The sequence below is a fragment of the Streptococcus pluranimalium genome, assembly GCF_047785705.1.
Lineage (GTDB): Bacteria > Bacillota > Bacilli > Lactobacillales > Streptococcaceae > Streptococcus > Streptococcus pluranimalium_A.
Genome location: NZ_JBLOJV010000011.1, coordinates 1 through 57,671 on the forward strand (window position 1 = coordinate 1; position 57,671 = coordinate 57,671).

The following is a 57,671-nucleotide window of genomic DNA, read 5'->3' on the forward strand; positions in this document are numbered from 1 at the left end:
TGAGATCATTTTTAACCTCAATTGGTTTTAGCAGTTGATAATGGTTAGGGATTTTTGAAATTCTGCTTTGAGGTGTTGGTGATAGTAGGTTTGAAAATCGGGCAAGTGTTTGATGCGATTGTAGCGTTTGGAGAGGTTCCATGTTCCTGTTGGATTGTATTGGGGGTGTTGATTAACGTAGGTGATGGTCAAATCCCACTCGCGGCGGTAACCAAGCGGTCGTGAGTGATACCTCACGCCATCAATGGTTTGTGTGCCATAGGAGCGATGAGCATGTCCAAAGACAACATCGCTTACTTGATGCCTGACAAAAAGGTCGTGAAATCGCTGACTCCCTAAAAAGGCATTGAAAGGGCGAAAGGTGGGATGTGTCATGAGAAAGTTTTGATGAGGCACAAAATGTAAGGTTAGGAATTTGAGGGTTGGCTCTTGAGTTAAGATGTGATCAAGCTGGTCTAGGGTGTTTTCTAAGATACTCTGATCTGACTGCCCTCTGTTTAGGCGTCTATCAAACCAAAATCGCTCTTTGAAAGCCAGGTTTTGCGTCTTGGTTTTTTGAGGGTAAAAACTGTAATCATACCAGCCGTGAAAGGCTAAAAAAGAGGTGTCCTCAATCTTATGGATCTTGAAGTCTAAATCGCTAATCTCTGTTTCTGTCAAATCTAACATATCATGATTGCCCAGATGATAGGTGACGGGGAGATGCTTTTGGAGGGTTTCTAAGAAGGGTAAGGAGATGGTGTGATAGTGATTGGAGATGTCACCGGCGATGTGGAGGTGGTCGATCTTTTCTTCCTTGAGCAGGTTAATGAGGGTCTTGATCTCAAAGTCTGTGAAGGCGTTTAGGTCGATGTGGAGGTCACTCATAAAAGCTAATTTGGTCATAAGATTATTGTACCTTTTTTTGTCTTGATTTGACACAAACTTGTCATAGTCTTGACTTGCTATCAACATGATTTTGGCTTAAAATAAGGTAAAAGGCTTTTGAGTCACCAGTTAAAGCAGTGAGATAGGATTTGTTTTTTGGGTCTGATTTGCCAGTAATAGTAATTTTAAGGGCTTTGTGCTAGAATGGATAAGGTTATTAAAGAATAAGGAGTTTATGATGGAAATCGCTGAAATACGCCAAAAAATAGTAGCAAATAAAGAGAAGTTGACTAGCTTCAGGAGGTCTCTTTGACTTAGAACGTTTGGAAGAGGACATTGCACTGCTTGAAAACCGAATGACTGAGCCAGACTTTTGGAATGATAATATGGTTGCTCAAAAAACATCGCAAGAGTTGAATGAGCTCAAACAAACTTATGACACTTTCCACAATATGGAGGAGTTGTCTGAGGAGACCGAGCTTTACTTAGAGATGCTAGAGGAGGATGAGGCGGTTCAAGAAGAGTTGGAAGCCAATCTTGAAAAGCTCGATAAGATCATGGCTAGCTATGAGATGACCCTTCTCTTGTCTGAGCCTTATGATAGTAATAATGCCATCATGGAGATCCATCCAGGTTCTGGTGGAACTGAGGCACAAGATTGGGCAGAGATGCTCTTTCGCATGTATACTCGCTTTGGTAATGCCAAGGGCTACAAGGTAGAAACGCTGGATTATCAAGCAGGTGATGAGGCGGGGATTAAGTCGGTAACGCTTGCTTTTGAAGGTCCCAATGCCTACGGCTTCTTGAAGTCTGAAATGGGGGTTCATCGCTTGGTGCGTATTTCTCCATTTGACTCGGCAAAGCGTCGACATACTTCCTTTACTTCGGTAGAAGTCATGCCTGAGTTGGATGATACCATTGACGTTGAGATTCGTGATGATGACATCAAGATGGATACCTTTCGATCGGGCGGAGCTGGTGGTCAGAATGTCAACAAGGTCTCAACAGGAGTACGTTTGACCCATACCCCGACGGGTATCGTGGTTGCCTCAACGGCTGATCGTACTCAATATGGAAACCGCGATCGTGCTATGAAAATGCTACAAGCCAAGCTCTATCAGCTGGAGCAAGAAAAGAAGGCAGAGGAAGTGGACGCCCTAAAGGGGGATAAGAAAGAAATCACCTGGGGCAGTCAGATTCGCTCTTATGTCTTTACGCCTTACACCATGGTCAAGGATCATCGGACCAACTTTGAGGTTGCTCAAGTGGATAAGGTCATGGATGGCGACATTGAAGGCTTTATCGATGCCTATCTCAAATGGCGTATGGATTAGTGATAAAAATGAACAAGGATACTGGTTCAAGACAATGGAACAAGAGCTAACAACTAGCGAAAAAAGATTGCCTTGCTCATGAGGCTCCTATTTTGCGTCAGCTTTTAACGCTCTTAGTATCTTTTAGAAAATGAACAAGGGACTAACTTCCCTCGAAAAAGATAAACCCTCCATGACTTTGCAAGTCATCGTCTGTTTTCCTATTTTTCATCGGAAGTTTTCGACAAGTCGAACTGTCACCTTGTATCTTACGAAAGGAATTGTGCACAGCCTTTGGGTTTGGCGTTTGGAGAAATCAGTTTGTGTCTGGGACATTTTTTCTGGTTTCCTAATATTCAGTCGCCTAATGATGGGCTTTTGCATCTTATTTTATTATGGCTTTAATTACATTTAAGGATGTTTCTAAGAAATATCGTCGTTCAACGACTGCTTTACGTCATGTGAGTGTGTCGGTCAATCAAGGGGAATTTGTCTACATTGTAGGTCCTTCTGGTGCTGGTAAGTCAACCTTTATCAAACTCTTGTACCGTGAGGAAAAAATCTCTGAGGGCTCCTTGACTATCGGAGGATTTGACTTGGCCAAAATCAAAAAACGTCAAGTACCTATGCTCCGTCGCTCTATCGGTGTTGTTTTTCAGGACTACAAGTTACTAGAGCGTAAAACCGTTTATGAAAATGTTGCTTTTGCTATGGAAGTGATTGGTGAAAAGCGTAAGCACATCAAAAATCGTGTCACAGAAGTTTTGGATCTGGTCGGGCTTAAACATAAGGCGCGCTCTTTTCCTAAGCAGTTATCAGGAGGGGAGCAGCAGCGTGTTGCGATAGCGCGTGCGATTGTTAATAACCCAAAAGTATTGATTGCTGATGAGCCGACAGGTAATCTCGATCCAGAGATTACCATGGATATCATGCGATTGTTGGAGCGTATCAATCTACAAGGTACAACGATTTTGATGGCAACGCACAATGTACAGATTGTTAATCAAATGCGTCACCGTGTCATTACCATTGAAGGTGGCAAGATTGTTCGTGATGAGGAAGAAGGAGAGTATAGCTACCATGATTAGATATTTCTTTAGGCACTTTTGGGCATCCATCAAGAGCCTGATACGTAATGGTTGGATGACAGTGGCTGCTATGTCGATGGTGTCTTTCACCTTAATTTTAGTTGGCTTGTTTGCTGGTGTTTTGCTAAATACCGAGCGTTTGGCTTCTGGGATTGAAGACAATATTCAAGTCAATGTTTTTCTAAATGTAGACTCAACAGATGCTCAAGAGATGGTCATTGATCAGTCAGGAAAAAAGGTAGCCAATGAAGACTACCATAAGGTTTACGACCAACTCAAAACCATTGAAGGGGTTAAGTCAATCACTTATTCGAGTAAGGATGAGCAGCTGGAGCAACTCAAAGAAAAATCAGGAGACGCTTTCTCAGAGGTTTTTGATGAGGGTGCCAGCCCACTGTATGATATTTATTACGTCAAGACAAACTCACCAGAAGATGTCAAAAAAGTGACTCGTGCTGCAGAACGTCTTAGTGGTATTGACTCTGTGGAGTATGGTGGGGCAGAAACAGACCGTATCTTCAAACTCTCTAAGGTTGTGCGTTTATGGGGATTTTTGGGGACTGGTATTTTGATTTTGATTGCCATTCTACTGATTTCCAACACGATTCGTGTCACGATTTTTTCGCGTGGTCGTGATATTGAGATTATGCGTTTGGTTGGTGCTAAAAATTCTTACATTCGAGGTCCTTTCTTTTTTGAAGGAATTTGGATTGGCTTACTTGGCTCTGTCTTACCAGCAGCTTTACTAGCTTATCTCTATACGATTGCCTACAATTACCTCATGAAAGGATTGACACAGCAGAACCTAAGCCTGTACGCGCCTGACTTTGCGATTCCGGTTGGTCTGGTTGCTATGGTGACTATGGGGGTTGTTATTGGGTCGTTAGGATCAGTCTTATCCATGAGGCGTTTCTTAAAAGTTTAACAGCTAGCTACCTATCAGCATCAACTTGTTAAATCAATCTAGCAGGACTTGTTAAAGGTTCTTAGATCATAAAGAAGTTGACCCGAATATCCTAATCAATAGAAAAAACGTATCCTATCAGGTGTTTAACCTCCTTGATAGGATACGTTTTTGTTAATTTTTATTATATCTCACTGAAAGTAGGGATTGGCTTCTTTTTCGTGAGCGATACTGGTACTTTGACCGTGACCTGGATGGACGGTAAAGTGATCGGGTTGTGTAAAGAGTTCTTGCTGGATGCTAGAGATGAGATCATCAGCGTTTCCTGTGGGCAAATCAGTACGACCGATATTTTCCTTAAAAAGAGCGTCGCCTGAGTAAATCACTTCTTCCTCTCTAAAGATGAAAGAAACACTGCCAAAAGAGTGTCCAGGTGTCGGAACAACGCTAAAGGTAAAGTCTCTGATCTGGTACGTCTGATGAGGCTCAAAGAGATGTTCAGCAGGAGCTACAACAACATCTTCCATATCATCATGTCTAGGGAGGCCTGAGAGATTATCTTTAGGTGACTGCAACCAGCTTGCCTCTTGCTTTGAAACATAAAGAGGTGGCTGCTGAAAATACTTGCGAACAGCTTCGACACTCAAAATATGATCATAGTGGGTGTGGGTCAGCAAAATAGCCAAAACACGCTTATTGAGGTGATCGATGCGTTTTTTGATTTTTTCCCAGTCACTACCTGGATCAATGATCAAAAGACTTGTTTGCGATTCTAATAAGTAGGTGTTTTCACCAGCGACGGTGTTGACAATTTTATGTGTTTTCATGGTAATAGTATATCAAAAAAGTGAGCTTGAGCCTATCGTTAACGATTGCTGATTGACAGTTTTCTCTATCAAACTGAGCTATTTTGTGATTGATAACTCAGAACAGTCCCAAAGAGGAACTTTTTTTGATATAATTCTAAGTATTATGGTCAAATTCAAGCAAAAATATGCCGTGATTGATGTGGAAGCAACCAGTGCTAGTGTCATGGCTCAGATTATTCAGGTGGGGATTGTGATTATCCAAGGTGATAGCCTTATCAAAACCTATCAAACGGATGTCAATCCTCATGAACCCTTGTCAGAACACATCATCCAGCTAACAGGAATTACCGATCAGCAACTAGCGAAAGCTCCTGATTTTTCACAGGTGGCTCGTGAGATTTATGAGCTTATTTGTGACTGTGTTTTTGTGGCGCATAATGTCACTTTTGATGCCAATCTCTTGTCAGAGCAGCTTTTCATGGAGGGCTACGATTTACGAATCCCAAGAGTTGATACCGTTGAGCTAGCTCAAGTCTTTTTTCCGACCATGGAAAGATATGCTTTGGGGGATTTAGCCAAGGCCTTAGACATTCCCCTAACAGATGCTCATACGGCTATTGCGGATGCAGAAGCGACTGCTCAGCTTTTCTTGAAAATTCGTGAGAAGATAGCTAATCTGCCTAGCTTGACCCTAGAACACATCAAGACTTATGCGGATCATTTGCTCTTTGAGTCTAGGCTTCTCATTGATGAGGTATCTTTAGATAAAGATTTTGACCATAGGACCTATCAGGAGGTGGCTGGCATCTTGCTTAGAAAACCTCAGTCAGAGATACCAGAGAAAAAGTATTCTCAAAGGTTTGCAACGAATATGGCATTGTTGGGATTAGACAGTCGCCCTAAACAAGAGAAATTCGCTCAAGCCATGCTCCAAAAAGAGCATCATGCCCATTTTATCCAAGCACCAGCAGGTCTTGGTAAAACCTATGGCTACTTAGTTTCGCTCTTGGCTGATGCTGATCAAAAGAAAGTTGTGGTTTCTGTTTCGACCAAGTTATTACAGGATCAAATGGTGAGCCAAGAAGTCCAGAGACTGCATCAGGTTTTTGGCACGTCTTATCAGACTCTAAAAGGACCGGCTAATTATTTAAAGTTGGATGCTTTTAAAGCGTCCTTAGAGCAAGAAGATGATAATCGTCTGTTGAATCGTTACAAGATGCAGTTGTTGGTATGGCTTTTGGAAACGACAGATGGAGACCTCAATGCCATCAAGCAACAACAACGCCTACAATGGTACTTTGATAGCCTCAAACACGATGGCAACTTGCCTCAAAACTCTCCTTTTGAGATTTGTGATTTTTGGAAGAGGGCCTACCAAGGAGCGATTGCTAGTCGTCTGGTGATCACGAATCATGCTTATTTGCTCAATCGTTTAAGCGATGCTCCAAGTTTTGTTAAGGATGCTCATTTGGTGATTGATGAAGCCCAGCAATTTTTCTTGAGTCTTGAGGATTTTTCCCATACCCAGGTTAATCTCTTAGAAGTCCTGATGACCTTAACCGAGTTGTTAAGAGCGACAGAGTCTGTTTTGGCAAGGCGTTTGATAGAGAGTCTGCAGTTTGAGTTAGGTCATCTAGTGACTCAAAAAGAGACATCTCAAGAAATCCTAATTGCCAATGACAAGTGGCAGAAAATTAAAGGTGATATTCTAGAGTTAAACCTACCTGAGCTAGCAGGTCTAAACAAACTCGCTCATAGGCGCTACGATACGGTTTGGCTAGACAGTCGCTATGAGGGTGGGCGGTCCGTTCATCTTCTTAAGGGGGCTAGTCAGCTGCTCTTGAACTTTCAAACGCTTTTACCAGAGCGCCAAAAAATAACATTGGTATCAGCAACTCTAGAGATTAGTCCTCAGGTGTCATTACCAGCGCTTCTAGGCTTTGAACATTATCAAGAAACCATGATTGAGGATGACAATCATCATCAGCAAGCCATGTGGATCGATCAAGAAGGGGTGTCACCAGCCCTTCCTAGTGATTCGTACCATCGTGCCTTGGCCAAGAAGATCTATCAGCTCAGTCAGCTTAATCTGCCTACCTTGGTATTGTTTACCTCTAAGGCCTCCTTGGAAGAGGTTTCTAAACACTTAGAAGAGGCGGGTCTATCTCATCTGGCACAAGGTAAGACTGGAACCAGTCATCAGCTCAAACGCCGATTTGAAACTGAGAAAACGCCAGTATTGCTTGGGACAGGGAGTTTTTGGGAGGGGGTTGATTTCACCAGTCATGACCGCTTGCTTTTAGTCATCACCCGCTTACCTTTTGCTAGCCCACAAGATTTTTTGCATCAAAAAATGACCAGACATTTGATCGAAAAAGGGCAAAATCCTTTTATCTCCTATACCTTACCTCTGATGATGATGCGACTAAAGCAGGCTTTTGGTCGTGCCAGAAGACGAGACGAGCAACGTTCTGCGGTGATTATATTAGATCCTCGTTTTTTGGAAAAATCTTATGGTCAATCCAGCATAGACCTTCTTGGGCAAAGTCATTTGATTGCCTTTGAAAAAAGAGATAAAATCATGTCAGATGTTCTTGATTTTTTGTTATAATAGATGGTATTGGTAGAGATGATGTAACAGTAGGGGGAAAGATGAAACTATCGAATCGTATCATAAAGATGCAAGAAAGTGTCACCTTGGCATCCAGTGCGCGTGCTAAGGAGTTGAGAGAACAAGGGCATGATATTTTGGATTTGACGCTGGGTCAGCCCGATTTTCAAACACCAACTCATATTAGCCAAAAAGCTATAGAAGCTATTGAAAAGAATCAGGTTAGTTTCTACACTCAAGCCAGTGGCTTACCAGAGCTCAAAGAGGCTATCGTGACTTATATGAAAACCTTTTACGGCTATGAGGTCACTCGTGATCAGGTTTTAGCAGCGACAGGGGCAAAGTTTGTGCTGTATGCCTATTTTATGGCTGTGCTCAATCCCTTAGATGAGGTTATCATTCCGACGCCGTATTGGGTTTCCTATGCGGATCAAGTGGTTTTGGCAGAAGGTCTCCCAGTCTTTGTCGCAGCCAAAGAAGCAAATGATTTCAAGGTTATTCCAGATCAACTAGAGGCAGTCAGAACAGATAAAACCAAGGTTCTCATACTAAACTCTCCATCCAATCCGACAGGTATGGTTTATACCAAGGAGGAATTACTAGCCATTGGTGCTTGGGCTTTAGAGCATGATATTTTGATTTTATCTGATGATATTTACGGTCGCTTGGTCTATAATGGCAATACCTTCGTTCCGATCTCGACCTTGTCTGATGCCCTTAGGGAGCAGACAACGGTTATCAATGGTGTGGCCAAAGCCTACTCGATGACCGGATGGCGTGTTGGTTTTGCAGTTGGTAATGCTGATATTATCAAAGGGATGTCAAAGATTTTAGGTCAAACCACATCTAATTTAACAACAGTTGCCCAGTATGCTGCCATTGAGGCACTAACAGGACAGCAAGATGCTGTTGAGGAAATGCGTCACGCTTTTGAACATCGCCTCAATACCATCTATCCCTTACTCAAGGCTATACCAGGCTTTAGCTTAGCCAAACCTCAAGGAGCCTTTTATTTCTTCCCAAATGTCAAGGAAGCTATGGCAATGAAAGGTTTTGACGATGTGACAGCCTTTACCAATGCTATTTTGGAAAAAGCAGGGGTCGCCTTGGTGACTGGTACTGGCTTTGGAGCACCCTACAGTGTGCGTATGAGTTATGCTTCTGATTTAGAAACCTTAAAAGAGGCTGTAAATCGCCTTAGTGTTTACATGTCTGAACCATCCTAAAAAAGGATGTTGTTAGTCAAACGAATTAAAACAAGAAGAAGTGGTGAGAAAGATTAAAAGTAAGGCTCTTGCTTTTTGCTAGTCTTACCACCTTTAAGAAAGGATTAAACAAGTAACATAATGTCAAGAAAACTAATCACAATCAACCAAGTCAGCAAGTATGTTGGCAAAGAAGTAACCATAGGTGCCTGGGTTGCCAATAAATCTGGTAAGGGTAAAATTGCCTTTTTACAATTACGAGATGGCACAGGCTTTTTCCAAGGTGTTGCCTTTAAACCTCATTTTTTAGAAACATTTGGTGAAGAAAAAGGAACTGAACAATTTGAGACCATTAAACGTCTAAGCCAAGAAACGTCTATCTATGTGACAGGCATTGTCAAAGAAGACAAGCGTTCTAAATTTGGCTATGAGCTTGATATTACAGCTATCGAGGTCATTGGCGAGTCCAAGGATTATCCCATAACTCCCAAAGAGCATGGCACGGATTTCTTGATGGACAATCGTCATCTCTGGCTACGGTCTCGTAAGCAACAGGCTGTTCAACAAGTGCGTAATGCGATTATTTACGCTACCTACGACTTTTTTGATCAAAATGGTTTCATCAAGTTCGATAGCCCGATTCTCTCAGGCAATGCAGCAGAAGACTCTACCGAACTTTTTGAAACAGACTACTTTGGTCAACCAGCTTTTCTTAGCCAGTCAGGTCAGCTCTACCTCGAGGCTGGTGCCATGGCTTTGGGACGTGTCTTTGACTTTGGTCCGGTTTTTCGTGCTGAAAAATCCAAAACACGTCGTCATTTGACAGAGTTTTGGATGATGGATGCTGAGTATGCCTTTCTCAGTCACGAAGAATCACTCGATCTTCAAGAAGCCTATGTCAAAGCCCTTATCCAAGGCGTGATTGATCGTGCGCCGCAAGCACTGGAGACACTTGAGCGTGACATTGATGCTCTCAAACGCTATATCGCTGAGCCTTTCAAACGCGTGTCTTATGATGATGCCATTTCGCTACTTCAAGAGCATGAAGCTGATGAGGACACCGATTACGAACACCTAGAGCACGGAGATGACTTTGGATCACCACACGAAACCTGGATTTCAAATTACTTTGGTGTGCCGACCTTTGTGGTTAACTACCCTGCTAGCTTTAAGGCCTTTTACATGAAACCAGTTCCTGGCAATCCAGAACGTGTCTTGTGTGCTGATTTATTAGCCCCAGAAGGCTACGGAGAAATCATAGGAGGCTCTATGCGTGAAGATGACTATGATGCTCTCGTTGCCAAGATGGACGAGCTTGGTATGGACAAGTCAGACTATGACTTTTACCTTGACTTACGTAAATACGGTTCTGTTCCACATGGCGGCTTTGGTATCGGTATTGAGCGGATGGTTACTTTTGTAGCTGGAACAAAGCATATCCGAGAAGCCATTCCCTTCCCACGCATGTTACACCGCATCAAACCTTAAACAAAAAAATACTTTGATTTCAACGACAGGAGTTGATCGCAAAAAAGCTAGGTACAAAAATGTTGCCTAGCTTTTTCATTGATTCAAAATGATTATCAGACTCCCACTTGGTAGTCTTCATCCCGCATGGCTTCAACGCTACCAAGGAGGTAGCCATTCCCAACCTGACTGAAGAAGTCGTGGTTAGAAGTCCCTGTTGAAATACCATTCATGATAATAGGGTTAACATCATTTGCGGTATCTGGAAAGAGCGGATCTTGCCCGAGGTTCATGAGAGCCTTATTGGCATTGTAACGTAGGAAAACCATCACGTCCTCGGTCCAGCCAACACCATCATAGAGGGTTTGAGTGTATTTTTCTTCATTTTCATAAAGGGTATAGAGCAAATCATACATCCACTCACGTAAGGTTTCTTGCTGGTCTTCTGGCAATTCGTTAAACCCTAATTGGAATTTATAACCAATGTAAGTGCCATGAACAGACTCATCACGGATAATCAATTTAATGATTTCAGCAACGTTAGCCAGTTTATTATTCCCTAAATAATATAAAGGGGTAAAGAAACCAGAGTAGAAGAGGAAGGTTTCTAAGAAGGTAGAAGCCACTTTTTTCTGAAGCGCATCACCTTTCTTGTAGATGTCATTGATGATTTCAGCCTTACGTTGGAGGTAAGGATTGGTATTCGTCCACTCGAAAATATCTTCAATTTCTTTTTTGGTGTTTAAGGTTGAAAAGATTGACGAATAAGATTTGGCATGGACAGATTCCATAAACTGGATGTTATTGAGGACGGCCTCTTCATGGGGGGTACGAACATCAGCACGAATGGCCTCGACGCCAGTTTCGGATTGGAGGGTATCAAGTAGGGTAAGCCCGCCAAAAACCTTACCGACAAGGTCTTTTTCTTGGTCAGAAAGTTTACGCCAATCATCCAAATCATTGGATAGTGGGATACGCGTATCGAGCCAAAATTGCTCAGTTAATTTCTCCCAAGTAGACTTGTCAATAAGATCCTCGATAGCATTCCAGTTGATAGCTTCATAATAAGTAATTGGTGACATGAAAACTCCTTATGTGACAAGATTGGTAATGTTTTTAAGTGTATTTTTGCTATTGTAGGTGATAGGAGGTAAGATGAGATGCTACTAGAGCAGAAAAAGCCGATATCATCAAGGTTCAAACTACTGAGAGTGATGCTTTATTTGGTTTGTCTTGCGCTGTCTCTCAAGTCCTTATGCCACTTTTTTAGTTGGAATAACAATCAGCTTGATGCTTTTCTTTTGGCGTCGTCTTTATCGCTATAGCATAAGGTTATTTGGTCAGCAATAACTAGCTGAAATCATTTATCTCTTGATGTAGACTATGGTATCTCTGAGATATACTGTGTTAAATCACACAAGATTCACATTGATTAGCGCCCACTTCGTCTCCATCATCAGTGTAGGTACGAATGTAGTAGATGGATTTGATGCCCTTATTAAAGGCGTAATGGCGTAAAATAGATAAGTCACGAGTGGTTTGCTTGGTGTTAGACCCTTTCCATTCGTAGAGTCCAGCTGGGATCTCACTGCGCATGAAAAGGGTCAATGACAAGCCTTGATCCACATGCTCAGTAGCGGCAGCATAAACATCAATCACTTTACGCATATCCATATCATAAGCTGAGGTGTAGTATGGGATAGTATCTGTTGACAAACCAGCCGCAGGGTAGTAGATTTTACCGATTTTTTTCTCTTGACGCTCCTCGATACGTTGTGTAATCGGATGGATCGAAGCAGAGACGTCATTGATATAAGAGATAGAACCATTTGGTGCCACAGCTAGGCGGTTTTGGTGGTAAAGTCCATCAGCCATGACCGCTTGCCGTAAAGCTTCCCAATCTTCTGCTTGAGGGATGAAGTGGTCTTTGAAGAGGTCTTTGACAAGATTTGACTTCGGCACAAACTGACCAGAAACATACTTATCAAAGTAACTGCCATCAGCATATTTGGATTGTTTAAAACCAACAAAAGTAGTCTGACGCTCACGCGCAATCTCGTTAGAGGCTACAAGTGTCCAATAGTTGAGGAGCATAAAGTAAATGTCAGTGAACTCGATAGACTCTGGGCTACCGTATTCGATGTGTTGCTGTGCGAGGAATGAATGGAGTCCCATAGCGCCAAGACCAAAAGTATGGGCTTGGTCATTGCCGTTTTTGATAGAAGGAACGGCCTCAATGCTGGATGAATCTGTCACAAAAGTCAGTGCACGGGTCATGGCTTTGATGGAGCGACCAAAATCAGGTGATGTCATCATGTTTACGACGTTAGTTGAGCCAAGGTTACAGGAGATATCGGTGCCCATTGTGAGATAGTTTTGACCATCGTCAATCAAACTGGGTTTTTGCACCTGAAGAATCTCGGAACACAAGTTTGACATGATGATTTTACCATCAATAGGATTTGAGCGATTAGCAGTGTCACTATTGATGATATAGGGGTAGCCAGATTCTTGCTGTAATTTTGAAATTTCAGTCTCCAAATCACGAGCTTTGATTTTGGTTTTAGTAATCTTAGGATTGGCAACGAGTTCGTCGTATTTTTCAGTAATATCGATATAATTGAAGGGCATACCATACTCTTTTTCGACACTATATGGACTAAAGAGATACATGTCTTCATTTTGGCGAGCCAGTTCGTAGAATTTATCTGGAACAGTCACACCAAGTGATAAGGTTTTAACCCGCACTTTTTCATCGGCATTTTCTTTTTTCGTTGACAAAAAGGCAATGATGTCTGGATGGAAGACGTTGAGATAAACGACACCAGCACCTTGACGTTGTCCTAGCTGGTTGGAGTATGAAAAACTATCTTCAAAGAGTTTCATCACAGGCACCACACCAGATGCAGCCCCAGCAAAACCTTTGATAGGAGCTCCAGCTTCACGAAGGTTAGAGAGGGAAATTCCAACCCCACCACCGATACGTGAGAGTTGAAGAGCAGAGTTGATCGAACGACCGATTGAGTTCATATCATCTGTCACTTGAATCAAGAAACAAGATACCAACTCCCCACGACGGCTACGGCCAGCGTTTAAAAATGACGGTGTTGCAGGTTGGTAACGTTGGTTGATCATTTCTCTAGCCAAGTCACGTGCTAGTTCTTCGTTGCCATCAGCGAAGTAGAGGGCGTTAAAAAGAACACGGTCTTCTATCCCCTCAAGGTAAGAGTCACCATCATTGGTTTTGAGGGCATACTGTTGGTGAAATTTATAAGCAGCCATAAATGACTTAAATTGAAACTGTTCATTGGCCAATTCTTGCGCCAATGCTTCAATAAATTCGGGACGATATTTGTTGATGAAGGATTTCTCGATATAGTCATTGTCGATGAGATATGCGATTTTCTCTGTTATGGAGGCAAAAGGCATCATGTTAGGCTTAACATTCTCTTCAAAGAAGGCTTCTAACGCTTCCTGATCCTTATGCAAAGGAATTTGCCCATCAACGGGACGGTTAATTTCATTATTTAAACGGAAATAGGTAATATTTTCTAGATCTTTAAGACTCATGTGATACGATTCCTTTTTACTATTTGACGATGTGATACCGTTTTTTTAACATCTAAAACGTCAGAACTGATTATTCTTGGGCTAAGGCAACGATTTCTCGAAGTTTAGCTGGCTGGAAACCAGAGAAGACAACATTACCAGCTTGGATGACAGGTGCGGCTGAAAAACCTAGGCTTTTAACGTATTCGATATGTTCAGGATTTTCATCAATGTTGATTTCTTGGAAAGAGAGACCTTCTTTCTCTAAAAATTTTTTAGCCATTTGACATTGCATACAGTTGTTTTTTGAAAAAATAGTAATCTTACTCATGTCATCTTCTCCTTTTTTGAAGTACCTCAATAGCATACCCAAAATTAGTCAAAAAAGCAACAGTTTTTTAGAGCAAAACACAAAATATAGATATTTCAACCTCAGACAACCCCAATATATTGTGTTAATGGAGGTTTTTGATGAACATAGCTTAAAACCGAATGTTTTGAAAACAGATTAGGTTTTGGCACATGCACATTAAATACTTTTTTACTGTTAAAACAGTGAGATTTTAGAAATGATTCTGCCTACTTTGATAATCGCATTTGTAAAATCTTGAAAAAATAATTGGCTTGTGTTATAATCAGAGATTGTAAGGGTTATCATAGATAACTCAATAAATTTATTAGAGAAAAAAGGAGAACCATCATGGCTTCTAAAGATTTTCACATTGTAGCAGAAACAGGTATTCACGCGCGTCCTGCAACCTTGCTTGTTCAAACAGCGAGCAAGTTTGCATCAGACATTACTCTTGATTACAAAGGTAAAGCAGTTAACCTTAAATCAATCATGGGTGTGATGAGTCTTGGTGTTGGTCAAGGTGCGGACGTTACAATCTCTGCTGAAGGTGCGGACGCTGACGATGCTCTTGCAGCAATCGAAGAAACAATGACAAAAGAAGGATTGGCATAAGAAAATGACTGAAATGCTAAAAGGAATTGCAGCCTCTGATGGTGTTGCTGTTGCTAAGGCATATCTATTGGTTCAACCGGATTTGTCATTTGAAACGGTTCCAGTTTTAAATACAAGTGCAGAGGAAGCTCGTCTGGATGCAGCTCTAGCGGCGTCTCAAGACGAGCTTTCTGTTATCCGTGAAAAAGCCGTAGATACCCTAGGCGAAGAAGCGGCGTCTGTTTTTGATGCTCATTTAATGGTTCTGTCTGACCCTGAAATGATTGGACAGATTAAAGAAACAATTCGTGCTAAGCAAGTCAATGCAGAAGCTGGATTGAAAGAAGTGACAGACATGTTTGTGGCCCTTTTTGAAGGGATGGAAGACAATCCTTACATGCAAGAACGTGCAGCTGATATCCGTGACGTTGCCAAGCGTGTGCTTGCCCACCTTCTTGGTGTTAAGCTACCAAACCCAGCGACGATTAACGAAGAGTCAATCGTCATTGCTCATGACTTGACACCGTCTGACACGGCTCAGCTTGATAAACATTTTGTAAAAGCTTTTGTCACTAACATTGGGGGACGTACGAGTCACTCAGCTATCATGGCTCGCACACTTGAAATTGCCGCAGTTCTTGGAACAAACAACATTACCGAAGTGGTTAAAGATGGCGATCTTTTAGCTGTCAATGGTATTACTGGTGAGGTCATCATTAACCCAAGCCAAGAAGCTATTGAGGCATTTAAAGCAGCTGGTGATGCCTACGCTAAACAAAAAGCTGAATGGGCTCTTCTTAAAGATGCCAAAACAGTGACGGCTGATGGCAAGCACTTTGAGTTGGCTGCCAACATTGGAACACCTAAAGATGTTGAAGGTGTCAATGATAATGGTGCTGAGGCTGTTGGACTTTACCGTACAGAGTTCTTGTACATGGATTCTCAGGACTTCCCGACAGAAGATGAGCAATATGAGGCTTATAAGGCTGTTCTTGAGGGAATGAATGGCAAGCCAGTTGTGGTTCGTACCATGGATATCGGTGGGGATAAAGAATTACCATACTTTGACCTGCCACATGAAATGAATCCATTCCTTGGTTACCGTGCGCTTCGTATCTCGATTTCAGAGACTGGCGATCAAATGTTCCGTACACAAATTCGTGCTCTTCTTCGTGCGTCAGTTCATGGTCAACTGCGGATCATGTTCCCAATGGTTGCTCTTTTGAAAGAATTCCGTGCTGCAAAAGCAGTCTTCGATGAAGAGAAGGCTAATTTGCTTGCTGAAGGTGTAGCAGTCGCTGATGATATCCAAGTTGGGATTATGATTGAGATTCCAGCTGCAGCCATGCTTGCGGATCAATTTGCGAAAGAGGTAGATTTCTTCTCGATCGGTACCAACGATTTGATTCAGTACACCATGGCAGCAGACCGTATGAATGAGCAGGTTTCTTATCTTTACCAACCTTACAATCCATCTATTCTTCGCTTAATCAACAATGTGATTAAGGCAGCTCATGCCGAAGGCAAATGGGCAGGAATGTGTGGTGAGATGGCTGGTGATCAACAAGCAGTGCCACTTCTTGTCGGAATGGGGCTAGATGAGTTTTCAATGTCAGCAACATCAGTACTACGTACCCGTAATTTGATGAAGACACTTGACACGGCTAAAATGCAAGAATACGCTAACCGTGCCCTCACAGAGTGTTCGACTGCTGAAGAAGTGCTAGCTCTTCAAAAAGATTATTTATCATAGCATCAATTAAAAAGAGGGAAACCTCTTTTTAATTTTACTCAATCCTATTTGTTGAATGAAGGTAAAGAAAACAAAAATGAATGCCAACTTGATTAATAGTGACATTTAGTCTATAATCAACAACAAAAGCGCTTTCAAAACAGCGCTAGGATTTTGAATGGTTGAGAGTAAGGCAGAGGCAACGCTTAGCCATAAGTCATTTTTAGTATCTAACAGATACTATTATCTTTTTCTGTAACGTAACTCTTGTCTATTTAACACATCACGAGGGCTCGCTATGAAAAAACTATTTATCCTTTTATCTAATTTACTAGTTAGTTTGTTCTTTGTTTGGGTATTTACCATTTGGAGTGATACCTATGTTTCCCATTATTACCCTAACGTTGCTGTACTTGATTCTTCTCCTGAGACAACTTATCAGCAAGTTGCAGCACGATTGGAAAAACTAGCAGAAGAAACGGATAGTTTTATTGCGATTCAACATCAAGAGATAACTTCAGAAGGCACTACAGCTTTTTCTTATACGACCTTCGGGGCAGGAAAGTTGCCTGATGGTCTTCAGGAAAGAAAGCTTGAAGACGCTCAAAGTAGCAGTGTTGAAACGAATTATTTTATATTTGATGGACACCTAGATATTCACCAACTAAGGGGGGAACTAAGTCAACTTAGCCTGACAAACATGCACCTGACGATTCCGTCTAAACTATCTACTTTAATGTCTATCTTTAATAACGGATTTCAGTCAATAGGCTTATTGATTTTCTTTTTAACCTTCGGATCATTGACCTTAATTAGTCAAATTAGCCAGTTACGGTCGTCGGGCATTCGCCTGATTTCAGGGGAGAGACGGTGGCCCATTTTCCTTAGACCGGTTGTTGAGGATTTGAAAGGGATAGCGATTGATTTTGGTTCGGCTGCCATAGTCACTATTATTTTGCAAAAAATCCTGTCACTTCCAAAGGAATCCCTGATGACCATAGGGGATAGGGGCAGGCTTGCTCAGCTATAATCTCCTCTTGTTGTTGATTTCCCTGTTTTTCGCTCAACTTTTCGCAGTTGGGATAAAAAAGGTACACCTGATGCAGATTATAAAAGGGCAAGTACCTGTTAGAGGCATCATTAGTTTGATTTTAATCGGTCAACTATTAGCGGTTATTATTGTGACGCTGGGAATAGGAAGTAGCTTAAAGTATTCCCAAGCTTGGCAGCAGTATAGGCTAGGACAAGAGGCCTGGAGTCAGGAAAGACAGCTGACTATCCTAGCGACTAGTCGTGAAGGGATGACACAGGGGCTTGATGATCAGGCTCAAAAGAAGTTCCGAGCTTGGTACCAATTAATGGATCAGGCCGTTTCAGAACAAAAGGCCTTCTTATCCAGACACCAGTTAATGGATCGTATCATGCAAAATGGCATGGCTTCCTCTAAAAACTTGACAACCTCTACAGAATGGCACGATTACAGCCCGAATGGGAATAGTCTTATCGTCACACCGCAATACTTGGAGCGTCAAAACATTCCTGTAGATACAACCATTGAGCAAAAGATGAATCACCTTGATGTAGGAGAGTTTGTCTTATTGTTACCTGAACACCTCCGTTCAGAGGAAGAGCAGTACAAGTCTATTTTTGAAGACGACTTAACCAGCCGCATGTCTAGTCAAGAAGAGCAACAACCGATGACTGCGACGGTAGGTTATTTGGAATCAGGTCAGAATCGTTTTGTGTATAATACGACCCCTATTTCTTACCAGCAGTTTTTGAAAGATCCAATCATCATTGTTGTAACACCCCAATCAACTGGCCCACAGTCCATTATGTTTTGGTTAGACGCAGTACAGAACTATGTGCTCTTTAATCAATTGTCTGATGCCCAGGAGCTTATCCAGAGACAAGGCATTGACAATTGGGTCTCAGAAATGCAAACAGGTTACCACAACTACATCACATTATTGGATAATATCAAGAGGGAACGTTGGGTAATGCTAGCAGGAGCTGTGCTTGGGATTGCAACTTCAATCTTGTTGTTTAACACCATGAATAGGCTCTACTTTGAAGAATTTAGACGTGCCATTTTTATCAAACGCATTGCAGGTCTCAGGTTCTTAGAAATCCATCGCACTTATCTCTTGGCTCAACTGGGTGTGTTTTTACTGGGATTTGTTGCGAGTGTATTTCTTCAAGTAGAGATAGTAGTTGCTTTCTTAGTCTTGTTACTCTTTACTGGTCTATCTCTTTTACAGTTACATGTCCAAATGCAGAAAGAAAACAAGATGTCTATGCTTGTTTTGAAGGGAGGTTAAGATGATTGAACTTAAACAGGTGAGTAAATCTTTTGGAGAACGAGAGTTGTTTTCGAATCTTTCAATGACATTTGAGGCTGGAAAAGTCTATGCCTTAATTGGTTCAAGTGGTAGCGGAAAAACAACCTTGATGAACATGATTGGGAAATTAGAATCTTATGATGGGACGATTTTTTACCGAGGTAAAGACTTGGCCAATTATAAATCGAGTGATTTTTTCCGTCACGAATTAGGCTACCTCTTCCAGAACTTTGGCTTAATTGAAAACCAAAGTATTGAAGAAAACCTTAAGCTAGGTCTCATTGGTCAAAAGTTGAGTCGGTCGGAACAGCGGTTGAGGCAGAAGCAGGCTTTAGAACAGGTCGGCCTGTCTTATCTTGACCTAGATAAGCGCATCTTTGAGTTATCGGGCGGAGAATCGCAGCGGGTTGCCTTGGCAAAAGTTATCTTAAAGAATCCACCCTTTATTCTGGCAGATGAGCCAACAGCTTCAATAGACCCAGCAACCTCTCAGTTGATTATGGAGATTTTACTGTCTCTTCGAGATGATAATAGGCTAATCATTATCGCAACACATAATCCGGCAATTTGGGAGATGGCTGATAATATTATTGAAACGTCTGATCTATAAGGGTATCCTTTAGAGTTTGGAAATGACCTAAATTGAAATAGAGAAACAAAAGAGACTAAGATATTTTGTGTTTAGCGATTGTCTTGATTTGACGTAGCAAAAAATTGAATTTCTTAAATAAAGTGCTAGAATAGAAAACATACCAAATATAAAGGAGTTAGAAAAATGTCTAAACAATATAAAAATCTTGTCAATGGAGAGTGGAGATTATCCGATAATGACATTAAAATATACGCGCCAGCCACAGGAGAAGAATTAGGAACGATACCTGCGATGAGCCAAGAGGATGTTGATTATGTTTATGAATCTGCTCGCGCTGCCCAACCAGCATGGCGTGCACTTTCTTATGTAGAACGTGCTTCATATCTTCATAAGGTAGCGGATATTTTAGAGCGTGATGCTGAAAAAATTGGCAAAGTGCTCTCAAAAGAAATAGCAAAGGGGTATAAAGCTGCAGTAAGCGAAGTCACTCGTACAGCAGCTATCATTCGTTACGCTGCAGAAGAAGGTGTTCGTCTACAAGGTGAGGTTCTTGAAGGTGGCAGTTTTGATGCAGCCAGCAAGAAAAAAATTGCTATTGTTCGTCGCGAACCTCTTGGATTAGTTCTCGCGATCTCACCTTTTAACTACCCAGTGAACTTGGCTGGTTCAAAAATTGCTCCGGCTTTAATTGCAGGAAATGTTGTTGCGCTTAAACCACCAACACAAGGGTCTATTTCAGGTTTACTATTGGCCGAGGTATTCGTTGAAGCAGGTATTCCAGCTGGTGTGTTTAGTACGATTACTGGCCGTGGTTCAGTTATCGGTGATTATATTGTTGAACATGAGGCTGTTAACTTTATTAATTTTACGGGTTCAACAAAAGTCGGTGAACGTATTGGTAAAATGGCTGGTATGCGCCCAATCATGCTTGAACTTGGTGGCAAAGACTCAGCTATCGTTCTTAAAGATGCTGATCTCGAAGTTGCAGCTAAAAATATTGTTGATGGTGCCTTTGGTTACTCAGGTCAACGTTGTACAGCAGTTAAACGTGTTCTTGTACAAGAAGAAGTTGCTGATGAGCTTGTTGAAATCATCCGTGAAAAAGTTCTTAAATTAACCATTGGTAACCCCGAAGATAACGCGGATATCACACCGCTTATCGATACTGGTGCTGCAGACTTTGTTGAAGGACTTGTGAATGATGCTGTTGAAAAAGGTGCAGAAGCTAAAACGGATATCGTACGTGAAGGTAATCTAATATGTCCAATTCTTTTTGACAAGGTAACATCTGACATGAAACTAGCTTGGGAAGAACCATTTGGCCCTGTGCTTCCGATTATTCGTGTTAAATCTGTTGAAGAAGCTATTGAGATTTCAAACAAATCTCAATACGGTCTCCAAGCTTCTATCTTCACTAACGATTTCCCACTTGCTTTCTCAATTGCAGAACAACTTGAGGTTGGTACGGTGCATATCAATAATAAAACGCAACGTGGTACTGATAATTTCCCATTCTTAGGAGCTAAAAAATCAGGTGCTGGTACACAAGGGGTTAAATACTCTATTGAAGCCATGACGACGATTAAGTCTGTTGTTTTTGATATTAAATAAAGTGAAAAATCGTTCTAGTGACTAGGACGATTTTTGCAATGCTGACATTGTCTAAGGATAGGTTCTTAACTTTCCAAAAAATAGTGATGTCAGTCTTGCAATTTGATAAAAAATAAGTATAATAGATTAAGAAATAAGGACTTTTAAGGTAGGCCCGTGAGCCTACTAAGGGACTTCGATAGTAGTGTTGGTTTATCTGACTTCAGGTTGCTTTCAGACTTGATAGCGATAAACGAATCATTAAGAGAAAAACAGTGTTTTTTCACATACGCGAATACCAAGGTCTCGTTTCACATCAAACTGAGGCCTTTTTGTCTTAGATAAAGAGGCCTGCCAAAAGAAGGAGAAACTATGGCAGAGAAAAAATTATTGTTGGATATTCATGAAAGCCCTGAACTGGGCAAGGGGCTTCTGCTTAGCATGCAGCACGTGTTTGCCATGTTTGGAGCAACGATTTTGGTACCACTTTTATTGAAGATGTCGGTGTCAACAGCCCTCTTAGCGTCTGGGATTGGAACACTCATTTACATGATTTCCACTCGTTTTAGCGTGCCGGTCTATTTAGGGTCGTCCTTTGCTTATATTTCTGCGGTGGCTTTTGCCAAGGAGCAGATGGGAGGCGATATTTCAGCAGCTCAGACAGGTATTATCTTGGTGGGTCTCATCTATGTCTTGGTGGCTATCATTGTCACCAAGACAGGAACGGGATGGATTGATAGGCTTTTACCTCCTATCGTCATCGGCCCTATGATTATTGTGATTGGTTTAGGTTTAGCCAATACAGCCGTTACGGGTGCGGGTTTTGTTAAGGATGGTGATTGGCGTCACATGTTAGTTGCTGGGATTAGTGCAGCAGTAGCAGTCTTGATTCAGACCAAAGGTAAGGGATTTGTTAAGGTCATTCCTTTTCTTATCGCCATTGTCTGTGGCTATATCGCTGCTGCACTGTTAGGGTTGGTAGACTTTACGCCAGTTAAGGAGGCAGCATGGTTTGCCCTACCGACTATTAGTCTTCCGTTCAAAACAGGCATTCGTTCTTTCGGTAGTTATCACTTTTATTTCGGAGCAGAAGCTCTGGCTATTCTTCCAATCGCCGTTGTGACTATTGCTGAGCATATCGGAGACCATATGGTGCTGGGAGAGATTACAGGACGTCAGTTCCTCAAGTCTCCTGGTCTTCATCGCACCCTAACAGGTGACGGGATTGCCACAGCTTTCTCTGCTTTGATTGGTGGTCCAGCCAATACGACTTATGGCGAAAATACAGGTATTGTTGGTATGACGCGTATTGCTAGTGTTTCGGTTATCCGTAATGCAGCTTTTATTGCGATTGCTATCAGTTTTTGTGCCAAATTCACAGCCTTAATTTCCACTATTCCCTCAGCGGTTTTGGGCGGTATGTCTATTATCCTTTATGGAGTTGTTGCTAGTAATGGTCTAAAAGTACTTATTCGTAATCGTGTGGACTTTAACCAGTCTAGGAATTTAGTCATCGCCTCTGTGATGCTGGTTCTAGGTCTAGGAGGTGCGGTTCTTCAGATTGGCTCTAGTCTTTTGATTTCAGGTACAGCCTTGGCTGCCATTGTTGGTGTGGTTCTTAATCTGATTTTGCCTAAGGAAGACTGAGTTGTTTTGACAAAAAAGTAAGGTAGCTTGGCTTGTTTTTCTCTACTTTTTTGACATGATTTGTGACAGATGCAGACTCTGATCTGCCATAGCCCTAAAAGAAAGGACATTTTATGAAACGTTTGCTTATCAATCCACCTCTTCTGAATACTCCCTGCCCTTGGTGCTCTGAGTTGGATAATCTTAGAGAACTTTATGCGTGTGAGCATACAGGAGCTATTACGACAAGAACTTCGATGCTTACTCCCTACCCACATGATTGGGAAATCAATCAGTATGTGCTCTTTGATAGCACTAAGCATCAGGTAGCTAGTGTCAATACTCAAGATGCGACCAGTCAGCAGACAGCTAGTCTTAATACCATTGGTCTTAGCCCTAATAACTTGGAAACTAGTTTAGGATTTGTGCAAATCATCTCTGATGAGCAAGAAGCTAATCAGTTGACTAAGCCCATTATTATCTCGGTAGCTGGTACGCCAGAAGATGTTGCTGAGGCTTATCGCAGTATTTCGGCTAAGCAAGATCAGGTTAAGATGCCTCTAGCTATGGAAATCAATCTCTCTTGTCCTAATCTTCCTGGAGAGGTGTCACCTGCCTATCATTCCGAAGACCTAGTGCCTTACTTGAGTGCTCTGCAATCAGAAATACTTGATCAGAAAGCTACTGGAGTGGATAGAGGTTTGCCCATCGGGATCAAAACGCCACCATTTACCTATCAAGACCAGTATGATGAGTTGGTGTCAGCTTTGCTAGAAGCCACTAAGAACCCAGACTTCCCAAGTCTGCCGTTGGCCTTTGTGACAACGACAAATACCTTGGGGTCTTCTCTAGTGATGACAGGAGATCAACCTACTCTCCATTCAAGCAATGGCTCTGGTATCGGTGGTCTAGCAGGAACTGCCATCCATGCCCTTTCCTTAGGAAATGTCTATACCCTACGTCAGCTATTTGACAATCATGACCAGCTGAAGGATATCCAGTTGATTGGTGTTGGAGGGGTTAACGATTGTGCAAGTTTTGAACGTATGAAGGCTGTTGGTGCAGATTTTGTTGGTGTTGCTACAGCTCTTGGAGTTAAAGGAAGCAAGGTTTTTGCTGAAATTTTATCCTAATTTAAAAGGGTAGGAGTGAAGAGAACACATCATCAGGTAAGATCATCAAAGGCAAAGGGAACGTTCAAAAGGGCGTTAGAGCAGTTTTTTATGGAAATTTAATCCTTTTAAGCATATGTCATATAGACCTGCTTGTTGAGCATAGACTTTTAGAAAAAAGCATGATAGACTAATAAGGAACGTTTTTCTAACATATTTTAATTTAAATCATGTTAATGCTTGCAAGAAAAGGAGAAAAAATGAAAAAGTGGTTGCCTATAGTCCTCGTGTGTTTGTTATTTACTTTTCCGACCAAGGTAAAAGCGATTGAGGTTCGTGGTGATATTGTCAAGGTTGCTAAAGAGGCTGGCTATGAGGTCAATCCTCAAAATGCTCCAAAGTCTTCGATTGTCATTGATGCTGACTCTGGGGATATTTTATGGGGAGATCAGATTGATTTGGAGCGAGATCCTGCTAGCTTGTCAAAGTTAATGACCCTTTATCTGTTTTATGAGCACATGGCCGAAAAAGGTTTAAGCCTGACAGATACGATTACAGCGACACCGTCTGATGAAGCCATTAGTCAGCTTTATGAAATTAGCAATAACAATCTAGTGGCAGGCGTTGCTTATCCCATCAAGGATTTGATCATAGCGACCTTAGTTCCTTCTTCAAATGCTAGTACCATCGTTTTAGCTAATTATTTATCTAAAAATGACGCAGATGCATTTATCCGAAAAATGAATCAAACAGCCAAAGAACTTGGTATGACTCATACACGATTCTATAATGCTAGTGGGGCTGTTGCTAGGGCTTTTCAGGGTTACTATCAACCAAAAGATTATGACCTAGAAGCGCATAATATCACAACAGCTAAAGACTTAGCCATCTTGGTGTATCATTTTTTGAAAAAATACCCTGATGTTCTATCCTACACCAAAACACCAGAAATCAGTATTATGACAGGGACGCCCTACCAAGAAACCTTTACAGCTTACAATCACTCTCTTCCAGGTAGTGATTACGCCTTTACAGGCGTTGATGGCTTGAAAACAGGATCAAGTCCTAGTGCTGCTTTTAATGGCATTGTGACTGCCAAGCAAGGGGATACTCGCTTGATTACGGTTGTCATGGGAGTTGGGGATTGGAGGGATCAAAATGGTGAGTATTATCGTCATCCTTTTATTAACGCTCTCTTAACCAAGGGCTTCAAGGATTACCCTCAATATCTTAAAGAGAAAAAAGCAGGGACAGAGTTTCAGACGATTTCAAACCAAAAGACCGAGTCCCCTAAAGAGGTAGCTAAAGCAGTCGCTAAGCCTAAAAAAATTTCTTCTCACAATCGTTTCAATTATTTTTTAGTGATTGTGATTGTTCTAATGACCAGTTTAATGCTCATTTTAATAGCTTATCTGATCTTCTTAAAAAGGTAATTTATCAAGAAGATATAGACACGTTTAAATCTATTAAGAGTGATATTTCTTATGACCAAAGCTAGAGCAGTAGGCTCTAGCTTTTTGCGTATTTCAACCATTTGAAAAGCTGTTATTAGCAGAAAATCGTCGTTGAAATAAGGTAATTGCTCTCTCTATTTTATTGGTAAATGTGTTATAATAGATGAAGCAAGGAGATATGATTGATGGTAAAGCGTGATTTAATGCGGTATATAATAATAAGCCTTATATTGATGGTGGGACTTTTTGTTATTGGTAAAAATTACCTCGTCCCTCTTAAAGTGACCCGGGCTAATGCCAATCATTTTTTGAAGGCAGGTGATGTTTTGATTTATACCAAACAAAAAAAGCCTAAGCCAAATGATTTTATTGTCTACACTATTGATGGTAAAAGGCATATCAGCCGAGTTATAGCTAAAGGTGATGACAAGGTCATGTCTATGGATGATGTTCTCTATATCAATGAAGTGGTCAAAGCTGAGCCTTATATTGAGGATTTAAAAGCAGCCTATCACACTCAGACCAACCATCAATCCAACTTTACGATGGACTTTAACCTTGGACTTGCTAGTCAGCCCTCCAAAACCAAGAAACGTGACCATCACTATTTTGTCTTGAATGACAATCGTCAAAACCTACAAGACAGTCGAACATTTGGTCTTATAAAGCAGGGTGATATTAAAGGGGTACTAACCTTTAAACTCCTTCCCTTTGAGTCATTTGGCTTTTTAGAAACGCAGTAATAGCAGATAAAGGCTGGGACAGAAGTCCTGGTCTCTTTGTTTATGTCTATACCAATTTCATCGTTGACATTCCTGTAATAACATTTTATACTAGGTGTGTCTTTGTTTATACATGACAAGGTATAGACCGATTTAAAAAGAAATAGAAAGAATAGTTGTTACTTAATAGCAACTAGGTAAGTATATATGTGTGGAATTGTTGGAGTTGTTGGAAATCGTAATGCAACAGATATTTTGATGCAGGGTCTTGAAAAGTTGGAATACCGCGGTTATGATTCCGCAGGTATCTATGTTGCTGATGCTGAGCAATCACATCTTGTCAAGTCAGTTGGACGCATTGCTGATTTGCGTGCCAAAATTGGAGATAATGTGACGGGTAGTACAGGGATTGGTCACACCCGTTGGGCAACTCACGGTCAAGCAACTGAAGATAATGCTCACCCACATACCTCAGCAACTGGGCGTTTTGTTTTGGTGCATAATGGGGTTATTGAAAACTACCTTCAAATCAAAGAAGAGTACCTTGCTGGTCATGACTTAAACGGTCAAACAGATACTGAAATTGCTGTTCATTTGATTGGACAATTCGTAGAAGATGGTTTGTCTGTTATAGAAGCCTTTAAAAAAGCTTTGACAATTATTAAGGGTTCTTATGCTTTTGCCTTGGTTGATTCTGAAGATACTGGTAGGCTTTATGTGGCTAAAAACAAATCACCACTTTTGATTGGTTTGGGTGATGCCTACAACATGGTTTGTTCAGATGCCATGGCCATGATTCGAGAAACGTCGGAATTCATGGAAATTCACGACAAAGAGTTGGTTATCATAACCAAAAATTCAGCAACAGTTACTGACTATGATGGCAACGAAATAGAGCGTGATTCTTACACCGCTGAACTTGATCTGTCAGATATCGGTAAAGGAACTTACCCATTTTACATGCTGAAAGAAATCGATGAGCAGCCAACGGTTATGCGCCGATTGATGTCAACTTATGCTGATAGCAAAGGAAAGATAAATATTGATTCTGATATTGTTAAGTCTGTGCAAGAGGCCGACCGTATTTACATCCTTGCAGCAGGGACTTCATACCATGCAGGTTTTGCCTCAAAAGCAATGCTTGAAAACCTAACCGACACTCCAGTTGAACTTGGTATTGCCTCTGAATGGGCTTATCATATGCCACTGCTTAGTGACAAACCAATGTTCATCTTGCTCAGTCAATCAGGAGAAACAGCTGATAGCCGTCAGACTCTTGTCAAAGCAAATGACATGGGGATTCCAAGCTTGACCGTGACAAATGTTCCTGGGTCAACCTTGTCACGTGAAGCGACCTACACAATGTTACTTCACGCTGGACCTGAGATTGCAGTGGCCTCCACAAAAGCCTATACCGCTCAAATTGCTGCCCTTGCTTTCTTAGCTAAAGCAGTTGGTGAAGCCAACGGCAAAGAAGAAGCCTTTGGGTTTAACTTGATACATGAGTTATCATTAGTTGCTCAATCTATCGAAGCGACGCTTTCTGAAAAAGATATGATTGCTGACAAAGTTGAAAAACTTCTTTCGACAACTCGTAATGCTTTCTATATCGGTCGTGGTAATGATTACTATGTTGCAATGGAAGCATCGCTAAAACTGAAAGAAATTTCCTACATCCAATGTGAGGGGTTTGCTGCTGGTGAGTTGAAACATGGTACGATTTCATTGATTGAGGATGGCACACCAGTTATTGGTTTGATATCGTCCAGTGAGTCAGTCGCAGCGCATACTCGCGGTAATATCCAAGAAGTCGCAGCCCGTGGCGCAAATGTTCTTACTGTGGTCGAAGAAGGGCTAGAACGTGACGGTGATGACATTGTTGTCAATAAAGTTCACCCATTCCTTGCAACTATCGGTATGGTCATTCCAACACAGTTAATTGCTTACTACGCATCGCTTCAGCGTGGGCTTGACGTTGATAAACCACGTAACCTTGCAAAAGCTGTGACAGTTGAGTAAGCTAAGGAAGTGATAAAGAATGTCTGATTTGTGTCAGGCATTTTTTTGGCACAAAAATTGTGTCAAAATTTGAGTATGACAGAAAACGCTTTAATGATATCATTAGTGAGTAAAAAAATTAGGAGGCGTTCTTATGGAACAACAATCATCGTTAAAAGTGAAAATCCAAAAACTTGGGACTTCACTTTCTAATATGGTCATGCCCAATATTGGGGCATTTATCGCTTGGGGGGTCATCACAGCACTCTTTATTGAAGCTGGTTATCTACCAAACGAAAAATTAGCTACGGTCGTAGGTCCAATGTTGACCTATCTACTTCCCATTCTTATTGGTTATACTGGTGGTTACAACGTCTATGCTCAACGTGGTGGTGTTGTAGGTGCCATCGCAACATTTGGGGCAATCGCTGGTTCTACAGTTCCTATGTTTATTGGTGCGATGATTATGGGACCACTTGGAGGATGGCTCATCAAAAAATTTGATGAAAAATTCCAATCAAAAATCCCAACTGGTTTTGAAATGTTGATAAATAACTTCTCAGCTGGTCTTATTGGTTTTGGCTTAGTTCTTATCGCATTCTTTGCCATCGGACCTGTTGTTGCAAGTTTAACGGGTTGGGTTGGTGATGGCGTTCAAGCAATCGTTGCTGCTAAACTCTTGCCAATAGCAAATATCATTATCGAACCTGCTAAAGTTCTCTTCTTAAACAATGCGCTTAACCATGGTATCTTTACACCGCTTGGTACAGAACAAGCTGCAGCTACTGGTAAATCAATTCTTTACCTTCTTGAAGCAAACCCTGGACCTGGTCTTGGTATCCTTCTTGCCTATGGTATCTTTGGGAAAGGCTCTGCTAAATCATCATCATGGGGAGCAACAATCATTCACTTCCTTGGTGGTATCCACGAAATTTATTTCCCATACGTTATGATGAAACCTGCTATGTTTTTAGCAGCTATCGCAGGAGGTGTAACTGGTACCTTCACTTTCCAACTTCTTGGAGCTGGATTGACATCACCATCGTCACCGGGATCAATCATTGCGATTATGGCAATGGCTCCTAAAGGATTTGGACCACACTTAGTTGTCCTTGCTGGTGTTTTGGCTGCAACAGTTGCTTCGTTCTTAGTTGCTTCTGTAATCCTTAAAACAGACAAATCTACTGCTAATGACTTAGAACAAGCTCAAGCAGCAACCGCAGCTGCTAAGGCTCAATCTAAAGGTCAATCAACTTCAACAGCGTCTGCACCAACCACAGAAGATATCTCAGCTAAAAGTATTGATCAAATTATCTTCGCCTGTGATGCAGGTATGGGTAGTTCAGCAATGGGAGCTTCAATCCTTCGCGATAAGGTGAAAAAAGCAGGGCTTAATATTCCTGTTACAAATAAGGCTATTTCAAATCTTACCGATGTTGACCGCACCTTGATTGTGACTCAAGAAGAGTTAACACCACGTGCTTACCAACGTACACCACGCGCCGCACACGTGTCAGTGGGTAATTTCTTGGCAACACCAAAATACGATGAAATTGTTTCATTGTTAACTGAAGAAGAAGTCGTTGCTATGTCAACATCTAAAAAACCAGTGACGTCTTCAGACGAAAAAGTTAACCTGAATCAAATTGATGAAGTTGTCTTTGCCCATGGAAAAGCTGAAGGCTCAGCAACAATGGGAAGAGCCACCCTTTCTGCCATCTTTAAAAATAAAAAAGTTGGTATTCCCATATCAAAAGCGACATTCGCTGAACTCGATCGTTTCAATGCAAAGAATATTCTGGTTGTTACAACAATAGCCCATCAAATAGAAGTGCGTTCAGCCGCACCAAACGCTCAGCTGTTAGCCGTTGATAGCCTTGTCACAACACCAGAATATGACAAAATGGTCGATAGAATGATTAAATAATGACTATCAAAACCTAATCATGTAACTTAGAGGGAATCTTTTAAAGTGACATTGAAAGCAAAAATAGAAAAGTAGTATAATAAGTTTATGCTATTGACAAAACGCGAAAAACAATTGTTGAAAGCTTTCCAGGAGTATGGGAAGCTTTCCATCAATCAACTAACGGATATTTTACAAGTATCTAAACGAACAACTTATCGAACGATTGCAGACTTAACAGAGAGCCTAAACACGATTCAAATCAGTATTTTGAAGGAGTCTGGTAAATATTACCTGTCTGGTGAATTAGACCATCTCGAACAGTATCACTACCAAGAGACTTATTCTCAACAAGAAAGACTTTCTTTGATAGCTCTCTCTTTATTAATGGAGAAAGAACCTTTAACCAATGATATATTACAAAAGCAATTTACGGTTAGTAATGTAACCATTATTCAAGATATTTCCACAATTGAGCAGCGGTTTCATGATTTTTCACTTCGTATTAACCGTCAGGGAGGCTATTCACTTGAAGGTGATAATGGCTCAAAAAGGTGGATAGCGGCTGTTATTTTGACACAAATTTTAGCAGTTTCTGACTTTAGTAAACTGGATCAGTTGCAGTTATCATGGTTTGATGTTAAGCAATTCAACATTGCCCAAAAATTATTTGAGCAAATTGGAGATCAACTACCTGAGTTGGACACAATTATGGGGCACTTCTTAATTGTGCTTTTGAGCCTTGCTAATGTTAATCGGCTGGATCTTCAAAGTCGTCCAGTGAGTAAAGAAGCTCTTGAATTAACCCAATCTTTATTTAATAATTATGCGAAAAAGTCTGGTCAACTCTTTAACTTACAAGAGATTTTGTATTTTGCCCAACGTTTAGATGAATTTGTCATCAAACGCCAGCCAGTTCCTCTTTTTCAGGAACAAGTAGACAGTGAGTTTTATTACAATATTTCTAATTTAATCGATAAAGTATCTTTATATACCAAAATTAATTTTGCTAAAGATCAAGTTCTGTTTAAGTTTCTCTTTAATCATATTCGCTTAAGTTTAGCTGTCCCAGCAATTTTTGGAGAGTCCGGTCAAAATGTTATAGCACATCGTGCCTTAAAGCATAGTTCACATCTGCATAGAGTTGTCAGCTTATTGGTAAAAGATATCTTTCCACCGTATTTACAGACAGAAAATGAATATGAGTTGATTTCAATACATTTTGCGTCTAGTTTGAGGAGAAGTCCTGATATTTATCCAATACGTCTCTTATTGTTGAGTGATGAGCGTCCCCTGGCTAGAGAACTTTTAATAACTAGGATTAAAAACTTAGCTCCTTTTATTGAGCGATTAAGCGTGACCTCACCAAGTCAGTTTGAGCCATCTTCTATACAACAATATGACGCTATTTTAACTACTCAGCCTACAAAGAAAAATCTCTATTTTATCTCGATTTATCCTGATGGGAAAGAACTCCTTGCTTTACAGGATTACCTGCAGCGTGTTCAGGAAAATCGTGATGTAGTGGTTAGGGAGGACTTACCGATAGAAGCTCATTTTGACGTCCAAGATTATCTAGCAGTCAGTCAAGGGCTATTACAGTCCTTTGACATCTATCAGATTTCCAATATTGCTTTCTTTGAACCCACTGTTAGAGCTGTGGTTAATCCTTTGCCTGGCATTTCCGATAAGGATTATTTATCATCTAAACTCATTCGACGCTTTGAGCAAAGTCCTATGGCTATCCCTGAAACTGGCTTGATGCTTTTACATACGCAGTCGAAAAGTGTCAAACAGTCAGGATTTTACATTTGTGATTTAGAACAGCCTGTATCAGCTATTTCCATGAATAGAACACCTGAAGTCATTTCAAGGGTACTAGTCATGCTGACAGGCATGGATGAGAGTGATACTGTTAGGGAACTGATGACAGCAATTGGTCAATCAATCATTGAAAATCATCTCTATACAGAGATTTATAAAACTGGTAATCAAGCGATTATTTATCAATTACTAAACCAAATTTTCACCGAAAATATCAAGAAATTGGAGAATTAACATGCAATTTGAAAAAGAACTAATCAAGTTAAATCAAACCTTTAAAACTAAAGAAGATGCCATTCGCTATTGTGGTGATCTTCTCAAGGATGGTGGCTATGTTAACCCATCATACGTTGATGCTATGATCACACGTAACGAAGACTTATCTGTTTATATGGGAAACTTCATTGCTATACCGCATGGGACAGATGAGGCTAAAAAGGATGTTTTAAAATCTGGAATCACAGTCGTTCAAGTTCCTAAAGGTGTAAATTTTGGAACTGATGACAATCCTCAGATAGCGACTGTTTTATTTGGTATTGCTGGCATTGGCAATGAGCACTTGGATATGATTCAAAAAATTTCAATCTTTTGTGCGGATGTCGATAATGTTGTCACATTGGCCGATGCGCAAACAAAAGACGATCTTATTCGTTTATTGAACAGTGTTACATAAGAAGGAGAACCTTATGAAAAAAGCAGTACACTTTGGTGCCGGTAATATTGGTCGTGGTTTTATTGGTGAGATTTTAGCTGCCAATGATTTTGCCATTAATTTTGTGGATGTTAATGAAACGATTATTGATGCTTTAAATGATCGTCACAGCTATGATATTGAAATTGCTGAAGATGGCAAGCGCCATATTACCATTTCAAATGTTTCAGGGATTAACAATGCTAAAAATCCTGCAGATGTTGTTGCAGCAATAGCAGAAGCCGATTTAATTACAACAGCTATCGGACCAACTATTTTACCCTTTATCGCTGAATTGATTGCAGATGGTTTGAAAGTTCGTAAGCAAGCTGGTAGTAGACAAGCTATCGATGTTTTAGCTTGTGAAAACATGATTGGTGGTTCACAATTCTTGTATGAAGAAGTCAAAAAATACCTTTTAGAAGATGAATTAGCCTATGTTGAAGAGTACGTTGGTTTTCCTAATGCTGCTGTTGACCGTATTGTGCCAGCCCAAAGTCATGATGACCCACTGTTTGTTGTCGTTGAACCATTTAGCGAATGGGTTATTGAGACAAGCCGTATGAGAAATGCGGAATTGAAACTGGTAGGTGTGCATTACGAAAACGATTTAGAACCCTTTATTGAACGTAAATTATTTTCCGTTAACTCAGGTCACGCAACTGCAGCGTATACAGGAGCTTATTATGGTGCTAAAACCATTCTTGAAGCCCTTCACAACGCAGCTGTCAAAGAACAGTTAGAGGCTGTTCTTACTGAAATACGCTCCCTTCTTATTACTAAGTGGCGATTTAATGAATCAGACCTAAAAGCCTATCATGAAGTGATTATCAGTCGTTTTGAAAATCCCTATATTGTAGATGATGTGGTTCGTGTGGCTCGTACGCCAATTCGCAAACTTGGTTTTGATGAACGCTTTATCCGCCCCATTCGTGAATTGCGTGACTGCGGACTATCCTATGACAATCTTCTTAAAACAGTCGCATTTGTTTTTGCTTACAAAGACAACAATGATGAACAAAGTATCCGCCTGCAAGACTTGTTAGGAGAAAAAGCATTGAGTAATGTTGTTGTAGATGTAACTGGACTTTCTGATCAAGACCTAATTGACCAAATTGTGACAAGTGTTGAGAAAATGGGTCATGATAAAGAGAGAGATTGATGATTACTAGCCGTCAGTTGTTTTGAATAGATAGCGTCAATCTTCCCTTTTCACTCTATACCTTAGACGTTTATCGCGAGCGTTTCTATGGTAATACTTGCCAACTAAACTGACTTTTGGTAAAATAGAAAGCGTTAACATAAGGTTACTCTACTTGTTTGTGATAACATCAACAAATGAATTGAAAAATTGATTGGTTTGTGTTATACTTAACAAGTAAATAAATATATTGGAGATTTTTAATATGTCTAAAATCGTTGTTGTTGGTACTAACCATGCTGGTACAGCAAGTATCAAAACTATGTTGTCAAACTACGGTTCAGAAAATGAAATCGTAACATTTGACCAAAACTCAAATATCTCATTTTTGGGATGTGGTATGGCGCTTTGGATTGGTGAGCAAATCGATGGTCCAGAAGGTCTTTTCTACTCAGATAAAGAGCAGTTAGAAGGCATGGGAGCTAAAGTTTACATGGAAGCTCCAGTCGTTGACATTGACTTTGATAAAAAAGAAGTGACAGCTCTTGTTGATGGTAAAGAACATATTGAATCATACGACAAGTTAGTTCTTGCGACAGGATCACAACCGATTGTTCCTCCAATTAAAGGTGTTGAAATTAAAGAAGGTTCGCGTGAATTTGAAGCAACTCTTGAAAACCTTCAATTTGTGAAATTATACCAAAACTCTGCAGATGTTATTGATCGTCTTGAAAAACCAGGTATTGAGCGTGTCGCTGTTGTAGGTGGTGGTTACATCGGTGTTGAACTTGCTGAAGCCTTCCAACGCAAAGGCAAAGAGGTTGTTCTTGTTGATATCGCTGATACTGTTATGGGTGCTTACTATGACCGTGACTTTACAGCCATGATGAACAAAAACCTTGAAGATAACGGTGTAAAACTGGCGCTTGGTCAAGCTGTTAAAGCTGTTGAGGGTGACGGTAAAGTGGAACGCCTTGTCACTGACAAAGAAACATTTGATGTTGACATGGTTATCATGTGTGTTGGTTTCCGTCCAAATACTGCTATTGCAAAAGGTCAACTTGAGACATTGGGCAATGGTGCTTGGATTGTTGACAAAAAACAAGAAACAAGTAAAAAAGACGTTTATGCTATCGGTGACTGTGCAACAATCTACGATAACGCACGTGATGACATTAGCTATATCGCTCTTGCTTCAAATGCTGTTCGTACTGGTATTGTGGCTGCTCACAACGCGTGTGGTCATGACTTGGAAGGTGTTGGGGTTCAAGGGTCAAATGGTATCTCTATCTTTGGCTTAAACATGGTATCAACTGGTCTTACAGAAGAACGCGCTAACCAAGCTGGTTTCAACGCAGCGGTAGCATCTTTTAACGACCTTCAAAAACCAGAGTTTATCAAGCACGATAACCACGAAGTAGCTATTAAGATTGTTTACGATAAAGACACTCGTCGTGTTCTTGGATGCCAAATGGTATCACGTGAAGACATGTCAATGGGTATCCACATGTTCTCACTAGCAATCATGAAACATGTCACCATCGAAGAACTATCACTAATGGATATCTTCTTCTTGCCACACTTTAACAAACCATACAACTACATTACTATGGCTGCACTTGGTGCTGAATAGTTATCATCAAAGAGATTAGGACAAAAATCCTAATCTTTTTATTTTAGCGACGAAAAAGTTGAAGGTTTTCTAGTATTTTGGATGAGTTTATAAGGACTTTAACTTGACAAAAGATGACATCCCTTGCATAATAAAGATAAGAAATTATGGTGTAATGAAAGGAGATACTTGTATGCAAATTATCAAACGTGATGGGCAGATTGTTGACTTTAATCCTGAAAAGATTTTTCAAGCCATTATAAAGGCTGCTCAAACAGTTTATGTGATTGATGACAATTGGCGCTCAAAACTGGCGCAAGTAACTAAAAAAGTTGTTCTTGATTTAGAAGAAGCTCAAGTGGAACGTCCAACCATCAATATGATTCAATCTTTGGTTGAGAATCGTCTAATGGATGCCGGCTTTATCAATATTGCTGAACATTACATTTCTTATCGCCTACAAAGAGATTTAGAGCGTAATGGTTATCATGATAAGGTTATCGTACACCTTCATTTTGAGCAAGTCATGTAGACTTCATTTGGAGTAAAATTACAAAGATTAGAAAAAAGCACATCATACCAGGTATTCAAAACACCTTGATATGATGTGCTTTTTTTATAACGATAAACATTAAATCAACGTGTCAAGTCGCTATCATAGAAACTTTGATAATTTTGTTTTAGGCCTTCTGACAGGATCACTTGTTGGGCTTTTGTCAAGATTAACCCTTCAATTTCAGGGGTGGCATTGAGGGTTGAGATGACTTGTTTGAGAGGAAGTCCAAAGAGTCTGCTCGTCCAAATATCACCGTCAACCGAAGTATCAGATACAATCGTTAGGCTAATCATCTCGCTTTCGATAGGATAGCCTGTTTTGCTATCTAGGATATGATGGTAGGTTTGGCCTTCATGAACCAAGCGGCGCTCGTAGACACCAGAGGTAACAACAGACTGATCCTGAATCTTAAGCATTCCGATAGCTTGTCCTCGTTTTTTACTGGGATTTTGGATGCCGATATACCATCTATGGTCAAATCTTTCGGGATTAGGACCATAAACCAGCACATTGCCACCAATATTGATCATAGCAGAAGTCACTGCTTGCGATTTCAAATAGTCAATGATACGGTCGGCAATGTAACCTTTAGCGACAGCACCGAGATCAATCCCCATCTTTTTTTGGCTTAAAAAAACGCTTTGATTATTCTTATTTAGGTAAATGTGTTGAGGATTGATGAGCTTGAGTGTTTCTTTGATTTCTGTTGGTTGGGGGATTCGAGCATCTAAAAAGCCAATACGCCATAGATCAACCAAAGGTCCAATAGCAATATTAAGCTGGCTAGGACTGGCTAGGCTATGCGTTTGACCAAGTAATATCAACTCTAAGAGCTCTGGATGAACCTTGACAGGAGCGATACCAGCCATACGATTGATGGCCATGAGCTCAGAAGTGACATCATTAGCGCTAAAGCGGTGATGATACTGATGGAGGCGTTTGACACAATCACTGATTAGCTGGTCGGCATGCTCACTGTCAATCAGAAGGGTAATATCAGTTCCCATCAAGCTAAGGGTATGGGATTTTAAAGGCATTAGTATTTAGTTTTTGGTCTTCATCTCACCTTGAGGGAAGTAGCTTCCTTCAGGTAGGTCATTGATAATGATATGAATGGCTTCTTTGGGAGCCTTGGCAACTCGAGCAACCACTTCGGTAACTTCACGAGCAAGTTGCGCTTTTTGCTCATCAGAGCGTCCTTCAAATAAATCAATTTTAACAAATGGCATCGGTTTTCTCCTTGACTTGATCAGATGAGGTGGGAGTGTTTTATTTATGGTTCTATCTTAAACATCAAAACGCTATTTTGACTTGTCTTGACGAAGCTTTGTTTTATCTCAGGCTTCGTCTGGTCTAGCTTGATTTTGATTGTAACACAAATGCTTCTTTTTGTCAGACTTTTTTAAGGCGTTTCTCTAGTCGCCAAGGCTTTGATTTTATGGTAAAATGGATAAGACATTGAAAGAAGAGGTTGGTTCTGTTGGCACAATTATATTATCGCTATGGCACGATGAATTCTGGGAAATCCATTGAGATACTAAAAGTTGCCTATAATTACGAAGAGCAAGGCAAGCCTATTATTTTGATGACCAGTGCTCTGGATAATCGAGATGGTGTTGGCTATGTTTCAAGCCGCATTGGTGTCAAACGTCAGGCAGCAGTTATCACGCCAGAGACAGATATTTACGGTTTTATTCAAGACCAAGCCATTAAACCTTATTGTGTTTTAATTGATGAGTGCCAATTTTTGACTAAAGCTAACGTTTATGATTTGGCAAGAGTAGTTGATGAGTTGGAAATTCCTGTGATGGCATTTGGTCTTAAAAATGACTTTAGAAATGAACTGTTTGAGGGATCAAAATACTTTTTATTATTGGCTGATAAGATTGATGAAATCAAAACCATTTGCCAGTATTGTTCTAAAAAAGCTACCATGGTACTTAGGATGGAAGATGGGAAAGCCGTTTATGATGGAGACCAAATCCAGATTGGTGGTAACGACACTTACACATCTGTTTGTCGAAAACATTATTTTAACCCAACCTTAAACCAAGAATAAGGGTGACTGAAGTTGCTAGAGAAAGGGAAAAAGCAATGAATATCTATGATCAATTACAAGCGGTAGAAGACCGATACGAAGAACTAGGAGAGTTATTATCTGATCCAGCGGTTGTTTCAGATACCAAACGTTTCATGGCCTTATCAAAGGAAGAAGCTAGTATCCGTGAGACGGTAGCAACTTATCGGGATTATAAACAAATCATTCAAAACATCACTGATGCTGAGGAGATGATCAAGGATGCTGCAGGTGATGCTGATTTGGAAGAAATGGCCAAAGAAGAATTAAAAGAATCTAAAGCTGCCAAAGAAGAATATGAAGAAAAATTAAAAATCTTACTCTTGCCTAAAGATCCAAATGATGATAAAAACATTATCTTAGAAATCCGTGGCGCAGCAGGTGGCGATGAGGCAGCCTTATTTGCAGGTGATCTTTTACAAATGTACCAAAAATACGCTGAAACGCAAGGATGGCGCTTTGAGGTGATGGAAGCATCTTATAATGGCGTTGGTGGTATCAAGGAAGTTGTCGCTATGGTCTCTGGTCAATCCGTATACTCAAAGTTAAAATACGAATCAGGTGCTCACCGTGTGCAACGTGTGCCAGTTACAGAAAGCCAAGGCCGTGTTCATACTTCAACAGCTACGGTCTTGATTATGCCAGAAGTTGAAGAAGTCGACTATGATATTGATTCAAAAGACCTTCGCGTGGACATTTACCATGCCTCAGGAGCAGGTGGTCAGAATGTCAACAAGGTTGCTACAGCTGTTCGTGTAGTTCACATTCCGACAGGTATTAAGGTTGAAATGCAAGAAGAGCGGACACAGCAAAAAAACCGTGATAAAGCGATGAAAATTATTCGGGCACGTGTGGCGGATCACTTTGCTCAAATCGCACAGGACGAGCAAGATGCTGAGCGTAAGTCAACGATTGGAACAGGGGATCGCTCAGAGCGTATTCGAACCTATAATTTCCCGCAAAACCGTGTAACCGACCACCGTATCGGTTTGACCCTTCAAAAGTTAGACACGATTCTTTCAGGAAAAATGGATGATGTGGTGGATGCTCTTATCTTATACGATCAAACACAAAAACTCGAAACATTAAACCAAGCATGATGACTTACAGACAGTTGATCCAAGAGTTGGAAGATCATCTTGAAGCCATAGGTGAGGAAAAAGAAGCTCTCACCTTTGCCTTTAAGGAGCTCAAAAAATGGTCCTTGACTGATTTTGCCTTCCATCAAGCCAAGGAAGTCTCATCAGAAGACCAGCTGCTTTTAGCCACTATTTTTGATCATTTGAGCAAACATCAGCCAGTCCAGCACTATCTTGGCTACAGTTATTTTAAAGACTTGACCTTAATCGTTTCTCCTGATGTGTTGATTCCACGCCCTGAGACAGAAGAATTGGTTGATCTTATCTTAGCTCAGCACCCTGCTCAATCCTTGAGTGTATTAGACATTGGCACTGGTAGTGGTGCCATTGCTTTAGCGTTAAAGGCTAATCGTCCAGATTGGCAGATCACGGCCCTTGATATTTCTAAAACTGCTTTAGAGATTGCTAGCGATAATGGTGAAAAACTTGGCTTAAAAATCCGTTGGTTACAATCAGATCTTTTCAGCCAGGTTTCAGATAAGTTTGATATTATCGTGTCAAACCCGCCTTACATCTCCAAAGAAGATCAAGATGAGGTGGGCAAAAATGTCCTATCTCATGAACCTCACTTGGCACTTTTTGCTGATAAGCAAGGCTATGCTATTTATGAGCAAATCATCTCAGAAGCTGACCGGTTTTTAAAGGATAAAGGAACGCTTTATTTTGAAATCGGCTACAAACAAGGTCAGCGTGTCAAAGAGATGCTAGAAAAAGCCTTTCCCAAGTCTCAAGTAGTTCTCTTAAAAGACAGTTTTGGCAAGGATAGAATGGTGGTGCTACAAAAATGACAAGTCTGGAAGAACTATCTCAAAAACTGGAAGAAGGACAAGGAGTGGTCTTGCCGACAGAAACTGTTTATGGACTTTTTGCCAAGGCTTTGATGCCATCTTCTGTTGACCTTGTCTATGACTTGAAAGAACGCTCAAGAGACAAAGCCATGAATCTTAACGTGGCTAGTTATGACGATATCATCAGATTCTCTAAAAACCAACCAAGCTATTTAAAAGACCTTTATACCGCTTTTTTACCCGGTCCTTTAACCATTATTTTGCAGGCAAATGATCAGGTGCCTGCCTGGATCAATTCTGGCTTAGACAGTGTTGGTTTTCGCCTACCGAGTCATCCTGTTACCCGAGCCTTGATCGCTCAGCATGGGCCACTGATTGGCCCATCAGCCAACAAATCCGGACAAGAAAGTGGGAAGCATTTTGCAGCGATTATGCAAGAGTTTGATCAGCAAGTCCTAGGTTACCAAGATGATGTCTTTTTGACTGGTAGGGACTCCACGATCCTTGATTTATCTGGTCATAGGGCTAAAATCTTGAGACAAGGTGCTGTTTCAAAACAGGATTTAGTAGCAGTCATACCCGAACTTCAGTTTTAATAGGAGGTTTTATGCTTCGTTCTTTAACTATGGCTGATATGCCAGCTGTTCGTGAGATTAATGAGCGGTCACTGGGCTATCCTGTGACACTTGAAATGACACAACAACAATTCAAAAAACTCTCCAAGAGTAGCAAGCATCTTCTGATCGGTTTTGAGGATCATTTGTCGCATCAGATTGTTGGCTACATTCATGCCGAAGTCTACGAGAGCTTGTATTCGGAGACTGGATTAAATGTTCTTGCCCTAGCAGTATTACCAGATTTTCAAGGACAAGGCATTGGGAAAGCCTTACTCTTAGCTTTGGAAAAACAAGCTAACACAAAAAACGTTGCCTTTATTCGGTTGAATTCAGGAAGTGACCGTAAAGCAGCGCATGCTTTTTACCGTCAGATGGGATACAATGGTGATAAAACACAAATTCGCTTTATTAAAAAATGATGAGGTACACAAATGATTTTTAACAACAATGATTTTAAAGCATATGATACAGAATTATGGCAGGCTATCCAGGCAGAAGCAGACCGCCAGCAGAATAACATTGAGCTAATTGCTTCTGAAAACGTGGTATCAAAAGCTGTCATGGCAGCCCAAGGTTCATTATTGACCAACAAATATGCCGAAGGGTATCCAGGTAATCGCTATTATGGTGGTACCCAAGCGGTAGATGTGATTGAAAACCTAGCCATAGAGCGTGCCAAGGCCTTATTTGGTGCTAACTTTGCCAATGTTCAACCGCATTCTGGTAGTCAGGCCAATGCGGCAGCTTACATGGCCTTGATTGAGCCAGGCGATACAGTATTGGGGATGGATTTGTCCGCTGGTGGACACCTGACCCACGGTGCTTCTGTTAATTTTTCTGGCAAAACTTATCACTTTGAAGCCTACGGTGTGGATGAGCACACAGAAGAACTGGATTACGATGCTATTTTAGAAAAAGCAAAAGATGTCAAACCCCAGCTCATCGTAGCAGGGGCATCGGCTTATTCGAAAGCCATTGATTTTAAAGCATTTCGTGACATAGCTGATCAGGTGGGCGCCAAACTCATGGTAGATATGGCACACATTGCCGGTTTGGTAGCCAGTGGTCTGCATGATAATCCTGTTGCTTACGCTGATGTGGTGACCTCAACGACCCATAAAACCCTTCGAGGACCACGTGGTGGCTTGATTTTAACCAATGATGAAACCTTGGCAAAAAAAATCAACTCAGCTATCTTCCCTGGTCTTCAAGGGGGACCTTTAGAGCATGTGATCGCAGCAAAAGCTGTAGCCTTCAAGGAAGCACTCGATCCTGCCTTTAAAGCCTATAATAAGCAAGTATTAGCTAATGCAAAAGCCATGGCTGATGTCTTTCATGCAGACCCAGATTTTCGCTTGATTTCTAATGGCACAGACAATCACCTTTTCCTCGTTGATGTGACTAAGGTGGTGGAAAATGGCAAAGTGGCGCAACATCTTTTAGATGAGGTCAATATCACCCTCAATAAAAATGCCATTCCAAATGAGCAATTATCGCCATTTAAAACATCTGGCATCCGTATTGGTAGCCCAGCCATTACCAGCCGTGGGATGAAGGAAGATCAAGCTATCATTATTGCTAAGCTGATCATCAAAGCCCTTAAAAATGCGGATAATGAGACTGTTTTAGCAGAAATCAGAGATGAGGTAAAGGCTCTGACAGACGCTTTTCCTCTATATGAAAATGAGGCATCATGTTAGATTTGTATTTAAAGCAATTAGTGATCCACCAGTTTAGCCCTAATGATACCAGCCTACTCTTGGCAGAAAAAGCCCTGTCTTTTACCCCTCGCTTGGATGATTATTTTCGTAAAAAGATCTCAAAGGTATTTTCAGATGATGCCAAACGTGGCACTTTACCTGATGATCATCCTTTTCTAGAGCATGTGAATGATCAACTCTTTGAGGCGTCCATCACCATTGCAAACCTTTGGAAAGAAGCCTTTGTCGGCTCTGACCATCAAAAAACGAACGATCTTGTTTTTATAACCTTTGACAAAGATGGTCAGACGCATTTTGCCTTTTTAAGGCTTGCCTTGCGCGAGCATTTGGCGCATCTATCTGAGGGTGACCATCCAATCTCCTTGACGCAAAATAATTTACCAAGTGCCTCACAGACACCTGATGAAGCCTTTATTATCAATGTCAAAACGAAGCAGTATTACTTGATTGAAAAGCGTATTAAGCATAATGGCGCCTTTGAAAATTACTTTTCAAAGCAGCTGCTTCAAGTTCAGCCGGAGCAGTCTGTCAAAAAATCCATCAAACTGTTGGAAAATACAGCTCAAAAAATCGCAGAGCAGTTCAATAAGGATGATTTTCAATTTCAATCAAAAATCAAAACAGCCATTCATCAACACATGGAAGAAGAGCAAGCCTTGTCACCAGAAAAATTGGCTAATCAGCTCTTTGAAGACCATCTAACGGCTCGACTGACCTTTGTGGATCAAATCAAAGAAACGCTTCCAGAACCTGTTTCTGTGGCTGATATTGACCATAGTCGTCAATCTAAGAAATTAGAAAGCCAGAGATTATCCTTATCAAATGGCATTGAGTTACTAGTTCCTAATAAGGTCTATCAAGATGCCGATTCGGTCGAATTTATCCAAAACCCAGATGGCACTTACGCTATCTTAATCAAAAATATTCAGGATATTACCAATAAATAATGTTTAGAGTTATCAAAAAAACACTGCTTTGCCTTTTAATGATTTGGTTTTCTTTTCAACTCTTTAAAGTCCATCACGATGTCTCCACAGTCTTATCTTACCGTCCAATGGTCGAGGGCATTTTGACTGAAAATGATTCCACCACCAATGAGGATCTGGTTTTAGCCATGATTTACACTGAAACCAAGGGAAAAGAGGTTGATTTGATGCAGTCTAGTGAAAGCTCGACTGGTCTGATCAATACCATTACAGATAGTCGTGAGAGTGTCAGACAAGGGATTACCGTCTTATCTGAAAACTTAGCCAAGGCTACGGCTAATGAAACAGATGTTTGGACCGCCGTTCAAGCTTATAATTTTGGAAGTGCTTATATTGACTATGTGGCTAGGCATGGTGGTAAAAGCACGATCGATTTGGCAAAAGAGTACTCAAAATCCGTCGTTGCTCCAAGTCTAGGCAATCAAACTGGTGACACTTATCGCTATTATCACCCTGTGGCCCTTTTCTACGGTGGCGGTGAATTGTATCGTAATGGCGGCAATATCTACTATGCCAAGCAAGTGCAATGCCATCTTTTGCTGATTAAGTTAATGAGTTATTTTAAGAAAGGCTAATTGATGAGAGCATTAGGACATTATTTTAAGGGATACATCACAGAGACGATTCTTGGGCCACTGTTTAAGTTGTTAGAAGCTTGTTTTGAGTTATTGGTTCCATTAATTGTGGCTAGAATCATTGATCAAAGGATGCTACAAAACCATCAAAATCATCTCTTTCAGATGGTTTTTCTGTTATTTGGGCTTGCCATAGTGGGAGTAGTGGTTGCTATCATAGCACAATATGTTTCATCCAAGGCTGCTATAGGTTACACCCAAGCCTTATCGGATGCCTTATTTGACAAAATCATAGGCTTACCCAAAGAAGAGCATGATAAGATAGGAACGTCTAGTTTGATCACACGTGTAATGAGTGATACTTATCAGATTCAAACAGGAATCAATCAGTTTCTAAGACTCTTTTTACGCTCCCCTTTTATCGTTTTCGGGGCAATGTTAATGGCTTTTACCATCAGTCCACGCTTGGCCTCTTTTTTTGTGGTTATGGTTTTAGCCCTTGTCACGGTTATTATGATCATCAGTCGTTTACTGAGTCCCATCTACAACAAGGTACAGCAGTCTACTGATCGTTTGGTGCAAGTGGTGAGAGAGCAGTTAGAGGGGGTTAGGGTTATCAGGGATTTTGGGCAAACCTCTGCTGAAATTAAGGAATTTCAAGATGAGAATAAGGCTTATGGTCACATCCAATTATCGGCAAGTTACCTGTCTAGCCTGGCTTCTCCCTTAACGATGATCATTGTGAATCTGACCTTAATAACGATCATTTGGCAGGACAATAGTCTTATTGAAAATCACCTTCTAAGCCAAGGAATGATGGTCGCTTTAATCAACTACCTCTTGCAAATTTTGGTGGAATTATTCAAGATGACCATGTTGATTCGCTCCCTTAATCAAAGCAGAATCAGCGCCGAGCGGGTACAGGGCATATTGGAGAAACCTAGCCAAGGATTAGAAGAGATGAATCCGACAGCTTATCAGGAAGATGGTGATGATCTGGCTATTCTAGTAGATAATCTCACCTTTACCTATCCAACTGCCGCTAAACCAGCCTTAGAAGACATTTCATTTAGTCTAAAAAAAGGACAATCCTTAGGCATTATTGGTGGGACAGGCTCTGGAAAATCAACCCTGGTTCATTTATTAGCCCATCTCTATCCAGCCCAATCTGGTCAGATAGCCATTTACCATCAGGGACGCCTGCCTCAGCATGTCGTAGAATGGCGAGAGTGGGTGGCACTTGTGCCTCAAAGAGCCAGATTATTTCAAGGGACGATTCGTAGTAATTTGACCTTGGGGAGTGACCTTGTCTATAGTGATCAAGACTACAAGAAAGCTCTAAGCATTGCCCAAGCCAAGGATTTTGTTGAGGCTAAAGAAGGGCAAATAGATGCTAGCGTTGAAGCTTTTGGCACTTCTTTTTCAGGTGGACAGCGCCAGCGATTAACCATCGCTCGTGCTTTGATCAAAAAAGCCCCTTTTTTAATCTTGGATGATGCCAGCTCTGCCCTTGATTTTTTGACTGAAAGCCGTCTATTGGCAGCACTCCACAAAGAGCGAAAAGCCACTCAAGGACAACTGATTATGGTCTCCCAGCGCACCAGAAGTTTAAAAAATCTGGACAAGATTTTAGTGTTAGATCAGGGACGATTGGTGGCACAAGGTGGTCATCAAGAACTCCTTAAAACATGCTCACTTTACCGTGAGATTCACCAATCACAAGAAAGTCAGGAGGCCAAATGATCACCCCAAAAGACAGAACCCTCCGTCAACGATTCCTTTTTGACCTCTTGAGCTACCGATGGCTTTTGCTATTGATAGTGGTGGGCACGATACTGGAAGTAGGACTCACAGCTTACCTTCCCATCTTAATTGGGCAAGCAGTTGATGCTAGCCTGAGTCCAGAACGCTTGACTATCATGCCTCCTATTTTAGTGAAGATGATGCTTATTATCGCTTTAAATGCTTTGGCTCAGTGGATCACCCCCCTTTTGACCAATCGCTTGACCTTTTCTTACCTTACTGACTTAAGAGAGAGGGTCAATGCTCATCTCAACCGCCTCCCTATAGCTGTCATTGAGCGTCTAGGAACTGGTGATTTGGTAAGTCGTATGACTGCTGATTGCGATCAGCTGACCAATGGCTTGCTCATGGGTTTCAATCAGTTTTTAGGTGGCATCCTAAGTATCTTGGTTACGATAGGGACAATGGCAAGACTGGATCTCCTCATGCTGAGCATGGTATTGCTACTAACCCCCTTATCGCTTTTCCTTGCTCGCTTTATCGCGAAAAAAAGTTACGCTTTTTTCCAAGAACAAACCAAGACCAGAGGCGCTAAGACCCAATTTGTAGAAGAAGTCTTCCAGCAAGCAAGCTTAATACAAGCTTTCAATGCTCAAAAACAAATGACCCAAACTTTCAAAAAGCTCAATCATAACTATGCCAAGGCGTCTCAAAAAGCTGTTTTTTATGCTTCAACAGTCAATCCTGCCACGCGATTTGTCAATGCCTTGATTTATGCCATACTGACAGGAGTAGGGACTCTTCGTGTGATAAGTGGTGCGATGACGGTTGGGCAGCTAGTGACTTTTTTAAACTACGTCAATCATTATACCAAGCCCTTCAATGATATTTCCTCAGTCATGTCTGAATTACAGAGTTCTCTCGCCTGTGCTGAACGCCTCTATGCAATCTTAGACCTTCCTGCTGAGGCTGATAAGAGCCAAGATACTCTTTCCAACCCCTTTGTAGGTCAAGTGACTTTTGACCATGTTTTCTTTGGTTATGATCGAAAAAAGCCCTTAATAAAGGACTTGACGCTTCGTATAGAGGCAGGAAGTCATGTCGCCATCGTAGGGCCTACAGGAGCTGGAAAGTCGACTCTTATCAACCTGCTGATGCGTTTTTATGAGCTTGATCAAGGAGAAATCAGGATTGATGATGTCTCGATCACTGATCTGCCACGGCAAGCATTAAGGGATCAGATAGGTATGGTTCTTCAAGATACCTGGCTAAAATCAGCAACTATCCATGATAACATTGCTTATGGCAATCCAACTGCTTCGCGAGAAGATGTTGTGGCAGCAGCAAAGGCTGCCAATGCTCATTTCTTTATTGAGCAGCTTCCTAATGGCTATGATAGCCATTTGACAGAAGGAGGAACAACCTTATCACAAGGGCAAAAGCAGTTGCTAACCATTGCTCGTGTTTTCTTAAAAAATCCTAAATTAGTGATTTTAGATGAAGCTACCTCAGCCATTGATACCAGAACAGAAAGATTGGTACAAGAGGCTTTTGATCGTTTAATGGCAGGTAAGACCAGTTTTATCATTGCCCATCGTCTATCAACCATTCAAAAAGCTGATTTGATTCTTGTCATGGTTGATGGCGATATTGTCGAACAAGGCAATCATCAGCAGTTAATGACTCAAAAAGGCATCTATCACCAAATGCAGGAAGCTTATCATCTTCAAGACTCAACAAAATAATAAAGACACGCAAAGAGGCGGGATAATCCCGCCTCTTTGCTGTTTATACTTAATCAAGATCTCGGAGCAACTCTGTCTAAGAGTAGCGTAAGGATATAGCTTTTTGTCTCATTTTTATTAACTGCTTTTTCTTGAGTATTATTTGACAAAGGCATTGATTTCTGACTCTATGGTCGCGATTTTATCATTGACTTCCTCAAGGGTCTGCCCAACGGTTGCGATGTAGAACTTGATTTTTGGTTCTGTTCCAGAAGGGCGAACCGCAAACCAGGACCCATCAGCCAAGGTGTATTTTAAGACATCACTTGGAGGAGTAGTTAATGCTGTGACCTGTCCTTTGGCATCTATTTGGCATTGTTTAGCAAAATCTTCAAAGACTGTAATCTCAGTATTATTGAATGTCTCTGGCGCATTGTCACGGAATTTAGACATGATCGCCTTAATCTGCTCAGCCCCATCTTTTCCTGATAGGGTTAGTGAAATGGTTTTTTCAGCAAAATAACCGTATTCTTGATAAATGTCATCAATACCATCAGCTAGAGTTAGACCACGAGAGCGATAGTAGGCAGCGATTTCAGCCACTAAAAGCACTGCTTGGATAGCATCTTTGTCACGAACAAAGGGTTTAATCAAGTAACCAAAGCTTTCTTCAAAGCCAAACATGTAGGTGTGATTGTTGGTGTCTTCAAATTCTTGAATTTTTTCTGCAATGAATTTGAAACCGGTCAATACATTAAACATCGTAGCACCGTAACTCTCAGCAATTTTAGTGACTAATTCTGTTGAGACGATGGATTTAGCAAGGGCAGCATTTTCAGGAAGTGTCCCAGCTTGTTTGTGTGCTTCAAGGATATATTTGGCCAGCAAGGCACCGATTTGATTGCCAGATAAGTTCCAATAAGAGCCATCAGCCTGACGAATTTCAACGCCGACACGGTCTGCGTCTGGATCAGTGGCTAAAAGCACATCAGCTTCAACCTGACACCCGAGTTCCTCAGCTAGGGCAAAGGCTGCTTGGCTTTCAGGATTTGGTGAGGCTACTGTTGAAAAATTCGGGTCAGCAGTTGCCTGGCTTTCAACCACCTCAACAGCTGCAAAGCCAGCTTGAGCAAGGGCTTTACGTGTCAGCATTTCACCTGTACCATGCAAAGGTGTGTAGACGATTGTCATATCACGACCAAATGTCTTGATTAAGTCATGATTGATATTGACCTTTTTAACTTCCTTGAGGTATTCCTCATCAATGGCTTGACCGATAACCTCAATCAGACCGTCTTTTTCTGCTTGAGCACGATCAGCTAAAGCAATGCTAAAAGGATCATCAATAGCACGAATATAGTTAGTTAGAGCAGCTGCATCAGCTGGGGGCATTTGACCACCGTCCTCACCATAAACCTTGTAGCCATTAAACTCTTTGGGATTGTGACTGGCAGTAATCATGATCCCTGCAGAAGCCTTGAGATGGCGGACAGCAAAAGATAACTCAGGGGTGGGACGGAGACTTTCAAAGACATAGGCTTTAATACCATGTGCCGCCAAGACTTGAGCAGACTCAAAAGCAAACTCAGGAGAAAAGTGACGCGAGTCATAAGCAATGGCAACGCCACGTTTTTTAACCTCATCTCCTTTAGAATCAAGAAGTTTTGCTAAACCTTGAGTGGCTTGACGAACCACAAAAATATTGATGCGATTAGTCCCTGCACCGATGTAGCCACGCATACCTGCTGTTCCAAATTCCAAATTGGTATAAAAAGCGTCCTCCTTGGTCTTATCATCCATGTTTTCCAATTCCTGACGAAGGTAATCTGGTAATTGATCACAGGCTAACCATTTGGCATAAGTTTCTTGATAAGTCATAAACAAACTCCTTTTTAACGATTTGTAATCTTATTCTAAACGCTTTCAATTATATCATGTTTACGCCAAAAAAACCATGTCATTAACATGGTTTAGCTTATTTTTTACTTCTTTTTGCCAGAGTAGTTTAGCTTTTGCTTTTTTGGGGACGCTGTATTCGAACCTCTGTTGCATCAATCAGAAGGGTGTCTGTCGATTTTATTGAGTTTTTGCCAATTGTAAAACCATTTTTTACCAAGACCTCTTCTGCCCAATGACTGCGGCGAATCAAGTTACTTTCGTGTACGCCAAAATCAACCGCAATCTGTTCATAGGTGCGGTATTCTCTGAGATACTGAAGGGTAACCATTAGCAGGTCTTCCAGGCTCATCTTGGGTTTTCTATCACCTCTGGCATGCTTCGTTTGGTAAGCCATTTCCAAAATAAATCCCATTTTCTCAACTGTTTTGCGCTCAATACCAACTAGGCGTTTAAATCGGACATCGTTTAGAGATTTGCTTGATTCGTCATTCATATGTTTCGCAGAAAGTCTAATTTTTTAATCCGCCTATTTTTGCACACAGTCATGTGTGACACTTGGTCTTTTTTGTTCACTTAGTCTCCCTTATAATAGATATGTGAATAAAATACAATTCCTAGGAGGAAGTACAATGGCTAATGTGAAAGACATTACAAGAGAATCTTGGATCTTGAGCACTTTCCCAGAGTGGGGAACATGGCTCAATGAAGAAATCGAAGAAGAAGTAGTGCCAGAAGGCAACTTTGCCATGTGGTGGCTTGGAAACTGCGGTGTCTGGGTAAAAACACCTGGCGGTGCAAATATTGTCATGGACCTTTGGTCAGCTCGTGGTAAATCTACCAAAAAGGTGAAAGATATGGTACGCGGACATCAAATGGCCAACATGGCGGGTGTACGCAAATTGCAACCAAACTTGCGCGTCCAACCAATGGTCATTGATCCGTTTGCTATCAACGAATTAGACTATTATCTGGTATCACACTTCCATAGCGATCACATTGATATCAATACTGCAGCAGCAATCATTAACAATCCTAAGTTGAACCATGTGAAATTTGTAGGTCCTTACGAATGTGGTGAGATTTGGAAGAAGTGGGGTGTGCCAGAAGAGCGCATTATTATTGTGAAACCAGGGGATAGCTTTGAGTTTAAAGATATGAAAGTGACTGCTGTAGAATCCTTTGACCGTACTTGCTTGGTGACACTCCCAGTAGAAGGTGCAGATGCCCAAGATGGTGAGTTGGCTGGACTTGCGGTAACAGATGAAGAAATGGCCCGTAAGGCTGTGAACTACGTTTTTGAAACACCAGGCGGAACGATTTACCACGGTGCAGATTCACACTTCTCGAACTACTTTGCCAAGCACGGTCGTGACTTCAAGATTGATGTGGCTTTGAATAACTATGGTGAAAATCCACTAGGAATCCAAGACAAGATGACTTCGGTTGATTTGTTGCGTATGGCTGAAAACTTACGTGCTAAAGTGATTATTCCTGTTCACTACGACATTTGGTCTAACTTTATGGCATCTACAGACGAAATTTTAGAACTCTGGAAGATGCGTAAAGAACGTCTCCAATATGACTTCCATCCCTTTATTTGGGAAGTTGGTGGTAAGTATACTTATCCACTTGATAAGGACAGAATTGAGTACCATCACCCTCGTGGGTTTGATGATTGCTTTTTAGAAGATTCAAATATTCAATTTAAGGCCCTTCTATAGTATCGGTGAAACAGCCATGTGGCCTAGGGCTATATGGCTTCTGTTATTCTCAGTATTCATTATTTAATAAAGGAGTATCATATGTCTCAATTATCTGTAAACGCTATTCGATTCCTCGGTATTGATGCTATTGAAAAAGCGAAGTCGGGTCACCCGGGGATTGTCATGGGTGCTGCACCCATGGCTTATAGCCTCTTTACTCAGCACCTATGTGTGAATCCTTCTGAGCCCAATTGGATTAACCGCGACCGCTTTATTTTGTCAGCTGGTCATGGATCCATGTTACTTTATGCTTTATTACACTTATCGGGTTTTTCAGATGTTTCTATTGACGAATTGAAGAACTTTCGTCAATGGGGATCTAGGACACCCGGACATCCAGAATATGGTCATACACTAGGTGTGGATGCGACAACAGGGCCTTTAGGACAAGGGATTTCAACAGCTGTTGGCTTCGCCCAAGCTGAGCGTTTTTTGGCAGCCAAGTATAACAAAGACGGTTATAATCTCTTTGATCATTACACCTATGTCATCTGTGGCGATGGTGATTTGATGGAGGGTGTGTCTTCGGAAGCAGCATCTTATGCAGGACTCCAAAAATTAGAAAAACTTATCGTTCTCTATGATTCCAATAACATCTGTTTGGATGGTGAGACGAAGGATGCTTTTACTGAAGATGTCCGTGCGCGCTACGAGACGTATGGCTGGCATACCATCTTGGTCGAAGATGGCACTGATGTATCAGCCATCAAAGTAGCAATTGCGGAGGCAAAAGTAGTTGGCAAACCGACTCTCATTGAGGTGAGGACAGTAATTGGCCATGGTTCGCCAGCAAAAGCAGGTTCTAATGCGTCACATGGTGCGCCACTTGGAGCAGATGAGACAAATGCCACACGTCGTAATCTTGGTTGGGATTATGCACCATTTGACGTGCCAGAAGAAGTCTATGCGGACTTCAGAGAAAATGTGGCAGAGCGTGGTCAAGTGGCTTACGAGGCTTGGAGCAAGCTAGTAGCTGATTATAAAGTAGCCTACCCAGAATTGGCAGATGAAATCACTGCTATCTCAGCAGGGCAAGACCCTATTGTAATCAAACCAGAAGACTTCCCAGCCCTTGAGAATGGCTTCTCACAAGCTACCCGTAACTCCTCGCAAGATGCGTTGAATATTATAGCAGGTATCTTACCAAACTTCCTCGGTGGATCTGCGGACTTGGCCCATTCAAACATGACTTACATCAAGTCAGATGGCCTTCAAGATGATGCGAACCGCCTTAACCGCAATATCCAGTTTGGTGTGCGTGAGTTTGCGATGGGAACTATTCTCAATGGCTTTGCAGCCCATGGAGGTCTTCGTGTTTATGGTGGTACCTTCTTTGTCTTCTCAGATTATCTGAAGGCTGCTATTCGTTTATCTGCTCTTCAAGGTTTACCAGTTACTTATGTCTTTACCCATGACTCAATTGCGGTTGGTGAAGATGGTCCTACCCATGAGCCAATTGAACATTTGGCAGGTCTTCGTGCTATGCCAAACCTCAATGTCTTCCGTCCAGCAGATGCACGAGAAACCCAAGCAGCATGGTACCTCTCTTTAACAAGTCGATCTACGCCATCAGCCCTCGTGCTCACTCGTCAAAACTTGACAGTGGAAGAGGGGACAGACTTTGACAAGGTTGCTAAAGGAGCCTATGTCGTTTATGAAGTGAAAGACTTTGACACCATTTTGTTGGCATCTGGTTCTGAGGTGAACTTAGCTGTACAGGCAGCTAAGGCATTAAAAGTACAGGGCGTAAAAGTTCGAGTGGTTTCTGTACCATCCACAGAACTCTTTGATGCACAAGACGCAACTTATAAGGAAGCAATCTTGCCGAATGCCATTCGTCGCCGTCTGGCAATTGAGATGGGAGCTACTCAAAGTTGGTATAAGTATGTCGGTTTGGATGGGGATGTGCTTGGTATAGATACCTTTGGGGCCTCAGCGCCAGCAGCAGAAGTAATTGCCAACTATGGATTTACTGTAGATAATGTAATTGCGAAAGTAAAAAAATTGTCAGACTCCAATAACGAGGTCTCAATAAAAAACAATCCAACTTCCATTGTATAGTCAATTGAAACAAGACCAGGACAAAATAACTCTTCGTCAACTGTAGTAGGTTATGTCCCTCAAACAGTAAAGAATCAGGTCGATAAGTATTTCAATGAAGGATTAGCTGCCGTTGTCAAAGAAAATCGTGGTGGAAGACGTCGCAGTTATCTCAGTCTGGAATAAGAACAGGCATTTTTCAAGAAAATCTTAGACAGTTCCATAGACTCTTGTGAGATGGTGATGACGACATTACTCTTTGAAGCTTATCAAGAGAAAATTGGTCAAGAAGTCCCACGTCAAACCTTCTATGCCCTTCTTAAGCGCCATGGTTGGCGTAAAGTGATGCCACGTCCAGAACATCCAAAGAAAGCAGACGCTCAAACGATTTTGGCGTTAAAAAATAAAATCGATATTCAGGACAGCAACAAAGCACTTCAAACACAGTCGTCGCTATTATAAAGCAAGACTGATGTATCAGGATGAAGCTGGCTTTGGGCGGATTAGTAAACTGGGGAAATGCTGGGACCAAAAGGAACTCGTCCTGTCGTACACAGCCACCATATCAGAGAATACCGTTATTGTTATGGTGCCGTTGATGCCCATACTGGTGAGTCATTCCTTCTTATCGCAGGCGCTTGTCATACGGCATGGATGAATAAGTTCTTGAAGCAGCTGGTTTTAGCCTACCCTGATGATGATATTGTCTTAGTGATGGACAGTGCCATCTGGCACAAATCTAGGGCATTAGAAATACCAACTAACATCGAGTTTGCCTTTATGCCACCGTATACCTCAGAGATGAATCCCATTGAGCAAGTCTGGACTGAAATTCGGAAACGCGGCTTTAAGAATAAGGCTTTTAAGACCTTAGAAGATGTTATTGATAAGTTGTAAGAAGTCATTCAAGACTTGCATTGGTCTGTATTGAAGGCGATTGTTCATAGGCAATGGAAGCCAAATGTCTATTTTTGATTAGTATAAGGCACGTTGTCTAAAATCTTGGCTATATGTCATAAGCCTATTGTAACATATTTTTAAAGTGGAACAACTATATTAGTTTCGTCATATTTTTGGAATTTATTGAATGTTTTAAGATGTAATCTCTACTCGGTTATTTTTCAGAATAGAACCAATTTTGAACAGTTCTATGTGTGCTCTTTGGTCTTTTTGTTGAGCACTATGTCTTATATAATAAGAGTGTAATAAAAATAAATAAGGAGTATACCTCATGGAAGCAATTCAAAGTATACTAAATTGGTTCTCGCAAAATATCTTGCAGAACCCAGCATTCTTCGTCGGCCTATTGGTGTTAGTAGGCTATCTATTATTAAAGAAACCAGCACATGAAGTGTTTGCAGGTTTCATTAAGGCAACGGTTGGATACCTTATCCTAAACGTTGGTGCAGGTGGCTTGGTTACCACTTTCCGTCCCGTCCTTGTTGCTCTGGCAACCAAGTTCAAGTTAGAGGCAGCTGTTATAGACCCTTACTTCGGTTTGGCTGCTGCTAACGAAAAGTTGACTGAAATCGGCTATATTGATGTAGCGACAACAGCCCTCATCATTGGTTTCGGGGTCAACATCCTGTTAGTTGCTCTACGGAAACTAACTAAGGTTAGAACACTGTTCATCACAGGACACATCATGGTCCAACAGGCTGCGACCATATCTGTCTTTGTTCTGATTTTGATTCCGAGCTTACAAGGCAAATTTGCAGCCTTGGCAGTGGGGCTCATCTGTGGTCTTTATTGGGCAATAAGTTCCAACTTGACTGTTGAGCCAACACAGCGCTTAACAGGTGGTGGAGGATTTGCTATCGGTCACCAACAACAGTTTGCTATCTGGTTTGTGGACAAGGTGGCGCCATTCTTTGGTAATAAAGAAGAGAACCTTGATAACTTGAAGTTGCCTAAGTTCTTAAATATCTTCCACGATACAGTGGTTGCTTCTGCAACATTGATGATTGTCTTCTTTGGTATCATCCTAACCATCTTAGGTCCAGAGATTATGAGTAACGCAGAATTGATTGGTGCAGGTGCTTATATTCCAGCTAAATCATTCTTCATCTATGTTCTTCAAACCTCTTTGACCTTCTCCGTTTATCTCTTCATCTTGATGCAGGGTGTTCGGATGTTCGTGGCAGAATTGACCAATGCCTTCCAAGGTATTTCATCAAAACTCTTGCCAGGTTCATTCCCCGCAGTAGACGTTGCAGCATCTTATGGCTTTGGTTCATCCAATGCAGTCCTTTCAGGTTTTGCTTTCGGTCTTATCGGTCAGTTGATTACCATCGCACTCTTGGTTATCTTTAAGAACCCTGTATTGATTATCACTGGTTTCGTCCCTGTCTTCTTTGACAATGCAGCGATTGCAGTTTATGCGGACAAACGTGGAGGCTGGAAAGCAGCAGTTATCCTCTCCTTTATCTCAGGTATCTTACAAGTAGCCCTTGGAGCTGTTGCCATCACCCTTCTTGGTTTGGTGGGTGGTTACCACGGTAATATTGACTTGGTTCTACCTTGGTTACCGTTTGGCTACCTCTTCAAGTTCATTGGTACTGCAGGTTATGTCTTGGTTTGCCTCTTCTTACTCCTCTTGCCTCAATTGCAATATGCGAAAGCAAAAGACAAGGAAGCTTACTATCGTGGTGAAGCGCAAGCAGAATAATTTAGAAAACAAAACACTTTACATAATACAATTTATAAACATTGGAGGAAATAATCATGGTTAAAGTTCTTACAGCATGTGGAAATGGCATGGGATCATCAATGGTGATCAAGATGAAAGTTGAAAATGCACTCCGTCAATTGGGGGTTACAGATATCCAATCTGCCTCATGTTCAGTTGCTGAGGCAAAAAGTCAAGCTGCAGGTTACGATATTGTTGTTGCGTCAAACCATCTTATCAAGGAATTAGAAGGACGTACCACTGGAAAATTGGTTGGTCTTGATAACTTGATGGATGATAATGAAATTAAGACAAAATTAGAAGCCGTCTTATAAGAACACTTTTAAGGGCTGGGAGAGCCTCCCAGTCCTTCCTTTTAACATAAAACAGGATATATATACAGAAGGAGAATCGGTCAATGAATTTGACTCGCTCATTTACAGAAAATAATTCAATCCGTCTAGGATTGACCGCAGAAACTTGGCAAGAAGCTGTTCACTTAGCTGTAGAACCACTCATTGACAGTGGGGCTGCAACCGAAGAATACTATGATGCCATTATCGCTTCAACGGAAGAGTATGGCCCATACTATATTCTAATGCCAGGGATGGCCATGCCGCATGCTCAAGCTGGTGTGGGGGTGTTGAAGGATTCCTTTGCTTTGATTACCTTGACAAAACCAGTCACCTTCTCAGATGGGAAAGAAGTTTCTGTCTTGCTAACTTTAGCTGCAACAGATCCTAAGATTCATACATCTGTTGCCATTCCACAAATCATCGCCCTATTTGAATTAGACAATTCTATTGAGCGTTTGGTAGCTTGCCAGAGTCCAGAAGAGGTTTTGGCAATGGTGGACGAATCTAAAAGTAGTTCTTATCTAGAAGGTTTTGACTTAGACGCATAAGAGGAGGAAAAATTATGACAAAATCTATTCCAAATTTACAAGTTGCCTTAGATCACTCTGACTTACAAGGTGCTATTCGAGCAGCCGTATCAGTAGGTCATGAAGTAGACGTTATTGAAGCGGGAACGGTTTGTTTACTTCAAGTTGGCAGTGAATTGATTGAGGTTTTACGCAGCCTCTTCCCTGATACAATCATCGTGGCAGATACCAAGTGTGCAGATGCAGGTAGTACAATAGCGAAGAACAATGCCGTTCGTGGAGCAGATTGGATGACCTGCATTTGCTCTGCGACTATTCCAACCATGAAAGCAGCTCTTAAAGCTATCCAAGAAGTCAGAGGAGACAGGGGAGAAATCCAAGTTGAGCTTTATGGGGATTGGACCTATGATCATGCGCAACAATGGTTAGATGCAGGCATTTCTCAAGCCATTTACCATCAGTCTCGTGACGCCCTTCTGGCAGGTGAAACATGGGGCGAGAAGGACTTAACTAAGGTTAAAAAATTGATTGAAATGGGCTTTCGTGTGTCAGTGACAGGAGGTTTAGATGTAGATACACTTAAATTGTTCGAAGGAGTAGATGTCTTTACTTTTATCGCGGGACGTGGAATTACTGAAGCACCAGATCCAGCGAGTGCAGCTCGTGCCTTCAGGGCGGAAATTGAACGCATTTGGGGGTAAAGCATGGCAAGACCTATTGGTATTTATGAAAAAGCGACGCCCAAGCACTTTACTTGGTTGGAACGCCTGCAATTTGCTAAGGAACTAGGTTTTGACTTTGTCGAAATGTCGGTGGATGAATCAGATGCCCGTTGGGCCCGCCTGGATTGGACCAAGGAAGAGCGTCTGGACATCGTCAAGGCCATCTATGAGACAGGTGTCCGCATTCCGACCATCTGCTTCTCAGGTCACCGTCGTTTCCCGCTGGGCTCTGCTAATCCAGAGTTGGAAGCAGAAGCCTTGTCAGCCATGAAGAAATGCATTGAGCTGGCTCAGGACCTGGGGGTTCGGGTCATTCAGCTGGCTGGCTATGATGTTTACTACGAGGAAAAATCGCCTGAAACGCGCGAGCGATTTATCAAAAACCTCAGAAAGTCCTGTGATTGGGCCGAGCAAGCCCAAGTCATGCTGGCCATCGAAATCATGGATGACCCCTTCATCAACTCCATCCAGAAATATCAGGCCATCGAGAAAGAAATCAACTCGCCTTACCTCTTTGTCTACCCTGATACGGGTAACGTGTCGGCTTGGCACAATGACATCTGGAGCGAGTTCTACCTCGGTCATCGGTCGATTGCAGCCCTGCACTTGAAAGACACTTATGCGGTGACGGAGACTTCAAAAGGCCAGTTCCGTGATGTGCCATTTGGGCAA

The 57,671-nt window shown here is 41.4% G+C and carries 46 protein-coding genes and 3 pseudogenes (1 of these 49 running past the window's edge); 40 read left to right on the forward strand and 9 right to left on the reverse strand.

Going from position 1 to position 57,671, the window contains the following annotated elements:
• Nucleotides 1-27 precede the first annotated feature (27 nt).
• Complete coding sequence (locus ACMZ6Z_RS04320; RefSeq protein ID WP_416131379.1) at nucleotides 28-885, reverse strand: metallophosphoesterase; 858 nt, start codon at nucleotides 883-885, stop codon at nucleotides 28-30.
• A 220-nt stretch (nucleotides 886-1,105) separates the two neighbouring features.
• On the opposite strand from ACMZ6Z_RS04320, the gene prfB reads away from it, so the two are divergent.
• The 3 genes from prfB (at nucleotide 1,106) to ftsX (ending at nucleotide 4,193) form a co-directional block, all read left to right on the forward strand.
• Nucleotides 1,106-2,201, forward strand: a protein-coding gene (prfB, locus tag ACMZ6Z_RS04325; protein ID WP_416131380.1) for a peptide chain release factor 2 whose coding sequence is annotated in 2 segments (ribosomal slippage) — nucleotides 1,106-1,177 and nucleotides 1,179-2,201 — 1,095 coding nt in all. Because the reading frame shifts where the segments join, the coding sequence is not laid out codon by codon here.
• A 374-nt stretch (nucleotides 2,202-2,575) separates the two neighbouring features.
• Nucleotides 2,576-3,268 carry a cell division ATP-binding protein FtsE gene (gene ftsE / locus ACMZ6Z_RS04330; RefSeq protein WP_416131381.1) on the forward strand — a complete coding sequence of 231 codons (693 nt, stop codon included), beginning with the start codon at nucleotides 2,576-2,578 and terminating at the stop codon, nucleotides 3,266-3,268.
• The gene (gene ftsX, locus ACMZ6Z_RS04335; protein ID WP_416131382.1) at nucleotides 3,261-4,193 is read left to right on the forward strand and encodes a permease-like cell division protein FtsX; all 933 of its coding nucleotides are present in this window, start codon (nucleotides 3,261-3,263) and stop codon (nucleotides 4,191-4,193) included. Before ftsE ends, ftsX begins: the two co-directional genes overlap by 8 nt.
• 170 nt (nucleotides 4,194-4,363) lie before the next feature.
• On the opposite strand, the gene ACMZ6Z_RS04340 is transcribed toward ftsX, so the two are convergent.
• Nucleotides 4,364-4,999, reverse strand: coding sequence for an MBL fold metallo-hydrolase (locus ACMZ6Z_RS04340; RefSeq protein WP_416131383.1), 636 nt, complete (start codon nucleotides 4,997-4,999; stop codon nucleotides 4,364-4,366).
• 145 nt (nucleotides 5,000-5,144) lie between these two features.
• On the opposite strand from ACMZ6Z_RS04340, the gene ACMZ6Z_RS04345 reads away from it, so the two are divergent.
• From ACMZ6Z_RS04345 to asnS, 3 genes are all read left to right on the forward strand, one after another.
• Complete coding sequence (locus ACMZ6Z_RS04345; RefSeq protein ID WP_416131384.1) at nucleotides 5,145-7,592, forward strand: bifunctional DnaQ family exonuclease/ATP-dependent helicase; 2,448 nt, start codon at nucleotides 5,145-5,147, stop codon at nucleotides 7,590-7,592.
• Between the two features lie 41 nt (nucleotides 7,593-7,633).
• Nucleotides 7,634-8,818 carry a pyridoxal phosphate-dependent aminotransferase gene (locus ACMZ6Z_RS04350; RefSeq protein WP_416131385.1) on the forward strand — a complete coding sequence of 395 codons (1,185 nt, stop codon included), beginning with the start codon at nucleotides 7,634-7,636 and terminating at the stop codon, nucleotides 8,816-8,818.
• Between the two features lie 120 nt (nucleotides 8,819-8,938).
• The gene (gene asnS, locus ACMZ6Z_RS04355; protein ID WP_416131386.1) at nucleotides 8,939-10,285 is read left to right on the forward strand and encodes an asparagine--tRNA ligase; all 1,347 of its coding nucleotides are present in this window, start codon (nucleotides 8,939-8,941) and stop codon (nucleotides 10,283-10,285) included.
• 95 nt (nucleotides 10,286-10,380) lie between these two features.
• Here asnS and nrdF read toward each other — a convergent pair whose 3' ends face one another.
• The 3 genes from nrdF to nrdH all read right to left on the reverse strand — a co-directional run bounded on the left by nrdF (nucleotide 10,381) and on the right by nrdH (nucleotide 14,144).
• Nucleotides 10,381-11,346: a class 1b ribonucleoside-diphosphate reductase subunit beta gene (nrdF, locus tag ACMZ6Z_RS04360; protein WP_416131387.1), complete on the reverse strand. Its 966-nt coding sequence runs from the start codon at nucleotides 11,344-11,346 to the stop codon at nucleotides 10,381-10,383.
• A 325-nt stretch (nucleotides 11,347-11,671) separates the two neighbouring features.
• On the reverse strand, nucleotides 11,672-13,834 hold the full coding sequence (gene nrdE, locus ACMZ6Z_RS04365; RefSeq protein WP_416131388.1) for a class 1b ribonucleoside-diphosphate reductase subunit alpha: 2,163 nt from the start codon (nucleotides 13,832-13,834) through the stop codon (nucleotides 11,672-11,674).
• 70 nt (nucleotides 13,835-13,904) lie between these two features.
• Nucleotides 13,905-14,144: a glutaredoxin-like protein NrdH gene (nrdH, locus tag ACMZ6Z_RS04370; RefSeq protein WP_416131389.1), complete on the reverse strand. Its 240-nt coding sequence runs from the start codon at nucleotides 14,142-14,144 to the stop codon at nucleotides 13,905-13,907.
• A 369-nt stretch (nucleotides 14,145-14,513) separates the two neighbouring features.
• Here nrdH and ACMZ6Z_RS04375 point away from each other — a divergent pair, with 369 nt between their 5' ends.
• The 16 genes and pseudogenes from ACMZ6Z_RS04375 to ACMZ6Z_RS04450 all read left to right on the forward strand — a co-directional run bounded on the left by ACMZ6Z_RS04375 (nucleotide 14,514) and on the right by ACMZ6Z_RS04450 (nucleotide 35,630).
• Nucleotides 14,514-14,777 carry a phosphocarrier protein HPr gene (locus ACMZ6Z_RS04375; protein WP_003064009.1) on the forward strand — a complete coding sequence of 88 codons (264 nt, stop codon included), beginning with the start codon at nucleotides 14,514-14,516 and terminating at the stop codon, nucleotides 14,775-14,777.
• A 4-nt stretch (nucleotides 14,778-14,781) separates the two neighbouring features.
• Nucleotides 14,782-16,509 (forward strand): phosphoenolpyruvate--protein phosphotransferase, encoded by a 1,728-nt coding sequence (gene ptsP, locus ACMZ6Z_RS04380; protein ID WP_416131390.1) that lies wholly within the window; start codon nucleotides 14,782-14,784, stop codon nucleotides 16,507-16,509.
• A gap of 277 nt (nucleotides 16,510-16,786) precedes the next feature.
• Nucleotides 16,787-18,809 (forward strand): annotated as a pseudogene (locus tag ACMZ6Z_RS04385) (DUF1430 domain-containing protein).
• A 1-nt stretch (nucleotide 18,810) separates the two neighbouring features.
• Nucleotides 18,811-19,440 (forward strand): ABC transporter ATP-binding protein, encoded by a 630-nt coding sequence (locus ACMZ6Z_RS04390; protein ID WP_416131391.1) that lies wholly within the window; start codon nucleotides 18,811-18,813, stop codon nucleotides 19,438-19,440.
• 165 nt (nucleotides 19,441-19,605) lie between these two features.
• Entirely contained in the window at nucleotides 19,606-21,033 is a 1,428-nt protein-coding gene (locus ACMZ6Z_RS04395) for an NADP-dependent glyceraldehyde-3-phosphate dehydrogenase (protein WP_416131392.1), read from the forward strand.
• A 351-nt stretch (nucleotides 21,034-21,384) separates the two neighbouring features.
• The gene (locus ACMZ6Z_RS04400; RefSeq protein WP_416131393.1) at nucleotides 21,385-22,659 is read left to right on the forward strand and encodes a uracil-xanthine permease family protein; all 1,275 of its coding nucleotides are present in this window, start codon (nucleotides 21,385-21,387) and stop codon (nucleotides 22,657-22,659) included.
• A 113-nt stretch (nucleotides 22,660-22,772) separates the two neighbouring features.
• The gene (locus tag ACMZ6Z_RS04405) at nucleotides 22,773-23,771 is read left to right on the forward strand and encodes a dihydroorotate dehydrogenase (protein WP_416131394.1); all 999 of its coding nucleotides are present in this window, start codon (nucleotides 22,773-22,775) and stop codon (nucleotides 23,769-23,771) included.
• 251 nt (nucleotides 23,772-24,022) lie between these two features.
• The gene (locus tag ACMZ6Z_RS04410) at nucleotides 24,023-25,183 is read left to right on the forward strand and encodes a serine hydrolase (RefSeq protein ID WP_416131424.1); all 1,161 of its coding nucleotides are present in this window, start codon (nucleotides 24,023-24,025) and stop codon (nucleotides 25,181-25,183) included.
• 206 nt (nucleotides 25,184-25,389) lie between these two features.
• Entirely contained in the window at nucleotides 25,390-25,947 is a 558-nt protein-coding gene (gene lepB / locus ACMZ6Z_RS04415; protein ID WP_416131395.1) for a signal peptidase I, read from the forward strand.
• Between the two features lie 186 nt (nucleotides 25,948-26,133).
• The gene (gene glmS / locus ACMZ6Z_RS04420; protein ID WP_416131396.1) at nucleotides 26,134-27,945 is read left to right on the forward strand and encodes a glutamine--fructose-6-phosphate transaminase (isomerizing); all 1,812 of its coding nucleotides are present in this window, start codon (nucleotides 26,134-26,136) and stop codon (nucleotides 27,943-27,945) included.
• Between the two features lie 133 nt (nucleotides 27,946-28,078).
• A complete protein-coding gene (locus ACMZ6Z_RS04425) occupies nucleotides 28,079-29,851 on the forward strand; it encodes a PTS mannitol-specific transporter subunit IIBC (protein WP_416131397.1) in 1,773 nt (590 codons plus the stop codon).
• An 87-nt stretch (nucleotides 29,852-29,938) separates the two neighbouring features.
• A complete protein-coding gene (locus ACMZ6Z_RS04430; RefSeq protein ID WP_416131398.1) occupies nucleotides 29,939-31,888 on the forward strand; it encodes a BglG family transcription antiterminator in 1,950 nt (649 codons plus the stop codon).
• Between the two features lies 1 nt (nucleotide 31,889).
• Nucleotides 31,890-32,327, forward strand: coding sequence for a PTS sugar transporter subunit IIA (locus ACMZ6Z_RS04435; RefSeq protein ID WP_416131399.1), 438 nt, complete (start codon nucleotides 31,890-31,892; stop codon nucleotides 32,325-32,327).
• 13 nt (nucleotides 32,328-32,340) lie between these two features.
• Complete coding sequence (locus ACMZ6Z_RS04440) at nucleotides 32,341-33,507, forward strand: mannitol-1-phosphate 5-dehydrogenase (protein WP_416131400.1); 1,167 nt, start codon at nucleotides 32,341-32,343, stop codon at nucleotides 33,505-33,507.
• A 244-nt stretch (nucleotides 33,508-33,751) separates the two neighbouring features.
• Entirely contained in the window at nucleotides 33,752-35,119 is a 1,368-nt protein-coding gene (nox, locus tag ACMZ6Z_RS04445) for a H2O-forming NADH oxidase (RefSeq protein WP_416131401.1), read from the forward strand.
• Between the two features lie 172 nt (nucleotides 35,120-35,291).
• The gene (locus tag ACMZ6Z_RS04450; RefSeq protein WP_416131402.1) at nucleotides 35,292-35,630 is read left to right on the forward strand and encodes an ATP cone domain-containing protein; all 339 of its coding nucleotides are present in this window, start codon (nucleotides 35,292-35,294) and stop codon (nucleotides 35,628-35,630) included.
• A gap of 104 nt (nucleotides 35,631-35,734) precedes the next feature.
• Here ACMZ6Z_RS04450 and ACMZ6Z_RS04455 read toward each other — a convergent pair whose 3' ends face one another.
• Together ACMZ6Z_RS04455 and ACMZ6Z_RS04460 are read right to left on the reverse strand one after the other, a co-directional pair.
• A complete protein-coding gene (locus tag ACMZ6Z_RS04455) occupies nucleotides 35,735-36,691 on the reverse strand; it encodes an FAD:protein FMN transferase (RefSeq protein ID WP_416131403.1) in 957 nt (318 codons plus the stop codon).
• Between the two features lie 6 nt (nucleotides 36,692-36,697).
• On the reverse strand, nucleotides 36,698-36,883 hold the full coding sequence (locus tag ACMZ6Z_RS04460) for a 4-oxalocrotonate tautomerase (RefSeq protein WP_416131404.1): 186 nt from the start codon (nucleotides 36,881-36,883) through the stop codon (nucleotides 36,698-36,700).
• A gap of 251 nt (nucleotides 36,884-37,134) precedes the next feature.
• Here ACMZ6Z_RS04460 and ACMZ6Z_RS04465 point away from each other — a divergent pair, with 251 nt between their 5' ends.
• The 10 genes from ACMZ6Z_RS04465 to ACMZ6Z_RS04510 are packed head-to-tail and all read left to right on the forward strand — an operon-like array spanning nucleotide 37,135 to nucleotide 47,045.
• Nucleotides 37,135-37,713, forward strand: coding sequence for a thymidine kinase (locus ACMZ6Z_RS04465; protein ID WP_416131405.1), 579 nt, complete (start codon nucleotides 37,135-37,137; stop codon nucleotides 37,711-37,713).
• 35 nt (nucleotides 37,714-37,748) lie between these two features.
• Nucleotides 37,749-38,831, forward strand: coding sequence for a peptide chain release factor 1 (prfA, locus tag ACMZ6Z_RS04470; protein ID WP_416131406.1), 1,083 nt, complete (start codon nucleotides 37,749-37,751; stop codon nucleotides 38,829-38,831).
• Nucleotides 38,831-39,658, forward strand: coding sequence for a peptide chain release factor N(5)-glutamine methyltransferase (gene prmC, locus ACMZ6Z_RS04475; RefSeq protein WP_416131407.1), 828 nt, complete (start codon nucleotides 38,831-38,833; stop codon nucleotides 39,656-39,658). Before prfA ends, prmC begins: the two co-directional genes overlap by 1 nt.
• Nucleotides 39,655-40,254: an L-threonylcarbamoyladenylate synthase gene (locus ACMZ6Z_RS04480; RefSeq protein WP_416131408.1), complete on the forward strand. Its 600-nt coding sequence runs from the start codon at nucleotides 39,655-39,657 to the stop codon at nucleotides 40,252-40,254. The genes prmC and ACMZ6Z_RS04480 overlap by 4 nt, the downstream gene beginning before the upstream one ends.
• Nucleotides 40,255-40,265: 11 nt before the next feature.
• A complete protein-coding gene (locus tag ACMZ6Z_RS04485; RefSeq protein WP_416131409.1) occupies nucleotides 40,266-40,694 on the forward strand; it encodes a GNAT family N-acetyltransferase in 429 nt (142 codons plus the stop codon).
• A 12-nt stretch (nucleotides 40,695-40,706) separates the two neighbouring features.
• On the forward strand, nucleotides 40,707-41,975 hold the full coding sequence (glyA, locus tag ACMZ6Z_RS04490) for a serine hydroxymethyltransferase (protein ID WP_416131410.1): 1,269 nt from the start codon (nucleotides 40,707-40,709) through the stop codon (nucleotides 41,973-41,975).
• Complete coding sequence (locus ACMZ6Z_RS04495; RefSeq protein ID WP_416131411.1) at nucleotides 41,969-42,943, forward strand: nucleoid-associated protein; 975 nt, start codon at nucleotides 41,969-41,971, stop codon at nucleotides 42,941-42,943. Before glyA ends, ACMZ6Z_RS04495 begins: the two co-directional genes overlap by 7 nt.
• Before the next feature lie 38 nt (nucleotides 42,944-42,981).
• On the forward strand, nucleotides 42,982-43,557 hold the full coding sequence (locus ACMZ6Z_RS04500) for a lysozyme family protein (RefSeq protein ID WP_416131412.1): 576 nt from the start codon (nucleotides 42,982-42,984) through the stop codon (nucleotides 43,555-43,557).
• Between the two features lie 3 nt (nucleotides 43,558-43,560).
• Nucleotides 43,561-45,300, forward strand: a complete 1,740-nt coding sequence (locus ACMZ6Z_RS04505) for an ABC transporter ATP-binding protein (protein WP_416131413.1) — start codon at nucleotides 43,561-43,563, stop codon at nucleotides 45,298-45,300.
• Nucleotides 45,297-47,045 carry an ABC transporter ATP-binding protein gene (locus ACMZ6Z_RS04510; RefSeq protein WP_416131414.1) on the forward strand — a complete coding sequence of 583 codons (1,749 nt, stop codon included), beginning with the start codon at nucleotides 45,297-45,299 and terminating at the stop codon, nucleotides 47,043-47,045. The genes ACMZ6Z_RS04505 and ACMZ6Z_RS04510 overlap by 4 nt, the downstream gene beginning before the upstream one ends.
• 138 nt (nucleotides 47,046-47,183) lie before the next feature.
• Here ACMZ6Z_RS04510 and ACMZ6Z_RS04515 read toward each other — a convergent pair whose 3' ends face one another.
• Both ACMZ6Z_RS04515 and ACMZ6Z_RS04520 read right to left on the reverse strand, forming a co-directional pair.
• Nucleotides 47,184-48,902, reverse strand: a complete 1,719-nt coding sequence (locus ACMZ6Z_RS04515; protein WP_416131415.1) for a phospho-sugar mutase — start codon at nucleotides 48,900-48,902, stop codon at nucleotides 47,184-47,186.
• Between the two features lie 133 nt (nucleotides 48,903-49,035).
• A pseudogene (locus ACMZ6Z_RS04520) lies at nucleotides 49,036-49,416 on the reverse strand (helix-turn-helix domain-containing protein); the annotation flags it as partial.
• 136 nt (nucleotides 49,417-49,552) lie between these two features.
• Between ACMZ6Z_RS04520 and ulaG the strand changes: the two are divergent.
• The 8 genes and pseudogenes from ulaG to ACMZ6Z_RS04560 form a co-directional block, all read left to right on the forward strand.
• On the forward strand, nucleotides 49,553-50,644 hold the full coding sequence (ulaG, locus tag ACMZ6Z_RS04525) for an L-ascorbate 6-phosphate lactonase (protein WP_416131416.1): 1,092 nt from the start codon (nucleotides 49,553-49,555) through the stop codon (nucleotides 50,642-50,644).
• An 81-nt stretch (nucleotides 50,645-50,725) separates the two neighbouring features.
• Nucleotides 50,726-52,747: a transketolase gene (gene tkt, locus ACMZ6Z_RS04530; RefSeq protein ID WP_416131417.1), complete on the forward strand. Its 2,022-nt coding sequence runs from the start codon at nucleotides 50,726-50,728 to the stop codon at nucleotides 52,745-52,747.
• Between the two features lie 63 nt (nucleotides 52,748-52,810).
• Nucleotides 52,811-53,620, forward strand: a pseudogene (locus tag ACMZ6Z_RS04535) (IS630 family transposase); the annotation flags it as partial.
• A 337-nt stretch (nucleotides 53,621-53,957) separates the two neighbouring features.
• Nucleotides 53,958-55,394: a PTS sugar transporter subunit IIC gene (locus ACMZ6Z_RS04540; RefSeq protein WP_416131418.1), complete on the forward strand. Its 1,437-nt coding sequence runs from the start codon at nucleotides 53,958-53,960 to the stop codon at nucleotides 55,392-55,394.
• A 56-nt stretch (nucleotides 55,395-55,450) separates the two neighbouring features.
• Nucleotides 55,451-55,729 carry a PTS sugar transporter subunit IIB gene (locus ACMZ6Z_RS04545; protein WP_416131419.1) on the forward strand — a complete coding sequence of 93 codons (279 nt, stop codon included), beginning with the start codon at nucleotides 55,451-55,453 and terminating at the stop codon, nucleotides 55,727-55,729.
• An 83-nt stretch (nucleotides 55,730-55,812) separates the two neighbouring features.
• A complete protein-coding gene (locus ACMZ6Z_RS04550; RefSeq protein WP_416131420.1) occupies nucleotides 55,813-56,298 on the forward strand; it encodes a PTS sugar transporter subunit IIA in 486 nt (161 codons plus the stop codon).
• 14 nt (nucleotides 56,299-56,312) lie between these two features.
• Nucleotides 56,313-56,978, forward strand: coding sequence for a 3-keto-L-gulonate-6-phosphate decarboxylase UlaD (locus ACMZ6Z_RS04555; protein WP_416131421.1), 666 nt, complete (start codon nucleotides 56,313-56,315; stop codon nucleotides 56,976-56,978).
• 3 nt (nucleotides 56,979-56,981) lie between these two features.
• Nucleotides 56,982-57,671, forward strand: the 5' portion of a protein-coding gene (locus ACMZ6Z_RS04560) for an L-ribulose-5-phosphate 3-epimerase (protein WP_416131422.1). It continues 174 nt past the right edge of the window; the window shows 690 of its 864 coding nt (coding positions 1-690); it begins with the start codon at nucleotides 56,982-56,984; its stop codon lies off the right edge, out of view.

Bases quoted from the DNA above. Each gene is read 5' to 3' on its own strand.
- ftsX (WP_416131382.1), top strand. From the start codon at position 3,261: ATGATTAGATATTTCTTTAGGCACTTTTGGGCATCCATCAAGAGCCTG.
- ACMZ6Z_RS04400 (WP_416131393.1), top strand. From the start codon at position 21,385: ATGGCAGAGAAAAAATTATTGTTGGATATTCATGAAAGCCCTGAACTG.
- ACMZ6Z_RS04455 (WP_416131403.1), bottom strand. From the start codon at position 36,691: ATGCCTTTAAAATCCCATACCCTTAGCTTGATGGGAACTGATATTACC.
- asnS (WP_416131386.1), top strand. From the start codon at position 8,939: ATGTCAAGAAAACTAATCACAATCAACCAAGTCAGCAAGTATGTTGGC.
- ACMZ6Z_RS04395 (WP_416131392.1), top strand. From the start codon at position 19,606: ATGTCTAAACAATATAAAAATCTTGTCAATGGAGAGTGGAGATTATCC.
- ACMZ6Z_RS04540 (WP_416131418.1), top strand. From the start codon at position 53,958: ATGGAAGCAATTCAAAGTATACTAAATTGGTTCTCGCAAAATATCTTG.
- ACMZ6Z_RS04450 (WP_416131402.1), top strand. From the start codon at position 35,292: ATGCAAATTATCAAACGTGATGGGCAGATTGTTGACTTTAATCCTGAA.
- ACMZ6Z_RS04555 (WP_416131421.1), top strand. From the start codon at position 56,313: ATGACAAAATCTATTCCAAATTTACAAGTTGCCTTAGATCACTCTGAC.
- tkt (WP_416131417.1), top strand. From the start codon at position 50,726: ATGTCTCAATTATCTGTAAACGCTATTCGATTCCTCGGTATTGATGCT.
- ftsE (WP_416131381.1), top strand. From the start codon at position 2,576: ATGGCTTTAATTACATTTAAGGATGTTTCTAAGAAATATCGTCGTTCA.
- ACMZ6Z_RS04405 (WP_416131394.1), top strand. From the start codon at position 22,773: ATGAAACGTTTGCTTATCAATCCACCTCTTCTGAATACTCCCTGCCCT.
- ACMZ6Z_RS04550 (WP_416131420.1), top strand. From the start codon at position 55,813: ATGAATTTGACTCGCTCATTTACAGAAAATAATTCAATCCGTCTAGGA.
- prfA (WP_416131406.1), top strand. From the start codon at position 37,749: ATGAATATCTATGATCAATTACAAGCGGTAGAAGACCGATACGAAGAA.
- ACMZ6Z_RS04515 (WP_416131415.1), bottom strand. From the start codon at position 48,902: ATGACTTATCAAGAAACTTATGCCAAATGGTTAGCCTGTGATCAATTA.
- ACMZ6Z_RS04345 (WP_416131384.1), top strand. From the start codon at position 5,145: ATGGTCAAATTCAAGCAAAAATATGCCGTGATTGATGTGGAAGCAACC.
- ACMZ6Z_RS04350 (WP_416131385.1), top strand. From the start codon at position 7,634: ATGAAACTATCGAATCGTATCATAAAGATGCAAGAAAGTGTCACCTTG.
- prmC (WP_416131407.1), top strand. From the start codon at position 38,831: ATGACTTACAGACAGTTGATCCAAGAGTTGGAAGATCATCTTGAAGCC.
- ACMZ6Z_RS04425 (WP_416131397.1), top strand. From the start codon at position 28,079: ATGGAACAACAATCATCGTTAAAAGTGAAAATCCAAAAACTTGGGACT.
- lepB (WP_416131395.1), top strand. From the start codon at position 25,390: ATGGTAAAGCGTGATTTAATGCGGTATATAATAATAAGCCTTATATTG.
- nox (WP_416131401.1), top strand. From the start codon at position 33,752: ATGTCTAAAATCGTTGTTGTTGGTACTAACCATGCTGGTACAGCAAGT.
- ACMZ6Z_RS04485 (WP_416131409.1), top strand. From the start codon at position 40,266: ATGCTTCGTTCTTTAACTATGGCTGATATGCCAGCTGTTCGTGAGATT.
- ulaG (WP_416131416.1), top strand. From the start codon at position 49,553: ATGGCTAATGTGAAAGACATTACAAGAGAATCTTGGATCTTGAGCACT.
- ACMZ6Z_RS04320 (WP_416131379.1), bottom strand. From the start codon at position 885: ATGACCAAATTAGCTTTTATGAGTGACCTCCACATCGACCTAAACGCC.
- ACMZ6Z_RS04440 (WP_416131400.1), top strand. From the start codon at position 32,341: ATGAAAAAAGCAGTACACTTTGGTGCCGGTAATATTGGTCGTGGTTTT.
- nrdH (WP_416131389.1), bottom strand. From the start codon at position 14,144: ATGAGTAAGATTACTATTTTTTCAAAAAACAACTGTATGCAATGTCAA.
- glyA (WP_416131410.1), top strand. From the start codon at position 40,707: ATGATTTTTAACAACAATGATTTTAAAGCATATGATACAGAATTATGG.
- nrdF (WP_416131387.1), bottom strand. From the start codon at position 11,346: ATGTCACCAATTACTTATTATGAAGCTATCAACTGGAATGCTATCGAG.
- ACMZ6Z_RS04390 (WP_416131391.1), top strand. From the start codon at position 18,811: ATGATTGAACTTAAACAGGTGAGTAAATCTTTTGGAGAACGAGAGTTG.
- ACMZ6Z_RS04480 (WP_416131408.1), top strand. From the start codon at position 39,655: ATGACAAGTCTGGAAGAACTATCTCAAAAACTGGAAGAAGGACAAGGA.
- ACMZ6Z_RS04505 (WP_416131413.1), top strand. From the start codon at position 43,561: ATGAGAGCATTAGGACATTATTTTAAGGGATACATCACAGAGACGATT.
- ACMZ6Z_RS04460 (WP_416131404.1), bottom strand. From the start codon at position 36,883: ATGCCATTTGTTAAAATTGATTTATTTGAAGGACGCTCTGATGAGCAA.
- ACMZ6Z_RS04510 (WP_416131414.1), top strand. From the start codon at position 45,297: ATGATCACCCCAAAAGACAGAACCCTCCGTCAACGATTCCTTTTTGAC.
- ACMZ6Z_RS04545 (WP_416131419.1), top strand. From the start codon at position 55,451: ATGGTTAAAGTTCTTACAGCATGTGGAAATGGCATGGGATCATCAATG.
- nrdE (WP_416131388.1), bottom strand. From the start codon at position 13,834: ATGAGTCTTAAAGATCTAGAAAATATTACCTATTTCCGTTTAAATAAT.
- ptsP (WP_416131390.1), top strand. From the start codon at position 14,782: ATGACTGAAATGCTAAAAGGAATTGCAGCCTCTGATGGTGTTGCTGTT.
- ACMZ6Z_RS04375 (WP_003064009.1), top strand. From the start codon at position 14,514: ATGGCTTCTAAAGATTTTCACATTGTAGCAGAAACAGGTATTCACGCG.
- ACMZ6Z_RS04495 (WP_416131411.1), top strand. From the start codon at position 41,969: ATGTTAGATTTGTATTTAAAGCAATTAGTGATCCACCAGTTTAGCCCT.
- ACMZ6Z_RS04500 (WP_416131412.1), top strand. From the start codon at position 42,982: ATGATTTGGTTTTCTTTTCAACTCTTTAAAGTCCATCACGATGTCTCC.
- ACMZ6Z_RS04435 (WP_416131399.1), top strand. From the start codon at position 31,890: ATGCAATTTGAAAAAGAACTAATCAAGTTAAATCAAACCTTTAAAACT.
- glmS (WP_416131396.1), top strand. From the start codon at position 26,134: ATGTGTGGAATTGTTGGAGTTGTTGGAAATCGTAATGCAACAGATATT.
- ACMZ6Z_RS04340 (WP_416131383.1), bottom strand. From the start codon at position 4,999: ATGAAAACACATAAAATTGTCAACACCGTCGCTGGTGAAAACACCTAC.
- ACMZ6Z_RS04430 (WP_416131398.1), top strand. From the start codon at position 29,939: ATGCTATTGACAAAACGCGAAAAACAATTGTTGAAAGCTTTCCAGGAG.